Raw genomic sequence first — 42523 nt, forward strand, 5'->3', positions numbered from 1 at the left:
CGCTGGGGATCTTCAGTCTGGTCCTATTCGTTTTGGGAGTGGTCTTGATGTCTTTGCCGGCGGGTGACGAGAACCTCGGCGGCGTTTTTATCCGGTCCAGCATCGTCCTGGGTGCGGTCTGGCTGGTCCTCCCCAACGCCAGGCAAGTGCCTCGGGCCGTATGGGTAGGCATAGTTGTACTGGCTGTGGTGCTGATCGCAGCTCCGCGCCTCGTGCTGTGGGGAGCCGCCGTGGCAATCCTCAGCTCGGCCATGGGGTTCATCATCAAACCTCGCCGGGGCCGGCAGCCACCGGACTCCAAATAGCCAGGGGGAGAATCAGTCGGCAGCTCGGTCAGGCGTCTGAGGGTCCGCATGCCCATCTGACCCGGTCAGCCCACTCCCAGGCTCCGGCCATGATCACGTCAATGACCGGGTCCTTCACGTCGTAGTAGGACTCGATGTCCGTGGGGAATTTGTCGGACAAGACTGCTTTGATGTGCCCATAGGCAGCGGCCGCTTCGGGGTAGGTGCGGAGGTAGTCACGGAACAACAGGGCGTACCGTTGGTTGAAAGAACCCTGGCGTCGAATGTGCACGTTGGTTGGGCGTTGGGTGGCAGGCGGCTTCACCATTCGCTTTTCCAGTTCCTCGACAGGAATGGTCCGACCGGGCGGCTCATGATCGATGACCAGGTGGGGTTGGTTGGTATAGGCGAGGTTCTCGAATCGGGTGGCCAAACGGTCATCGTCGAAGTCGTCGACCGTGATCTGAATGTCGATGATATCTTTGGCCGACAAGCCAGGGACACTCGTCGATCCGATGTGGTCGATGCGTTTGGCCCAATCCCCGAGATGGTCGCGAAGTTCCCGCCCGATCCGGACGAATTCGTCAGGCCACTCGGTCCGATAAGGAACTATTTCGATGCGGGCCACTACTTACGGCGCTTGGGTCGGAAGGCACCAGGGAGGTCGGCATTGATAAAGGCGGCCGGGACGATCCCCGATGAGGCGTACATATAGAGGGCGGTTTGGAAGATTCCTGATAGTGTCGAAATCACGACCGTTACCGCCACGATTCCGAGTAAGGCGATCACGACGCCGGCAATCGCTAGGCCGGCAATCTGGCTGACGATGGCCAGGACGGCAATCAAGACGAACGGCAAGATGGCCAGGAATCCGATAATTCCGAACCCGACATTGGCTGCCATGTTCTCGCCCCAGGTTTGCTTGAACAGACTGGCTGACCGTTTGATCGATTCGACCACCCCGGTGCCCTCGATGACATAGACCGGAATGACCAGGAAGGTCACGAGCGTCCAGGCAAGTCCCGCGATCGATGACACGATTGATCCGATGATCCCGGCCCGCTCTTCGATGGCTTTGAGAATGGCCGAAACGGTTGCGCTGATGGCCGCCCAGCCGATGATGGCCGGAAGGTGCGATCTGGCCGCGGATAGCGCCGACCCGATGGTGGGATCTCCCCCCGAGAGGCGCTCGTGGGCTGCGCTGACGAGGGCGGTGTTGAAAAAAATGACGACGAAGCTCGTCGTGAAGTAGAACGCCGCGGCGGCGAACCATGCCAGGGGACCCTCACCCGACGTAAGTGCAACCGGCAGGATGAATGTTGCACCCATCACCATGGCCGCCAGGCCAGACAGGACGGGGAGCCACACGAGTTCGCGGTCGGCCAGCAATACCTGCCAGGACGCCTTGGCAAGTTCGATGGTGTTGCGAATTCTGCCCATGACTTCTCCTCGTCCGTCGGGTTGAGCGAATGGCTTCGACCGCCTTACCCTAAGTGAATAGGGGTGTTTTGTGGTGGATTGGAACCGGTTGGCGGTAGCGTACACCGGTGCGTCTCATTTCTGTTCTGTCGGTCGTGGTGGCCTGTTCCGGGCCGGCGATCGGTATCTCGTCGGGCTCGACACCCTCTTCGACTCCAACTCAGGGCAGTACCGTCCCGAACGTCACCGTGTCCTCGGTTCCGACGACGTTGGCGATGGCGACGACCACAACTCCGCTCCTGGACGCGTACGGTCGGCCGGTTTGGTTGGGGACCATCGCACTCCCTCTCCAGGAAGGAGGCTTTGGGGAAGTTCAACCCACGCCACCCGAGCTTGTCGGGCGGGCATTCGGAACGGTCGACATCCTTGCGCCCCCGGAGTCGGCAACGTTCGGCTCGACGATCGGGTCGATCCCTGACGACGTCCTGGCCCGATCGACCTGGACCGCCGACTGTCCGGTAGCTGTAGATGATCTGGCCTACGTTACGGTCTCACATCTAGGCTTTGATGGGCTTGCCCACACTGGTGAATTGATCGTGAACCGGGCGGTCGCCGAGGATATTGTGTCGGTATTCGCCGCCTTGTATGAAGCGCGTTATCCGATCGAAGAGATGCGGGTCGTAGCGGCACCCGAGTTGGATCTGGCGCCAACGGGTGACGGAAACAACACCACCTCGTTTGTATGCCGGGCGGCCACCGGGGGGACCAATTGGTCCCAGCACGCGTACGGTCTAGCCATCGACGTGAATCCTTTTCAAAATCCGTATGTGAAGGGTGACCTCGTTCTGCCTGAGTTGGCCTCGTATTACACCGATCGGGAACTCGCTGAACCTGGTGTCATCACTGGCGGAGGAGTCGTCGATACAGCTTTTGCGTTGATCGGGTGGGGCTGGGGAGGAAACTGGAATTCCCTCAAGGACTGGATGCATTTCAGTCAGAACGGAAACTAGGAGGTCCGGTTCAGAGACCGCGGATATTCGATGTCGAAAATCGAGAACGTCGACCCAACGAAATAAGCCCGACCCGGACGGCGTCTAAGCGACCCTGCCGGCGGTCAGATGGCGATGCAGCTTGTCCCACACGGTCGAGTGGGCCAACTCGGTGTTCATCGAGGTGAGTGTCTGAATGAAGCTGGGAACGGCCAATTCTGGTTTCATCGGATTTGGACGCATTTTGGCCAATACGTTGGGTTCCGGGCGCAGCACGACAATGTCGGTGTCGGGCCATTCCTCACGGATGGAGCTCAGCTCGTTCTCAAGGGCTGTCTGACCGACTCGATCGAGCAGGGTTTCCACTGGAGTAGCTCGAAGACGTTTCTCGGTGGCTGCCATCGGCGCCAGAATGAGGACAAGGTCAAGCGGTGTCGGACTTCCCAGGACCAGGTCTGCGTGGGTTCCCGAAAGCACGCCGCCATCGACGTACGTTGACCCGTTCAAGCGGAACGGGGAAAAAATCATGGGAACCGCCGACGAGGCGGCCACCGCCTCGGCCAACGTGACTTTTTCGGCCTCGTCCGAACCAAACACAACCCGTTTGCGGCCTTCGAGCTGGTAGGAAGGTATCAGGAGTGGCCGATCGGGCCATCCGTGCGCAGCCTCTTCGACGTGATACTCCATCCACTCGGCGATGGCATTTGAGTCGTACATGCCAGGCGATCCGAGTATCAGGCGTAGACCAGGACTTCGTAGCCCTGGAACGAGTCCGTGACGTACCCATCGGCTGACACCGAAGCCTGATTTGGTTGGGCGGAACAGTTGCTTGGAAATTCGGGCAGCCACGTCACCATGGTTGTCTCCTGGTTTGACCAGGCTCGAAAGCTCCAGGCGATTGGATCGCACGATTCCGCCGACAAAGGCGCCCGCCGAGGTTCCGACAATCACGTCCGAAGTGTTCGGATTCCAGCCGGTTGCCATCTCGATCGCCATGAGGGCGGCCATCTCGTATGACGCACCCGTAACACCCCCGCCACCGAGGACCAGTCCTACCCTGCTCATGTCCGTGAGGTTACTACTCGATGACCCCTGTCTGTCTTCTTCTTGGCTGCGGTCGTCGTTCGAACTTCGGACCGCTCGGTAAAGTGGCCGGATGCTGAGGTACTGTCGTTGCTAGTCCGTCCGGTCCTATTGCCCGATGACATGGCCGGTTTGGAAGGGTTATTCCAGCTGTGTTTCGAGTCAGACGAGCATTGGCCGATTGGGGAACACAAATACCTGGCGTTACTCCGGGGTGATGACACGCAATCGGTGGCGAAGCTCGTCGAACATGACGGTGAACTCGTGGGTTTCAGTCAACTGGTTCCCAGTGCCGAAGGCGTGTGGGCGTTGGAACTGGCGACCCATCCACTTCGCCGGTCGCTCGAGGTGCTGGACGTGTTGGTCGAGCAGGCAGTTCGTGACGCCTCGACACGGGGGGCCAACTCGATTCGAATCTGGGTGTATCAGGCCGGGGTGGCTTCGCACTTACATCAGTTCGGGTTCGTCCAGGAGCGGGAACTCCGCCAGCTGAGGATCAGCCTGCCGCTAGCCGCCTACCGGCCGGGTCCTTCCGACGCCGAGATCCGCCCATTTGGGATCGGTGTCGATGAGGGCGCATGGCTTACGCTCAACAATCAGGCTTTTCTTGATCATCCCGAGAATGGATCGTGGACACGGGAGGTGCTCGAAGATCGGATCAGCCAGCCGTGGTTTGACGCTGCCGGGTTTCTCGTCGCATGGAGCGGCCAACAGATGATCGGCTTCTGCTGGACGAAGATGCATGAAGATGGAACAGGGGAGATTTACGTGATTGCCGTTGATCCGGCCATGTCCGGTCGGGGCCATGGCAGATACCTGGTTGAATCCGGGCTCAGGTACCTGTACGAGAAGCGGGAGTGTCTGACGGGGTTGCTGTATGTGGATGCCGGCAACGAGCGGGCACTTGCCCTATACGCCGGCATGGGGTTCTGGGTAGACCACATCGATCGGTCGTTTGTTGTCGAAACCGGGATTCGATCGGCCGAGCGCCCCTAGACGCGCAGGTCCATCCCGCCGAAGTTACGGCCACAGGACGGGCAGGCCGAATCCTGGTCGCTTGTTTGAGCGTGGCACCACGGGCAGGGAAGATCTTCGAGGGCACCGTCGTTGCGTCCACCAACAAAGCCGGCCATCAGTAGGTCACCGGGCGCATCGAAGTCGCGATTGTCCTTGTTGCCAAAAATCCCAAACACGAATCAGTCCTTTCGCCGTCTGACGAAAGGTTAAGCGCATCGGTTTGTTTATTGGTGGATTTCGCTGATCAAAGCATGGCGAAGGCCGTCAATTGATCAACAGACGGTCGGAGGTGCTCGAGGCGACCACTGGATGTTTCCGCCACCCGGATGAGGTAGGAGGCGATGTGGTAGACAATCCACGGACGAAGATCCTCGTCGGAAAGAGCTGCTCCGTAGCCTTCCGCAAACGCCGTTGAGGCCCGCGTACCAACGCTAGCCCCCAACGACCAGTAGGCAAGCGAGAAGTCCCACTCGGGTGGAGTAAGGGTCGCCCATGTCCAATCGAACAGCGTGACTTCGCTCTCATCGTTGACAAAGAAGTTGGTCGCGGACGGATTTGTGTGCGAGAAGGTCGGGGCGCTGCACCTGGGTGGTGGAATGGCCACGGCGGCATCGATAACGTGCGCCCCCATGTTCAGCCGACCTCGAAAGCGGCTAAGGCGCTGGAAGGTCGACTGGTAGTCGGCAGCGACCTGGTCGGCTGTCATGCCGCCGTGGAGGTTTGTAACGTTGGCGGTGTCCAGTTGATGGATCGACCGGACGATGGCACCACACGACCTGGCAGCTTCGGCATTTTCGGGAAGCGTTGCCATTGTCCAAGCCCCGGGATCGGCGAACTTGACCCATTGGGTCCCTTCAGTATCGCCTCGCTCGAGGATCACCGGAGTACCGGGTGCGCCCGCCAGGACGGCGAATGATCGTTCTTCGCGCCTGGCGTAGCTTTCCTTGTCGTAGATCTTGAGGATGTAGGGACCGGTCGACGAGTGAACCCGGAACGTATGGGTGGCATCCCCCGGTGTTCCAAGCTGGTTAACCCGCCCCCCGTCCGCCAAGCCCCTGGCAAGCTGGACTGCGTCCATTATTGGACTCCTTGGGGTATTCAACTTCTCTGCTGCGTTATCGCTTGATAGCCTAGCTCCACCAACAACAAGAACGGTTACAACGTGTCGATACAACTTATCTATCCCGACGGCTCGTCTCATTCGTTTGAAGACGGCACGACGGGCATGGATGTGGCCCAATCCATCGGCGCGCGACTCGCTCAAGCAGCAGTTGCAGTTTCGGTCGATGGAATCGAGTACGTCCTGAGCCGTCCGATACCAAGCGGGAATCTGGCGGTCATCACGGAAGCGACCGAGGCGGGCCGGCATATCATTCGCCATTCGGCCGCTCACATCATGGCTCAGGCAGTTCTCAGTCTCTTTCCTGACTCGACGTTTGCCATCGGGCCAGCCATTGAGAACGGCTTCTACTACGACTTTGAAATCGGACGCGGCTTTACGCCAGAGGATGTCGAGTTGATCGAACGGAAGATGGCAGAGATCGTCGCCGCCGATCAACCATTCGAACGCTTCGAACTCACGGCGGCCGATGCGCTGGAAGTTTTCAAGGATCATAAGTTCAAGGTCGAGATCGTGAATACGGTTGACGCAAGCGAAGTTGACGGGTCATCCAACGTCATCTCTGCGTACCGCAACGATGCGTTCGTTGATCTTTGCCGGGGTCCTCATCTGCCGAGCACCGGTCGGTTGAAGGCGTTCAAGCTGACCCGGACGGCTGGCGCATACTGGCGTGGCGATGAAAACAACCCTCAGCTGGCCAGAATCTATGGCACTGCCTGGGAGTCGAAGAAGGCGTTGGAAGAGCATCTCCACCGCATGGAAGAAGCCGAGCTTCGAGACCACCGCAAACTCGGACCGGAACTCGACCTGTTCTCGTCGCCCCCCGAACTCGGGTCCGGTTTGGTGCTGTGGCACCCCAAGGGCGGGATGGTTCGCAAGATCATAGAAGACCACAGCCGGCTCCTTCACGAACGGTTCGGCTTTGATTTCGTGTACTCACCACATCTGGCCAAAGCGGACTTGTGGGAGACGTCCGGTCATCTTGGCTATTATGCAGAGAACATGTATCCGGGCATCGAGATGGACGGGGGTCAGGAGTACCGGGTGAAGCCGATGAGCTGTCCCATGCATGTCCTCATTTATCGGAGCCGCGGTCACAGCTATCGAGAGTTACCCATCCGCCTGTCTGAAATCGCCGCGGTTTATCGCAACGAGCGGTCCGGTGTCATCCATGGAATGATGCGGGCGCGGGGGTTCACACAGGATGACAGCCACACGTTCTGCCGCCGCGATCAGGTGGACGACGAACTGGCCATGCACCTTGAGTTCGTCCTCACGTGGCTGCGTGATTTTGGGTTCACCGAGTTCGAGGCCGACCTTTCTACCCAGCCTTCCAAGTCGGTAGGGGAACAGGAGTTGTGGGCGATTGCCGAGCGATCGCTGGAGGACGCCCTGAAATTAGCTGATATCCCGTATCGGGTGGCAGAGGGAGATGGGGCGTTCTACGGCCCCAAAATCGACGTGCACATCAAAGATGCCATCGGGCGGCGGTGGCAGATGTCGACGATTCAAGTTGACTTTGCGTTGCCAGAAAACTTCGACATCGAATACGTCGACGCCGACAACCAGCGACTCCGACCCGTGATGATCCACTCGGCCAAGGCGGGCTCCATCGAACGTTTCTTTGGTGTTCTCCTTGAACATTACGCCGGGGCGTTTCCGATGTGGCTCGCACCGGTTCAGGCCCAGCTCATTCCGGTTGCCGACCGCCACAATGAGTATGCCCAGTCGGTTGTTCGTCGATTGGGGTCAGAAGGGCTCCGGGCCGAAGCCGACCTGGCCGATGCGACCGTCGGTGAGAAGATCCGGCGTGCCATGAATGCCAAAGTGCCCGCCATCCTGGTCGTCGGAGACGACGACGTCGCCGGGAACACGGTCGGCTTCAGGCTTCGGGGATCGGACGAGGAGCGCGGGGTCGATATTGAAACGGCCGTCGGGCGCCTTTTGGAATTGGCGTCAATCCCATCAGGGGATGCGTAATGGACATTGAAATTCCGAAAGAATTGGCAGACGCCGAGGGTATTCCCGACGATCTCAACGCCAATATCAGCGGTCCCTACCAGTTCGCTTCGCCGGCGCGGCGCCGCAATGCCGCGTTCATTTTTGCGGGCGGCGCGTTGACGGCTTCGCTGGGAGCCATCTCTGGTCTACCGAAAGGGATGTGGATCCTGGCCGGAGGGTTGGCCATCCTTGCGGTTCATCACTTCAAGTCGTCCCACCCGTTGTTGGTGTCCGATTCCGAGGCGCTGGCGATTGCCGCCCGCCAGGTTGATGCAGCCGTGGGGCATGCTTCGGCAGCCCTCAGGTTCGAAGGTATCTTTGCCAAACCAGTTTGGAACGTGCTCGTCTACGACGCGGCGTCACCACCTACGCAGCGGGCGCTCGTTCAGATTGATGCTCAGACCGGTGACCTGGCCAGGGAAATCTACGTCGAGGCGCTATCCGAGCCTTCGATTCCGGGGTAGTCACGTTCCGTTGGACCGGTGTAGATCTGGCGAGGACGGCCGATGCGGGTCGTGTCATCGCCATGCATTTCCTTCCACTGAGCGATCCAGCCCGGCATCCGCCCGATGGCGAATAGAACCGTGAACATGTCGGTCGGAAAGCCCATGGCCCGGTAGATGACTCCCGAGTAGAAGTCGACGTTCGGATAGAGCTTCCGGCTTACGAAGTAGTCGTCTTCGCTCACGATCGATTCGAGCTCCATGGCCATGTCGAGCAGCGGGTCGTCCAAACCGAGCATGTCGAGCACATCCTGGGCGACCTGTTTGATGATCCGGGCTCGTGGGTCGAAATTGCGGTACACGCGGTGTCCAAAACCCATCAGACGGAACGGATCATCTTTGTCCTTGGCCCGGTCGACCCAATGACTGACATCACCAGGTTGCTCGACCATCTCGGAGAGCATTTCAACGACCGATTGGTTGGCGCCGCCGTGGAGCGGCCCCGATAGGGCGTGAATGCCGGCCGCCACGCTTGAGAATAGATTGGCTTGACCGGAACCGACGATCCGCACGGTCGAGGCCGAGCAGTTCTGCTCATGGTCGGCGTGGAGGATGAAGAGCGTGTTCAACGCATTCGATATCACGGGATCGGGTTCGTACTCCTCAGCAGGAACCGAGAACATCATGTGGAGGAACCGGCTTGAGTAGTCGAGATCGTTGCGCGGGTAGACGTATGGCTGATGAACCCGGTACTTGTATGACCATGCCGCCATCGTGATGACTTTCGAGATCAGTCTGGTGGTCGAAATCCGCACCGCCTCTTCATCACTCGGATCGAGTGCATCCGGATAATACGATGCCATCGCCGAGACTTCCGACGCCAGGATCTGCATCGGGTGGGCCGCATGCGGGAAGGCCTCAAAGAGGTGCTTCATATCTTCTCGCACCAGAGAGTGCGAGGTTACCTCCTCGGTGAACGTCTCCAATTCACTCCGAGTCGGAAGCTCACCGTTGGACAGGAGCCAGGCGACTTCGAGGAAATTGGCGTTGGTGGCCAGTTGCTCGATCGGGTATCCGCGATAGCGCAGGATCCCTTCTTCACCATTGATGAACGTGATTGCCGACTTGGTCTCGGCGGTGTTCCCGAAGCCCCGATCGAACGTCGTGACGCCGGTTTCCTTACGTAAACTGCTGATGTCGATGGCGATTTCGCCCTCGGAGCCGACTATCACCGGAAGGCTCAGTGTTTTGTCTCCGATGGTGAGTGATGCGTCGTTCATGTCATCCTTCCCGAATGGTGGTCGTCGGATGTGTAGCCTACTCGGACAGTAAGTCCTCAAAACGAGGGTCAACACACAGAATTTGTCCAGGAGTCGAACCACATGATTGAGCTGCGAGTCCGCAAGCGAGTTGATCGGCTGGTCAATCCGGTCGGGCGCGCCCTCGCTCAGATCGGCGTTACTCCGACATGGCTGACGCTGATCGGGCTGGCCGTCACGCTCAGCGGCGCGGTTCTGGTCGCTCGTGAGCACTTCATCGCCGGGGCTCTCGTGGCCGCCCTGGGCTCGGCGCTTGACGGACTCGATGGATCGGTGGCGAGAGCCAGAGGATCGGCGTCGCGGTCGGGAGCGCTGTTGGATTCGGTGGCAGACCGAATCGGCGAGACCGGTATGTGGGCAGGCTTGGCATTTGCCCTGTCCGACTCTGCTCGTCTCAGCCTGCTCTGCGTTCTCAGTCTCGGGGCTTCTCTGCTCGTGTCCTACGTTCGCGGGAAGGCAGAAAGCCTCGGTGCTGACGGGCGCGGCGGGATCATGGGGCGGGCGGAGCGAGTCATTCTCATGACCTTCGGGCTGCTCTTCATCGACTATGTCGAGGTCATGCTTTGGGCGATGGCCGTCCTGACATGGCTTACCGTGTTGCAGCGTTTCTACATAAGCTGGCGGCAGCTCGAACACGGATCTCCATGAACTATTTGGGGTTCCGGGTGGCCTCGGCTCTGCTGGGGGTTCTTCCCGAATGGGCCATGCGTCGACTCGGGGAGACCGTGGGTTATGTTGCCTGGCTCTGGGCAGGTAAGCGTAAGCACAACGCCACCCGGGCGATGGCCCGGGTACTCGGGGAGAACCCGGATGCGCCGAGCCTCCAGACAATCCGGACGGCCCGGGCCTTGTTTACGTCATATGGTCGGTATTGGGCCGAGACGTTCTGGATTCGACCTCGCCGCGTCAAGGCGATTCACCGCCATATCGAGGTGCAGGGGATCGAGCACTTTCGGGCAGCCCTGGCGGCCGGGAAAGGCGTCATCTTTGCGCTTCCCCATGTTGGTAACTGGGAAGTGGCCGGCACCGTTGCGGCCGCCGAGGGGGCCGAATTGTTGGCCGTGGCCGAAAAGCTCAAAGATGATCGAATTGTCAACTGGTTTGCCGGACTCCGCAAGGCGTTGGGAATCGACGTCGTCCTGGCGACCGGGCGTGAAAAGGTGTTTGAGGTCTGTGCCGAGGGTTTGAGGCGCAATGCGGCTGTGGCCTTGTTGGCCGACAGGAACCTCTCGGGGAGGGGAGTGATCGTTTCCTTTTTCGGTGAAGACACCCGACTACCGGTCGGACCTGCCCGGCTCGCCTTGGAGACCGGCGCGCCGATCGTGCCGGTGGGATCGTTCTTCCAGGACGGCCGCGGACACCGGGTGACGATGTTGGATCCCGTGGATGTCGGGCCTGATGACGACGTTGCCTCCATCACGGCCAAGGTGGCGTCTGCCCTTGAGGTGGTCGTTCGTCTGGACCCTGCACAATGGCACATGATGCAACCGAATTGGCCGTCCGATCGACTCGTTTCCCGGTAGTGGCGGTCGCCAGATGACCCGTTTGGCGATCGTGTCACCATATGCCCTTGACCTTCCCGGCGGTGTGCAGGATCAAGTGCTCGGATTGGCTGAGCATCTGCAAGATCGCGGGGTGGATGTTTCGGTAATTGGCCCTCGGGCTGACGGTACGGGAATCGGCGGGGTCAGTCGGCTGCGGGCGAACGGTTCGGTGGCGCCGATTTCGCTTGATCCAGGAACCTGGAAGGCCGTGCGATCAGCCTTGCGAGGATTCGATGTCATTCATGTGCACGAACCCCTGATGCCGCTCGTTTCGTGGGCGGCCATGTCCGTACCGGCGGCGCGCAAAATCGTCACGTTTCATGCCGATCCATCAGCCTGGATCCGGATGCTGTACCGGGTAACCCGTCCGAGGTGGATGGTTGGCCGGAACACCAGCATTGTGGCCGTGTCAGCGACTGCCGCCAGCGCCCTGGACTGGTTACCACAGGTTCGCGTCATCCCCAATGGCGTACGGGCGATACGCTCGTCGGAGCCGAGGGATTTCAAGCAGGTCACTTTCTTGGGGCGTGACGAACCCCGCAAGGGACTGGCGGTTCTGCTGGCCGCCTGGCCGGCGGTTCGAGCCAGACATCCTGATGCACGACTGGTGGTCATGGGCACTGAGGGCCGCGACGGTGACGGAGTCACCTTTCTTGGTCGGGTCGACCAGCCAACCAAGGACGTCCAACTGGCGGCCACCGGGGTCTTCTGCGCTCCGAACCTGGGAGGCGAGAGTTTTGGCATCACGGTCGTCGAGGCAATGAGCGCCGGATGTGCGGTCGTGGCCTCGGACCTCCCGGCCTTCCGAGACGTTCTTGGGGAGTGCGGCACCTGGTTTAGTCCGGGCGACTCGGTGGCGCTCGCCAGCCGAATAGTTCAACTGCTTGGTGATCCTGAAGAGGTGCGGACGAGGGGAGACCAGGCCCGGATTCGGTCGCTTGACTACTCCTGGGATCGGGTGACTGATTCCTATCTGGAGCTGTACGGGATCGACTCGGCAAAGTAACCAGAGGCGGCTAACTTGGCAGCATTCGTAGGCTCACTCACAAGGATGTTCGATGCGCCACACTATGATCGTCTTCTTCGCTGCCGGATTGGCGCTCGGTGCTTGCTCTTCGGGGAACTCGTCCGAAGAATCGACAACCAGCCAGGCAATCGTCGTCGAGTCGACGTTCGCAACCTCTACGACCGCAGCCGAGATTCCGGTGGATCAGGAAGTGTGGCCGCTCACGGGACTGCCGACTGGTGGCGAGGACGCCACGACGGCTCCGGTGTTGATCGTTAAGATCGACAACACGCCATCTTCACGTCCCCAGGCCGGCCTGGCCGCCGCCGACCTCGTCTTCGATGTGCTTGTCGAAGGTGGTATTTCCCGGTTCCTGGCCGTTTTTCAGTCGTCCATGCCGGAGGAAGTCGGCCCGGTGCGCAGCGCCCGCGAGGTCGATCCAAAGTTGATCGAACCGTTCGGAGCGTTGTACGCGTACTCGGGTGGCCAGGATTTTGTTGTCAGTCGCCTGAGGTCGGTCGCAACTGACGTAGGGTTTCCACGGTTGGGTGAGGCTGCCTACTACCGCTCGACGCAACGACCGGCCCCGTATGATGTGATTTTGCGCACGGCCGATGTCGTCGACACTGAGCACAGTGGGCTGTCGAGTGGCCTGCTCTTTGGTGACCTTCCCGGCAACGTCGGTCAACCTGCCACTGACATTTCGCTGAGCCTCTCCAGCATGAGCGAAGTCGGCTATCTGTTCACGAACGGCTCGTATGCCCGGTCCGTCGGCGGAGAGCCGCATCGCGATGAGGCGGAAGGTCCGATTTCGGTAACCAATGTGGTAGTCGTATTCGTGGATGTGGTGGCCACGGGCCGCACCGACTCGGCCGGAACGGCGGTACCCGACTACGACGTGGTGGGATCCGGATCGGCCATCGTGTTCAGGGACGGGAGGGTCATCGAGGGAACGTGGCAGCGCTCGACCTCAGCAGATTTGTTTGCTCTTCTTGACGGGGATGGCGAGCAGATCCCACTGGCACCGGGTACCACGTGGGTTGAGGTCGTACCGAATGGCCGTCCCACGACCTGGAAGTAGACTGACAAGAAACGAGGAGATCCCATGGAACAGGCGACGGATCGCGTGAAGCGCGGGTTAGCCGAAATGCTCAAAGGCGGCGTCATCATGGACGTGGTCAACGCCGAGCAAGCCAAAGTTGCAGAGGACGCCGGAGCGGTGGCCGTTATGGCGCTTGAGCGCGTCCCGGCCGATATTCGCAAGGACGGTGGCGTTGCCCGGATGTCCGACCCCGAGATGATCGACGCAATCATCGAAGCGGTCAGTATCCCGGTGATGGCCAAAGCCCGAATTGGCCATTTTGTCGAAGCGCAGGTACTCCAGGCGATCGGGGTCGACTACGTCGACGAGTCTGAGGTGCTGACGCCCGCCGATGAGGAAAATCATATCGACAAGTGGCAATTCACGACGCCCTTCGTGTGCGGGGCCCGCAATCTGGGTGAAGCCCTTCGTAGAATCGGCGAAGGTGCGGCGATGATCCGAACCAAGGGTGAGGCCGGGACGGGCAACGTCGTTGAGGCGGTCCGCCACATGCGTCAGATCACCGCCGACATTCGGGCTCTTTCCACGATGGGTTCGGAAGAACTCATGCGAGCAGCCCGCGATCTTCAGGCCCCCTTCGATCTCGTCCAGGAAGTGGCCAAGAGCGGCAAGCTGCCGGTCGTCAATTTCGCGGCAGGGGGTCTGGCGACCCCGGCCGATGCTGCGATGATGATGCAACTTGGTTGTGATGGTGTGTTCGTCGGTTCGGGTATCTTCAAGAGCGGAGACCCTTCGGCCCGTGCCAAAGCGATCGTCGAGGCCACCACGTACTATCAAGATCCTTTGATCATCGCCAAGGTTTCGCGGAACCTGGGCGAACCGATGGTTGGCATCGAAATCGATACCCTCCAGGACTCTGAACGGTTCGACAAACGAGGCTGGTAGATGATTGGCATTCTTGCCCTTCAGGGAGATGTGCGCGAGCACGAACTGATGCTCGAGGGCCTGGGCGTTTCGACCAGACAGGTTCGCAAGGTCGATGATTTGGACGCTCTCGATGGGCTGGTGATTCCTGGAGGGGAGTCAACGACGATCGGGCGACTCGCCACGCTGTACGGCCTGATGGAACCACTGCGCGAGGCGATCGCGGGCGGATTACCAACCTACGGAACCTGTGCCGGACTCATCCTGCTCGCCGACCGCTTGGCCGAAGGAACCCAACCGCTGTTGGGAGTGCTCGATGTTGTTGTGCGTCGAAACGCGTTCGGCAATCAGAATGATTCGTTCGAAGCCGATTTACCGATTCGCGGTATGATCGACCCATTCCACGCAGTCTTCATTCGCGCGCCTTGGATAGATTCGGTCGGAGAATCCGTTGAAGTGTTGGCTTCGTGGGAGGGCCACCCGATCATGGTCCGGCAGGGCCATATCCTGGCGAGCGCCTTTCATCCCGAGCTCACCAAAGATCAGCGGGTCCATCATTTGTTTGTCACCATGACCAAGGAGATTTGAGATGTCGGGCCATTCCAAATGGGCGAATATCAAACACCGTAAGGGCCGCCAGGATGCCGCCAGAGGCAAGCTGTTTGCCAAGTTGGTCAAAGCCATAGAAGCGGCCGCCCGTGATGGGGGCGGCGACATCTCCGCCAATGCCACCTTGGCGACGGCAGTTGAGAAGGCGAAGGCGCAGTCGTTGCCGAGTGACAATATCGATCGGGCCATCAAGCGCGGCATCGGCGATGTGGATGGTGCCAACTATGAAGAGTTCTTCTACGAGGGCTACGGACCCGGTGGGGTTGCACTCCTTGTCCAAATTCTGACGGACAATCGAAATCGAGCTTCGTCTGACGTTCGGGCGACATTCAGTCGCAATGGTGGGAATCTGGGTGAGCCCGGATCCGTCGCCTACCTGTTCGAGCAGAAGGGTTACTTCCTTGTCGCCGGGGACGAAGACGAGGTGATGATGGCCGCCCTGGATGCCGGCGCAGAGGACGTCCGACCTTCTGGTGACCATTTTGAGGTGATAACGGCGCCGAGTGACTACCGGGCGGTTCGAGCAGGGCTCGAAGCGGCCGGGGTGCCCATCGAATCTGGTGAGGTCACCCAACTCCCGATGACATCGGTGCCGGTCGATGAGGCCACCGCCCCGAAGGTATTACGGTTGCTCGATGCGCTCGACGATGTTGACGACGTGCAAACCGTCTACTGCAATTTTGATATTTCAGACGAGGTCATGGCTACGCTCGACGTCTGATTGATCCCCCGAAAACCGGGCAACCCACGCTACAGTACCCAAACATATGTTCGTACTAGGAGTTGATCCGGGACTGACCCGCACCGGGTACGCCGTGCTATCAGATCGAAACCTGCGACCGGCCTTGCGGACCGTCGGGGTGATTCGCACGGCGAGAGGTGACACGCTTGCCGAGCGGCTCGCCGAACTGTATACGGATCTGTCGGCGGTTGTTGCCGAGCATGAACCGGAAGTCATGGCGATCGAATCCGTATTCGTGAATCAGAACCTTCAGACGGCCATGTCGGTGGCAAGGGCCAGCGGGGTCATCATCCTCGTGGCTGCCGAACGCCGGTTACCGGTTTTTGAATACACACCGTCGGCGGTGAAATCGGCCGTGTGCGGTTATGGTTCGGCCACCAAGGACCAGGTCCAAGAGATGATTATGCGCCGACTCGACCTCCCGTCTGCACCCCAACCGGCCGATGCAGCCGACGCGGTTGCGGTCGCCCTCTGCCACATGCAATCAGCTCGCCTGCGAGTGGCGCAATGATCGAACGACTGCGCGGAACTCTCGTTGGCAGGCGTCTCGACCGGGTCATTATCGATGTTGCCGGGGTCGGCTATTCCGTCTATGTCCCGACCTCGACCACCCGGGACCTGCCCGGAGTCGGCGAGGAAGTCGTCCTCCATACTCACCTCTACGTTCGCGAAGATGCGATGGTGTTGTACGGGTTTGATGAGGAGTCGGCCCTTGAGATGTTCCGGCTTCTGCTTGGCGCTCCCGGGGTCGGTCCCAAAGTGGCTCTCGCGATGATCTCTTCGTTGGCGGTTGCCGATATCCAGCGGATCATTCTCTCCGAAGATGCCGACGGCCTCACCGTGGTGCCCGGGATTGGAAAACGGTCGGCTCAGAAGATCATCCTTGAGCTTAAACCCAAGCTGGCCGGCCTGGATGTCGCCATCGTCGGGGTGGTCGGCGCTTCTCAGCACGTTCGTGACGCTCTTGAGGGTCTCGGCTACACACCGGCAGAGATTCGAGAGGTAGTTGGTTCCTTGTCCCATGATCAGACCACCGAGGAACAAATTCGCCAGGCCCTCCGGATGTTGGGGAGAGGAGCATGAGAGAGGAGAGCGTGCTCACCGCCGCCCCGATCGAAGATGATCGAATAACCGAGGTAACCCTACGACCTCAGAACCTTGACGACTTCGTCGGACAAACGAAGCTGAAAGAACGGCTGATGATTTCGCTGGAGGCGGCCAGCACACTCGGGAAGCCGCTTGATCACGTATTGCTTTCCGGCCCACCTGGTCTTGGCAAAACCACCCTCGCCCAAATCGTCGCCAACGAGCTCGGTTCGCGATTGCGCGTTACCTCGGGCCCGGCGCTTGAGCGGCCGGGCGACCTGGCGTCCATTCTCACGCATCTCGACGAGCGAGACGTCTTCTTCATCGATGAAATTCATCGCCTTCCACGGGCGGTTGAGGAAGTTCTTTACCCTGCCATGGAGGACTTCCAGCTCGACCTCGTGGTTGGTAAAGGCCCAGCCGCCCAGTCACTCCGGTTGGATCTTCCCCGGTTTACGTTGGTGGCCGCGACGACCCGTAAGGGCAAAGTGGCAGCCCCATTGCGGGATCGATTCGGAATCGTCGACAAACTCGATTTTTATGATGCTGCCGAACTGGACCAGATCATCCAGCGGTCGGCCGGACTCCTTGAGGTGGAAATCACCGCGGCGGGAAGTGCGCTCGTGGCAAGTCGCAGTCGCGGCACTCCGCGGATTGCCAACCGTCTTCTCGCCCGGATGCATGACTACGCCGTGGCGCGCGCCGATGGCATCGTCGATGAAGCAACGGCCCTGGCTGCTTTGAAGGTTTTCGAAGTCGATGACCTCGGTCTCGACAAGGTCGACCGGGCCATTCTGGCGGCCATCGTGACAACGTTCAGCGGCGGGCCGGTCGGGCTATCGACGCTGGCAATTGCAGTTGGTGAAGAACCCGAAACGGTCGAAGATGCTTACGAGCCATTTTTGATGCAAAGCGGATTGCTGCGGAGAACCCCACGGGGACGGGTGGCGACACCTGCTGCTTATGCACATATGGACGTCCTCCCGCCCGGCGGCCAGTCCTCGCTTTTGCCCTAACCTTCGGGTCGACCGCCCATGCTTATCGAAGAACTCTCGTACGACCTGCCTGAATCATCCATTGCCCAGGTCCCGGTGGAGCCTCGCCACGATGCCCGGCTGCTCGATGCCCGGCGAGTGGGTGGCCAGGGTGCGATTGGCGACCGGGTGTTCTGGGAGTTATCCGATCTGCTGTTTCCAGGGGATCTCGTCGTGGTCAACACCACCAAAGTGAGACAGGCTCGCCTGTTTGGGCTTCGGGAAGATACCGGCGGACAAGTCGAACTGCTCATACTTGAACCGGTCGGAGACGGGCGCTGGGAAGCGCTCATCAAACCGGCGCGTCGGATGCGCAGGGGAGTCCGGCTTCTTGTAGCCGGAGTTTCGGTCGATATCGAGTCGGATCCGATCGACGGGAAGGTCCTCGTACGTTTCGGTGGCGATGCCGAGCAATTGTTGGCTGAGCAAGGTGTCGTCCCACTCCCGCCATACATCCACGAAACGCTGGAAGATCCCGGTCGATATCAAACGATGTTTGCCGATCGCATCGGGTCGGCGGCGGCACCGACCGCCGCGTTGCACTTCACCCCTCATGTGTCTGAGCGACTTATGGCGGCGGCCATCCCGATCGTCGAGGTCGACCTGCACGTCGGGTTGGATACGTTCCGTCCCATCGCTGTCAACCGGGTCGAGGATCATCAGATGCACTCGGAATGGTTCTCCGTGCCCGAATCGACCGTGCAGGCGATTGTCGAAACCCGTAGGACAGGCGGACGGGTCGTAGCCATCGGGACGACGGTCGTCAGGAGTTTGGAATCGGCGGCCGTTGGGGGAGTACTACGCCCGTCGGAGGGTCGGACCGACCTGTTCATCACGCCCGGTTATCCCTTCCGGGTGGTGGACGACCTGGTTACGAACTTCCACGTGCCGGGTTCTACGCTCCTTGCCATGATCAGCGCATTCATGGGGCCAGGATGGCGGGAGGTCTACACGCACGCCATCGCGAATGACTACCGGATGCTTTCGTTTGGTGACGCCATGCTGGCCTCGCGGATGGCGCCATGACCATCGGTACATTCACCGTATTGGCGACAGACGGCGAGGCACGAGCCGGCGAACTGATCACCGCGCATGGATCGGTCCGGACCCCGGCCTTCATGCCGGTCGGAACGCGGGCCGCCGTTAGGGCCCTAGACGTCCGCGACCTGCGAGAAGCCGGCGCCAGGATCGTACTTTCGAACACCTACCACCTGATGCTGAGACCTGGTGCGGACATCATTGAGGAAGCAGGCGGGTTGCACGGCTTCATGGGGTGGAACGGTCCGATACTCACCGATTCGGGCGGGTATCAGGTCTTTTCGCTTGAGCCAAAGGTGACTGAGTCCGGCGTGCGATTTCAGTCGACGTACGACGGCATGTACGTGGACCTGAGTCCGGAAGATGCCGTGCGAGTGCAAGAACAGCTCGGTCCCGACATCGCCATGATCCTCGATGTGCTCGTTGGTCTTCCTTCACCGAATGCCGTCGTGCGAGCTGCGATGGAGCGAACTTTGCGGTGGGCTGAGCGAGCCATCAACGCCCATACCCGCCCGGATCAGCTCCTCTTCGGAATCGTTCAGGGAGGGGTAGACCTCGACCTCCGGGCGGAAAGTGCCCGGCGGACCGCCGAACTCGGCTTTCCCGGATTCGGCATCGGTGGTTTGTCCGTTGGCGAGCCACCCCAGGACCGAAATCGGGCTCTGGCTGCGGCGGTCGATGAGCTTCCCGCGGGGAAGCCCCGCTATGTCATGGGTCTTGGCGATACGGAGGGGATTCTCGAAGCGATCGCCCGAGGGGCCGACATGTTCGACTGCGTGCTTCCGACCCGACTGGCCCGTCACGGAAAAGCGCTGACTCGCAACGGCGACTTCAACATCAAGCGGGCTGAGTTCGCCCGGTCGCAGGATCCCATCGACCGGGACTGTCCTTGCTTCACATGTCAGAACCATTCCCGTGGTTATCTACGCCATCTCGTCATGACGGGTGAGCTCACCGCTCACCGCCTTCTTTCGATCCACAACCTGACATTCACTCTCGGCGTGGTGGCCGGAGCCAGGGCGGCTATCGAAGCGGGAACCTTTGAGGTTTTTCGTATGGCCCATCTTGGCGCACGTGGTTTCGAAGACGTCGATGGTACGGCTACTATCGCCAACCGCGCATAAGACCCGGAGACCAAGAAATGTTGTTCGCACTCCAAACAGACAGTGCCCCACCGGCCGGAAATGGACTCAGCACCATCCTGCTGTTCGGTGGCATGTTCATCGTCTATTACTTTCTTTTTGTGCGGCCGCAGCGTCGCCGTCAGCAAGAGCGACTGTCTCTCGCCAGGGCCGTTGAGGTCGGCGATCGAGTACGGACCGCCTCCGGGTTGCACGGCGTTGTGGTTTCGACAACCGAAGAGACCGTCGTCCTGCGTCTAACCGACGGTCAAGCTGAGTTTGATCGCCGTGCCATCGCCCAACGCTTGAGCGATGACGATGCGTCGTAGCGTCGTTCGTTTATCCATCATTCTGGTGATCGCCTGGGGCGGTATCGCCTACAGTTTTTCGACGGGACACTTCCCGCTACTCGGCCTTGACCTACGGGGCGGGGTCGAGGCGCTTCTCACTTCGCCACCGGGGACTGACCCTGACGTCCTCGACGTGGCAGTCGATGTTCTCCGGGCCCGGATCGAGGGGATCGGTAACGTCCAGGAGCCGGAGATAACGGTCGTAGGTGACAGTGATAATCTCGATGTTCTCGTCCAGCTCCCAGGTGTCGAAAACCTCGATGAGGCCCTGAACGTGCTTGGCCAAACGGGCCAATTGTCATTTCGCCCCGTATATGACGAGCAATTGCCAGACGGATCTTCGGCGGTTGACGTCTTCGGCCCCTGCCCGGCGGTCTATCAGCTCGATGACCAACCGTTCCCTGCCCCACCGGTCGCAGCCGACGGATTCACCGCACCGGACGATCCCACCCAGGCCGCCTGGTTGCCGGTTCGCGACGATGCGGGCGTTGTCACCGCCAAGTACCTGGTCGGACCCGCCCAACTCATGGGGACCGGCATCGCGGATGCGCTCGCGCAGCTGCAAGGCACGTCTGCCATCGATGCGGGATGGAGTGTCTCCCTGACCCTCAATGCGGAAGGTGAAGGCGCCTTCACTCAACTCACGAAAGACGCTGCCAGTTGTCAGCCAAGCGCTCAGGTTGTGCATCCGAGTCGTCGTATCGCCATCGTTCTCGACGGCGAGATTCTCACCGCCCCGCCAGTTGCTTCCAGCGTGGATCCGGGAATTGGTATTTCCGGAGGCCGGGCATCCATCGGGATCGGTGGTACCGATGATGCTGCCGCCGCCGAGGCAGCCCAACTGACCATCGTCCTTCGATACGGCGCCTTGCCGATATCCCTCGCTGTCGGCAATGTCGAAAAGGTGTCAGCCACCCTCGGTGCCGACTCACTTCAGTCCGGCATAACGGCTGGTTTGATTGGTCTGGCGCTGGTGGCGATTGTCTTGTTGGCGTACTACCGGTCGCTCGGAATCATTGCCGTCATCGGGCTGACCGTGTTCGGCTCGTTGCTCATCCTTTCGTACACCCTGCTTGGCCAGTTGCGAGGATTGTCACTAACCCTGGCCGGCGTCACCGGTATTGTGGTTTCTGTCGGTATCACGGCGGACAGCTATATCGTGTACTTCGAACGAATAAAGGAAGAACTTCATGGCGGTTCCCCTATGTATGCCGCCGTTTCCGAAGGGTTCAAGAAGGCGTATCGGACCATCCTTACCGCCGATTTTGTCACGCTCATGGGTGCGTTCCTCCTCTATACGCTGGCAGTCGATCGGGTGAAAGGATTCGCCCTGGCACTCGGGGTCGCCACCCTGCTCGACCTGCTCGTGGCCAAGTGGTTCACCCGTCATGCGGTGATGATCATGTCGGAGACGAAGATGGGCGAAGGCGGAGCGTTTTCGATTCGGGGGTTTGCGGGAGAATGAGCAGATTTACCGAACTACGCAACGGAACAGCCGGGATCGATTTTGTCGGCCCGCGGCGCAGGTGGTTCACGATCTCGGCAGTCATCATTGCCATTTCGTTATTGAGCCTCGGGTTCCGGCAAGGTCCCGGGTCACTCGGGCTCAACCTCAGCATCGACTTTGTGGGCGGATCATCCATCCAGGTTGAGAACACGGCGGGACTCTCGATTGCCGAGCTTCGAACTGCCATGGACCCGCTCGGGTTGACCGCGGTACGGATCGAAGAGCTCGGAGGTGGGCACACGTTCCGGATCCGAACCGAGACGCTTGATGAGGACCGTCGGGCGATTGTCATTGCGACCATTTCCGAGGCAGTTGGCATTTCGTCAGACAGCATCGACTATCGGTCGGTCGGACCGACATTCGGGGCACAGATCGCCAATCGGGCTCTGCTGGCACTTGGGGTGTTCATCGGCGTCGTAACCCTCTTCATCGCCTGGCGTTTCGAATGGCGGATGGCGTTTGGTGCCATAGCGGCACTTTTCCATGACCTCATCATCACCGCCGGGGTTTATTCGCTGTCCGGTTTTGAAGTAACGCCGTCCACGGTTGTCGCCGTTCTGACCATCCTCGGGTACTCGTTGTACGACACCGTGGTCGTATACGACAAGATCAAGGAGATCGAGGTCGAAGAGTCGCGCCTTGATTACGAATCAGTGGTCAACCAGGCCATGAACCTTGTGCTCATGCGCTCGATCTTCACCTCTTTGACATCGCTCATCCCGGTCGGCACGGTGCTGATCGTCGGATCGTTCTTGCTCGGTGCCGGAACCCTGACCGACTTCGCCCTTGCCCTGTTCGTCGGTATCGCCGCCGGGACCTACTCATCGATATTCATTGCCTCGCCGCTGGTAGCCGCCTTGCATTTGCGGGTACCGAAGGTGCATGACAAGCCGGCCCGTCCGACCAAGGAAGAGCCCGAGGCTCCCAAGGCCGCACCGCGCAGCGTGGCAGGCGGCTCGTTCGACTCCCGGCGTCCGATATCCAGTGCCGGAACCCCGCGACCACCCAAGAAGAAACGCCGGTAACCGTAGGTAGACCCGGCCAGGCGAGGTGCGCAGTAGACTTGCTCTGTGCCCCATTCTTCGATCAACCTCATTCGTGATATCCCTGACTTTCCATCGCCGGGGATTGTCTTCAAAGACATCACGCCTGTTCTCGCCGACGCAGCCGCGTTTCAGTCGGTGGTCTCCGATATGGCCGCACCGTATGCGGGTATCGGACTGACGCACGTTGCCGGTATCGAGGCGCGCGGGTTCATCCTCGCCACGCCGATCGCCGATCGGCTCGGGTTGGGATTTGTGCCGATTCGCAAGCCAGGCAAATTGCCGGCGGCCACCCGGTCGGTCTCCTACGAACTCGAGTACGGGATCGACGAGCTACAAATCCACGAGGACGCGGTTGGTCCTGGGGATCGAGTTCTGATAGTCGACGACGTCATCGCTACCGGGGGCACGGCTGCCGCCGCGATTGAACTCATCGAGCAACTCGGAGCGACGGTCGTCGGCCTATCCGTGTACGTCGAGCTGGCGTTCTTAAACGGCGCGAATCGCCTGAACGGCACCCCCCTAACCGCCCTGGTTGTTTATGCCTAGCGGACCGGGGGAGGTCCCGGCCACCCTTGAACACGTTGTGGGCGAACGCCACTGGGAGCCTCACGACCTCGAGCTGTTGATCCAGGCATACGAATTGGCTGAACGCCAACACCGCGGCCAAATACGCAAGTCGGGTCTTCCCTACATCACCCATCCGGTGGCGGTCACCGAAGTTCTCGCTGGCTACGGGATGGATCGCGACACCCTGGTTGCTGCGCTCCTACACGACACGGTGGAGGACACCAGCTCAACCCTGGATGAGATTGCCGCCCAGTTCGGCCCGGTTGTGGCGGCGCTGATCGACGGTGTCACCAAGCTCGATCGGGTCCACTTCGATAGTCGAGAAGAAGCGCAAGCTGCGACCATCCGCAAGATGGTGGTGGCGATGGCCGAGGACGTGCGGGTGTTGCTCATCAAGTTGGCCGACCGCCTCCACAACGTTCGCACGATCGAGTTCCTTGAACCGCCAAAACAGCAGTGGGTGGCTCTTGAGACGTTGGAAATCTATGCCCCGCTGGCTCACCGGCTCGGCGTCCAGGAGATCAAGCATGAGATGGAGAATCGTTGTTTCGCGATCCTGTACCCGAAGAGGTACGACGAAATCTCCGAGCTGATCGCTTTCCGGTCGCCACAGCGTGAGGCCATCATCGACAAGGCGATCGGGGAAGTAGAAGGGACCCTCGGCGAGGCCGGGATTCCGGCGGTGGTTTCGGGACGCCCCAAGCACCACTATTCGATCTACAAGAAGATGGTCGACTCGGGTCAGCAATTCGAAGATATCCACGACCTTATCGGGATCCGGATCATCGTGGCCGACGTGCAAGCCTGTTACGGCGCCCTCGGACTCATCCACACGCTTTGGCCGCCGGTTCAGGGTCGGTTCAAGGACTACATCGCCATGCCGAAATTCAACTTGTACCAGTCGATTCATACGACCGTAATCGGGCCAGACGGTAAACCGCTCGAAGTTCAGATTCGGACCCATGAGATGCATGAGCGGGCCGAATTCGGGATCGCCGCCCACTGGCGGTACAAAGAACGGGTCGAAACCGATTCACTTCCGTGGATGGCAGATATCCGGAGACTCCAGGACGAATTCGCCGAACCGGAAGAGTTCCTTACGCATCTCAAACTCGACCTGTATCAGGACGAGGTGTTCGTCCTTTCGCCAAAGGGCAGGGTGTTTTCGCTTCCACGCGGCGCGACCCCGGTGGACTTCGCGTATGTGGTGCACACAGAAGTCGGGCACCGCTGCACGGGCGCCAAGGTCAACGGTCGGCTGGTGGCCCTGGAAACTCAGCTCAATTCGGGTGATCTTGTTGAGATACTCACGTCGAAAGCTCCCGATGCCGGGCCGAGCCAGGACTGGCTGAAGTTCGTGAGGAGTTCGCGAGCCAAGGCCAAGATTCGTCAATGGTTCTCCAAAGAGCGCCGCGAGTCGGCGGTCGCCGAAGGCAAGGAAGACGTGTTTGACGCGCTTCGCAAGGAAGGACTCGGGTTGACGGCCGCCCGACGCGATCAGGTCTTGGAGCTGGTTGCGACCGAACTCGGGCACTCGTCGATCGAGGCACTCTTTGCCGCAGTCGGGGAGGGGGGCGCCAGCGCAACCAACATTGCGCATCGCGTCACCAGAGAGGTTCGTCCCGAGATCGAAGCCGAAGAGGACGACCTCATCGCTCCACCACGGCAACGAACCGTTCGCTCAACAGGAACCGGCATCATCGTTGAGGGGTTGGACGATGTGCTCGTCCGGGTCGCCCAATGCTGTGTGCCGGTTCCGGGTGATGAGATCGTCGGTTTTGTCACGGTGGGCCGGGGGGTGTCTGTCCATCGGTCGGACTGCACAAACCTGGCCGTGCTGGCCGATCAGCGGGACCGGATGATCGATGTCTCCTGGTCCCCGGATCGCGTTGGACGATTTGCCGTTTGGATTCAGGTCGAGGCCTTCGACCGGGCTGGTCTCCTGCGGGACGTCACGGGAGTATTTACCGACGTCGGGGGGAACATTGTGGCCTCCTCGTCGGCGACCGGCCGTGACCGTGTGGCGGTGCTCCGCTATGAGGTGGAATTGTCCGATCCCAGTCATGTTGCCAGGATTCAGACCATGTTGCGGTCGGTTGACGGGGTGTACGACGCTTTCCGGATCGTTCCCCGCGGAGACGGTACGGAGTAAACTGACTAGTCATGACGGGAGTGGTTGGTTAGGTCCGTCCGCGGACCCGAAAAAGGTCAAGGTTGACGGGCCAACCGACCGATACCTGGTACGTATGCGTTTACTGCACCGCGTTCCGAATGACGAACGAGGCTTCACCCTCGTCGAAGCCATGGTTTCGCTTGTGATCATCTTTGGTCTCATGGTGGTGCTCCTACGAACCTTCGATTCCGGTACCAGGGTTATCGTTGAAACTCGCAGGCAGGCCGTCGCTTCGGCGTTTGCGTCTGAGCTCATCGAACGCGGCCAGGCACTCGAGTGGCAGCACATGGGTTTGGCGACGTCGACCCGCGGCAATAGTTGTGCGACCGAGCAGATCGGCTGCTACATCGGTAATCCGTTCACTGCCGGCGACCTCGTCTACGACGGCATCGCCGACGAGTACTTGTTTGGCGGGGAGAAGGTCGTGTTCTCCAACGCCGACACATTCCGCCCGTTCCTGAATTTTTATGAACAAGTCCAGCGAGATAAGTCCGTGTTCGACCGATATCTGTTCGTGACCTCTATCGAGAATCCGGTTACCGGTGATGAGGTCGCCCGTCGTCTGACTGCCATCGTTCAGTGGGTTCCACCGGGTGGGTTTCGCAAGGAAGTCCGCCTCGAAACCATCGTTGCCGAGTATCAGGAGCCATCTCAGCCGTTCGTTTCGGGTACGGTGAAGATGGCGGGTGGCGCGTTGCGGTTGGGACCGTCGGGTTCCGGAGCCTATCCAGGTGCGTACGCCCATGGCACCGATTGGGACCTGTGGACCACCACCGGCACCCGGCCTCCGATTGACTACGTTGGTGATGAATTTTTCTGGTCGACGATCAACGAGCGTCAGCAGTTTGATGCCTCGGTGAATTTCCCTATCGCCACGGTTAGCGCCACCTCTGACTTCGTGTCGGGTTCATCCATCCGTATTACCGGTACCGACTCTTCCCGGCTGCAATGGGAGGGCGCCGACGGGCTATTTGGAACCCCCGACGATACGATCTTTACGTTGCCGGCGGCCAAGACCGAGTTCATTTCCGACGATGACGCCAGCACGCTGCCTCCCCTCCAATTTGGTGCGACCGGCGTCCTCTTCAATCAGCCTCTCGCCCGATTGAACCATGTTGGGGCGGTGGGCCAGGACATCGAGATCACGGAGACCACCGATTATGCGGTGAATGGATACCTGTTCACGGAAGTCGACCCGGTCCCGGCCGCACCGCCACCGGACGACAAGTTCCCGTTCGCCCAACTGGCCACGACAACCAAGTTTCCGGCCAAAATTGCCGTCGGATTTACCGAGTACACCGAGCCGTGGGTGCGAACCAACTTATACGGAGGGTTCGCACCGCTCGGTGCCGCCTCGTACAAGTTTGACATGTTCCACCGCGAGAACCCGACCTCGGCGACCTCGGCGATGGTGTTCGGCGGCACGGTTGATCGCGACGATACGCCGATAGACGGGTATCAGCAGATCACGGCCTCGCTCGACAATTACGACGGGGGGAACCTGCACTTTCTCGACGATACGGCATACCCGGATACCGGTGGGACCGGCGATTTCTTTGGCTGGGTGCTTATCACGATGCCCGACATCCAGGTCAATGTTCTGGCCGGCCAAGGGGTCGTGGCATTGCCGAACCCGATCATGTCAACAATGATCATCAAACAGTGGGATCCGGTCGGCAGAAAATATGTCGTCGTGAACCCGAATGGTACGAATACCGCGATCGATTATCGAGCCAACTACGGCTCGGATTGTGACACCGGTACGAACGTCGAAAACACCCTGCAGTTGTGGGGTGGCGCCCCGGTGACCAGCACGATCAGCACATCGGGTCGGCCCTATCTCGAATACCGGGTGTCCGGCTCGGTAACCGTCCGTGGTTGGTGTACAGCATCGACGGTTGACGGCGCGGCGGCCCGGTCCCGGACATGGTTTGAGACGAAGCTCCCCATGGTCACGGTCGACCTTAACTACCAGGTCGTTGACTACGGGCTGCAGGCTGCCGGCGCCGGTGCTCCCAAGCCTCTGGCGGTCCCGGCAGGCGCCACCAGCGATTATGCCCAGGATGGCGGGCGGATCGTGCTCTATGACCTCGCTCTGCACTACGAGTCCGAGAAGCTCCAGGTAAATGCTGTCTACATCGATCCATCGGCGGACTGATCATGATTCTCGACCGGCTACGCAGCGACGAACGAGGGCTCACGCTTACTGAGCTTATGGTCGCCATCTTCCTGCTCACCATTGTAAGTGTCGTGTTCTCAAGTGTCCTGGCGTCATCACTGAATGCAACCAGAGACATCGAAAATGCCGCCCGCAGCAATGATGACATCCGCCTTGTTCTCCAGCAGATCGACAAAGAACTGCGAGGTGCCGAAACGATCTGTGAGCCCGCCCCCGGTGATACGTCGAACACCCTCTCATTCATCACGCGCTCGAATCCGATTCCCCCGGAGACCACCCGCCACGTGATCTATCGACTGGTCGACGTTGACGGTGATGGGGTCAGCACCGATCTGCAACGCTCCGGCGACGGAGGACTCACGTACATCACCGTCAACGACACGGTGGCGAATGAAGCGATGGCGCTTGAGCTGGGGGTACCCCAATTGCTATTTGAGAATCAGGGTCGAAACGAAATCAACAACACGGGCCTGCCGGCCGCCTCACCGAGCTACGGAAAAGTCGTACGTATCGCCATCTGGGTCGACCGTAGCCCCATGGACCGGATCAGCCCTCGATTGGAATCAACCGAAGTTGCCGGTCGCAATATCTGGACCCCCAATGCAGTCAACTGTTAGAAAGTGAAACCCATGTGCACATTGTTCCGACGCCTCAGATCCGATGAAGATGGGATTGGTATCGTGACTGCCCTGGCCGTTTCGTTCATCGTATTCGCGCTCGGCGCGACGTGGTATTCGCTGGCTGTCCATGAGTTGGACCAGGTCGCTTTCGACCGGAATCGCACGCAATCGTTGAACGTTGCCGAAGCGGGCGCCAAGGAAGCGATCGCCCAACTCACATATGACGTAGACAACTGGCGCACCGACGCCCAGAGCGTCGGGTTCGTATCCACGGGTATTTTGGCCGGTGGAGCTTGCGACATCAAAACACTGGACACCGTGGTCGAAGGCGCGGTCGATAACCAGGGCGAGTATTGGGTGGCGGTCACCAAAGTCGACAATCTGAAATATCACGTTGAGGCCTGGGGTTGGTCGCCCAATCGCACAGCCCGGGGAGCAGTAGCCAAGAAGGTTCTGCTCGATGTCGAGTTGGTGCCGCTCGGCGGCTTCACCAACGCCTTGTTTGCGTCCAAAGGTGGCGTTGTCGGCTCAAACTTCAAGACGATCTATGGCGATGCGTACTCCGGTGAAGACGTCACCATCTCAAGTCAGACGAACATTTTCAAGAATGACGATCCGTATCGGGGACAAGGCACGTTGACGATCTACGGAGACTTGACCATCAATAACGGCTCGAACGTGTTCGTGCAGTCGGAAGTTCACGTCCAGGGACGGATCGACGATTTGTCGGCATCGACCCAGTATGGCTCGACGGTTCAGATCCGCTCGGACAACGCGATCTCTGCCTATCTGAAATCATATTTCAAGAAGGCGACGGTTCTCGGTGGGGAAGTCAAGACCGCAGATGCGGCGCTCAAGGCGGGGTCCAACATCCAGGGTGCCACGCTCATCGCCAGCGCCAATGATTTGCAGCCGGTTCCGGATGTCGCCCTCCCCAGCTTCACGTTCAAGGCGGGTGACTATACCGGCTATACGATCACGTATTACGCAGACTTGAATGCATTTCGAACGTACCTCGCCGCCAACGGCGACGATCTCGAAGGCGTCCATGTGGTGGCCGCCGGCGACGGCAGTGTCGTGAACTTCCACCAGGACACATTCACCGACAACTTCGTGCTGATCGTTGATGGTTCGTTTGAGATTCAAGGAACTCCCAAAGGCGGTTCCACCCCGACCGGTGATCCTGCGACTGCCCTCATCGTTATGAAGAATCCAGCAGGAACTTTGACGCTTGGTCAGAATTTCCAGTCCGTGCCTGGCGAGGTGCATCATTTGGTGTTCTCAAACGGGATCGTCACCTCGACGAATCAATCCGTGATCTACGGCGCCTTGTAGGGGTACAAGGACCAGACCGGGAACCGACTTGAGATCCACTTCCGACCACCAGCCGAAGGTGTGATTCAGGGGTTCGAGTTCGATCCGCAGCTGGCTGACGCGTTCATACCTGAGCCAGGGGATTGGCGAGACGTGTCACCAACGGCGGATCCGATCACCGCCTACTGCACCCCCTAGACCTCCGGCTAATCTGCTGGCCTTCACATCGAAGGCCGAGGAATGACCAATCACAACGTAGATCGCACGCAAGCGGCCTTCCCGATCAAGAAGGCCGCTTTGCTCATTGAGTCGCGCTCCCTATGGGTTGCCCAAACCAACACGTACGTGGTCGCTCCCGAACGCGGTGGGCCGGGTTTCATCGTCGATGCTCCTCCGGATATTGACTCGATCGTTGAGCTCGTCACTTCGCTCGATGTTGCCCCGGTGGCGCTGCTGGTTACCCATGGCCATGTTGATCATGGGGGAGCCGCCGGCCAGGTCTCCAGCCATTTTGGGATCAAGGCGTACGTGCATCCCGATGACGACTACCTGAGCTTGGACCCCAACCGACAGGTTCAAACCCTCATGGGAATCCGATTGGCGGAACCGCTCCCGGTGCCCGATTTCGAGCCCCTCATCCATGGACAGGTAATCCGGCTAGCCGGTATAGATGTTGAGGTGATCCACACACCCGGACACACGCCGGGACATGTTTGTTTCCGGGTGCCCGATGAGGAAGTTCTCCTCTCGGGAGACCAACTGTTTGCTGGTTCGATCGGTCGGACCGATCTACCGGGCGGCAGCTTTGAGCAGTTGATGGAGAGTATGAAGCAAAGGGTATTGACGCTCGACGACGAAGTCGTTGTTTTTCCTGGCCACGGACCAGCTACTACCGTTGGGCGGGAACGTCGCACGAACCCGTTCCTGCAAGGACTGATCCCATGAGCTTGCGCGCCCCCAAAGGCACCGATGACATCCTGCCTCCCCACTCGCGGGTGTGGCGCCGCTTGCTTTCGACCTGGGAATCCATGGCCGAGACCTACGGGTATGACCTCATCATGGTTCCGTTGTTCGAGTCGACGGAAGTCTTCAGCAGGGGGGTCGGTGAGTCGACTGAAGTCGTCCAAAAGCAGATGTACACGTTTGAAGACAAGAAAGGTCGCTCGCTCACGCTACGTCCTGAAGGAACTGCCGGCGTGGTGCGCGCTTTTATCCAGGCCGGCGCTCAGGGGGTCATGAAAGTCGCCTATTCGGGATCGATGTTCCGGTACGAACAGCCCCAGGCAGGTCGGCGGCGTCAGTTCTACCAGGTCGGGCTCGAGTACCTCGGCACCGATGCCGCCGATGCCGATGCCGAGGTGATCGAACTCGGGTATCGGTACCTAGCGGCGACCGGGGTACCGGACGTCATCGTTCAGCTCAACTCGCTCGGCGATGATGAGTGCCGCCCCGCCTACATAGATGCGTTGCGGACATGGCTGGAAGAACGGCGTGGTCTCTTATGTCAGGACTCGCTGAGAACGCTGGAACTGAACCCGATGCGGGTGCTCGACTGCAAGGTTTGCGCCCGAGTGGTCGCCGACGCTCCGTCTCCGATCGACTATTTATGCGAGGCTTGCCAAACGCATCTTCTCGAGGTTCGGAGCCGACTTGATTCCGCCGGTGTGCCGTACCGAATGGAGCCCCGGTTGGTACGAGGACTCGACTACTACACACGAACCGCGTTTGAGTATGTGGGTTCTGCGCTTGACGCCGCGCAGACGGCGGTTGGGGGCGGTGGTCGTTACGACGGACTGGCCGAATTATTGGGCGGTCCACCGGTCCCCGGAGTCGGACTGGCCCTGGGTGTCGATCGGATCGCACTATCGGTGCCTGACCCCATGGAGCCGGCTCTCGATGCGTTCGTTGTAACACCGACGCCTACCGGGCGGAGGCGCGTGCCCTGCTGAGTACCCTTCGGGCGACGGGGATTCGCTCCGATGGCCTGCCTGACCAACGGTCGCTCAAGGCGCAGTTCAAAGCGGCTGATCGACGAGGTGCCCTGGCCGTCATCGTGGTTGGCGATGAGTGGGAATCTGGCCAGGTCGTCGCCAAGCGACTCGACGACGGGTCACAAGTTGTTATTGGATCCGAGGAGATTGTGACATGGCTGCAGAGCCTTTGAGAACCGATTATGCGGGCGAGCTTTCAGCTGCTCGAATTGGCGATACCGTTCGCCTGGCTGGCTGGGTGGCCAAACGGCGCGACCACGGCGGGGTCGTGTTCGTGGATCTGAGAGACGTCAAAGGGATCGTGCAGGTTGTGATTGACCCGGACGCGATACCGGCAGCCCATGAACTCCGCATGGAGTACTGCGTTTCAGTGGTTGGAGAGGTGCGGGCCCGCATGGCAGGGACTGAAAACCCTGATATGCCTACCGGGGCCGTTGAGGTTGGTGTATCCGCGGTGACGGTTCTGAGCGCTTCTGACCCCCTGCCATTCATGATTGACGATCGGGCAGACACCGAAGAACTGATTCGACTCGAGTACCGCTACCTTGATTTTCGTCGAGCGCCGATGGCGGCGGCCCTCCGGGCTCGCGGAGCAGCCGTTCATGCCATGCGCACCACCATGGCTGAGGCCGGGTTTCTCGAAGTCGAGACGCCGACGCTGATAGCGTCAACTCCCGAAGGGGCGCGTGACATGCTTGTACCATCCCGCCTCCGCCAGGGAGAGTTCTACGCACTTCCTCAATCTCCCCAGCTGTTCAAGCAGCTTCTGATGGTCGGAGGGGTCGACCGTTATTATCAGATTGCCCGCTGTTATCGGGATGAAGACTTCCGTTCCGATCGACAGCTCGAGTTCACCCAGCTCGACATTGAAGGGTCATTCTGGACGGCCGCAGATGTCCAGGCCATGATCGAGAAAGCCGTCGCCGCGGCGGTCAAAGCGGTGCGGGGGGTCGAGCTTCGGCTACCCCTACCGAAGCTGACGTATGCCGAGGCGATGGATCGGTTCGGATCTGACAAACCAGATCTGCGTTTCGGTATGGAAATCGTCGATGTGTCCTCGGTGTTCGCCGGTACGGAGTTTAAAGGCTTCGGTGGAGCACTCGAAGCTGGGGGCGTGGTGCGCGGGATCAACGCCGGGGGACTCGGCTTTTCACGGAGTGGTCTCGACGGCCTCGTCTCGGATGCTCAGGCACTTGGTGCCAAAGGCCTCGCATGGCTCGTGCTTGAAGATGACGGCACCTGGCGCTCGCCGATTGCCAAATTCCTCTTAGATGCCGAACTGGCGGGCCTCGTGGAACGGTTCGATGCCCAGTCGGGCGACACCGTGTTGTTGGTGGCCGATATGGCCAAAGTGGCCGGGGCGGTTCTTGGACCCATCCGGATTCAGCTTGGTAAACCCGAGGGCCACCAGGACCTGGCGTTCACCTGGGTTACCGATTTTCCGGTATTTGACGTGCATGATGATGGCAGCCTGGCACCGGCCCATCATCCCTTTACCCAGCCAGTCAGTATCGAGGACATGGTGGAACGCCCGGAGACGGCGATCGCCCAGGCATACGATCTCGTTCTCAACGGTTCCGAGCTCGGGTCCGGGAGCGTTCGTATCCACGACCCCGACGTACAGGCCAAAGTGTTTGAAGTACTTGGTATTTCAGACGAAGAAGCCCAATCGCGCTTTGGTTGGTTCATCAAGGCGTTGCGTTACGGCACCCCTCCTCATGCCGGCTTCGCAGTCGGGGTTGACCGACTGCTCGCCATCCTGTTGGAGCGCGAATCGATTCGCGACGTCATTCCGTTCCCGAAGACCCAGCGCGGAATTGATCCGCTCACCGCCTCGCCGACCAGAGTCACCGACGTGCAACTGCGCGAGCTCGGGATTGATCTGCGACCCGAGGTGAAAGCCAGGTTGACAGAACAAGCCCCCGGGGACTGATGGAAGACCTGTTTTCAGCCGAAAAGGCCGAGCGCCGGATGCGGGCGGCTCCGTTGCCGGCCAGGATGAGACCGCAACGTTTGTCGGAGGTGGTCGGCCACGCCCAACTTCTTGGCGAAGGGGCCGCGTTCCGGACCATGGTCGAGCAGGGTCGCCCGGTATCGATGATCCTATTCGGTCCGCCGGGCACCGGAAAGACGACCCTGGCCCGACTCGTTGCCTCTGAATCCTCGGCGACCTTTGAGCCGCTATCGGCCACATCGGCCACCGTCAAGGATGTCAGAGCCATACTGGCATCCGCCCGATATCGGCTGGAGACCGAGGAACGCCGAACGGTGTTGTTCCTCGACGAGATCCACCGCTTCTCGAAGTCACAGCAAGACGCCCTGCTTCCCGGAGTTGAAGATGGAACGGTGATTCTCGTCGGCGCAACGACCGAGAACCCGTTCTTCGAGGTGAACTCACCGTTGCTTTCTCGCTGCACCCTGTTCCGGATCCATCGTCTGGAGGCTGCCGATATCGCCCGACTCATCCAACGGGCATTGACGGATCCGAACGGGTTAGGCGATCTCGATATTGCAATAGACGAAGATGCACTTGATGCATTGGCCGATCGGGTCGGCGGAGATGGTCGACTCGCCCTCAATGCGCTGGAGACCGCGGCCATAGTTGCCGCCGGCCGTGGTCAAGCTGTCATCACCCTGGATGACATTGCCGAGGCGCTCGGGCGGCGAATCGTTCAGTACGACAAGGACGGTGACAACCACTACGACGTGGTTTCAGCGTTCATCAAGAGCTTGCGTGGATCCGACATCGATGCCTCGTTGTATTGGCTCCACACGATGCTCGACGCCGGGGAAGATCCTGAGTTCGTGGCCCGCCGGATGATCATCATGGCGTCCGAGGATATTGGCCTGGCCGACTCGCACGCGTTGCAAGTCGCCGTCGCAGCTTTTCAAGCGCTCCAGGTCGTCGGCCTGCCAGAAGCTGCCTTTGCCCTATCCCACGCCGCCATTTACCTGGCGGCCGCCCCAAAATCGAATTCGGTCACGGTCGCCATGGGCAAGGCGAGGCAGGCCGTGGCGAGCAATGCTTCAGCCGAAGTACCGCCTCACCTTCGTGATGCCCACTACGCCGGGGCGGCCCGGTTGGGTCACGGCACCACCTACGCGTATCCCCACGATCACCCCGACCACCATGTTCGGCAGCAGTATTTGCCAGAAGGTATTGGCATGGACTCACTGTATGTGCCGACCGCTCAGGGGACTGAGGGCGATATTGCTGCCCGAATGGCGGCCCGCGGCCAACTCCCCAAGCCGCCAACCCGATAACCGATTCGGTCAATGCGCCTCGAAAGCTAAGCTGCCGCCTTCATGGAAACCAGCAACCAGATTCGCCAAGCTTTTCTAGATTTCTTTGCCGAGCGGGGCCATGTTGTCCGTCCTTCAGCATCGTTGATCCCGATCGACCCGACATTGCTGCTGACGAACGCCGGCATGGTGCCCTTCAAGCCGTACTTTCTCGGCGAGGAGGCTCCTCCGTTCGACCGGGCCGTCTCACCCCAGAAGTGCGTGCGGACCATCGATATCGACATCATTGGCTCCACCGATCGTCACATCTCGTTTTTCGAGATGCTCGGAAATTTCAGTTTTGGGGACTACTTCAAACCGGAAGCCATTGCCTGGGCCCACGAATTCGTGACGACGATTCTCGGATTGCCAGAGGATCGACTCTGGTACACCGTGTATGAGACCGACGACGAAGCCGCCGAAATTTGGCTCACCCAGGAAGGCATCGACCCGGAGCGCCTGCAGCGGGGCGGTAAGGACAACTTCTGGCAAATGGGCGTGGCGGGTCCGTGCGGGCCATCATCTGAGATCTTCTATGATCGAGGCCCCGAATATGGTGCCGACGGTGGGCCGATCGGTGGGGGCGAAGACCGGTTCGTCGAAATCTGGAACCTGGTCTTCATGCAGAATATTCAGGATGTGCCCTATCACGTGGTGGGCGACCTCCCGGCCAAGAGCATTGATACCGGTATGGGTCTGGAGCGGGTTGCGATGGTGCTTCAACAGGCCGGTTCGATTTTTGAAATCGACACCGTGCGTCCCATTCTGGAAGAGGCGGCCGCCTACGGCTCGGTAACCTTCGGCGACGATCCGACAATCGATGTCTCGTTGAAGATCATTGCTGATCACGCCAGAACGGTGGCGATGCTGGTCGGCGACGGCGTAACACCGTCGAACGCAGGTCGGGGCTACGTATTGCGCCGGGTACTTCGCCGGGCAGTTCGGCACGGTTGGCAACTAGGAGGCGACGGCCTCATCATGCCTCGTCTTATCGAGGTTGTGGTGGAAGTGCTGGGCGGAGGGCATCGCAACCTGGTCGACAAACGCGAACTGCTGCTGACGGTGGTCGAGCGGGAGGAAACGCAATTTCGTCGCACCTTGGAAGCGGGTCAGAGCCTCATGTCCGAGGCGCTCTCCAATTTGGAGCCGGGTGGAGTGTTCCCCGGACCGGTGGCGTTCAAACTGCATGACACGTTCGGTTTCCCCATCGAGATGACGAAAGAGATCGCCGCCGAAGCAGGCCATACCGTCGACGAGGACGGATTCGCCGCCGAAATGTCCGCCCAGCGGGCCAGGGCCAAAGCGGCCTTTACCGGCGGTGCCGAGGCCGCCCTGGGTCAGATGTATCTGTCGGTACTCGATGCGATCGGCCCGACGACCTTTGTTGGTTACGAAGTCGAGGCAAGTACCGGGACCGTGTTGGCCATGCTTTCAGATGGCGATCAGGTGGAGCGAGTCGAGCAAGGCCAGTCGGTCGAGGTGTTCCTCGATGTGACGCCGTTCTACGCCGAGAGCGGCGGCCAGGTCGGAGACACCGGCACGATACGCACGGAGACCGGGGTCGTGGTGGTGGCCGATACCAAGCATGCCGTGCAAGGTTTTCATGGGCATCGGGGCAAAGTGACCAGCGGCTTTGTGCAGACCGGCCAGCTCGCCGAGCTGGCGATCGATTCCCCGCGCCGGGAACGGATTCGCAAGTCGCACACCGGGACTCACCTTGTGCACGCTGCGTTGCGCACGGTTATCGGTGCTCAGGCACATCAAGCTGGTTCGCTGGTTGAGCCTGGGCGATTGCGATTCGACTTCAACCATCATGCGGCGCTAACCGACGAAGAGATCCTCGAAGTCGAGCGACTCACCAACGAACAGATAATCGATAATCCGCAGATTCAGACATTGGTTACCTCGATGGACGAGGCGAAAGCCCAGGGTGCGCTCGCCTTCTTTGGCGATAAGTATGGCGATACGGTCCGGATGGTCCGTATCGGAGAGTTCTCCAAGGAGCTGTGCGGCGGAACCCATACTCCCAGTGCCGGCCAAGTTGGCCCGATTGTGCTGACGACCGAGTCTTCGGTCGGCTCGAACGTTCGTCGGATCGAAGCTCTGTCGGGAAATGATGGATACACCTATTTGAGCCGATTGCGCCGAGCCCTCGACAGTGCGGGTTCTCTGCTCAGGGCCGCGCCAGGCGATGTGCCGGCCCGGGTCGAGGCGTTACTTGCCAAGAATCAGTCGCTCGAGTCGCAACTGGCTGCTCTGGCCGATCAGGCCCGCTCGGCTGATGCAGCCGAACTGGCTGCCAGAGCGGTTGCCATTGGCGAGGCAGTCATCGTCGTCACCGAGCGCTCGGACTTGCGACCAGACGAGCTGCGCCTCCTTGCGATGTCCGTTCGTGATCGGATTGCCTCCGGCATTGTCCTGATCGGATCCGCTTTCGGAGGGAAAGGCGCCCTCGTTGGACTGGTGACAAAAGATCTTGTCGATCGGGGAGTGTCTGCCGCCGAGCTGGTTGCGGCCGGAGCAGGTTTCCTGGGTGGGGGAGGTAGCCGGGACCCCGAGTTATCGCAAGCAGGTGGGCCGAATGGTAGTAACTTGGGGGCGGCGCTCGAAGCAGCCAGGGAAAGTGCCGAACGAACCCTCACGGAGGTATAGAACCCTGGGACGCGTCATGGGCGTCGATTACGGAACAACCCGAATCGGCGTTGCCCTCTCTGATCAACTACATATCACCGCCCAACCGTTTCGGGTGGTTGAGGCGAGCGTGTTTGACAAAGAAGTGGTGTCGATCGTGGCCGAAAGCGATGTTGAGCGTATCGTCGTTGGCCTGCCGACCCACTTGCAGGGCCGAAACGACGCGGCGGCCCGGGCGGCCGTTGGGTTCGCCGATCATCTGGCCGGGATCACCGGACTTCCTGTCGAAACGGTCGATGAGCGCTTCACGACCGCCGCCGCCCAATCGTTCCTGATCGACTCCGGGGTACGGCGGGAAAAGAGAAAAGAGGTCGTAGACAAGGTGGCGGCGGCGGTTCTGCTGCAGCGTTGGCTCGACATTCAACCCGCAGGAGAGAGCCATGACATCGTTTGAAGAACCGCGTAATCGCAGTGTGCTGGCCGTGGTAATCGTTCTTGTGGCGATACTCGGGCTTGGCCTGGTGGGCAAAGCCATGTTCTCAGGACTCTTCGGTGGCTCCTCCGGGACGACGGTTGCCTCTACTGCCACGGTGGGTGTTCCGGTGGTCGTCGAGGTTCCGGCCGGTGCGTCAGCCAGGACCATCGGGTCGCTGCTTCAGGGTGCCGACGTCATTGCGTCATCCAGAGAGTTTGAGCGGGCGGTCAAAGATGGCGGCTACGAGCAACGACTCGGGGCCGGACGGTACGAACTCACCACCGGGATGTCCATGGATGACGTGATTGCCGTGTTGCTGGCCGGACCAGCCTTTGAGTCCTACCGTATCACCGTGCGAGAGGGGCTCCGAATCGGTGAGGTCCTCACTGAAATCTCCACTCAAACCCCCTTTACCGAGGGCGAACTGGAAGAGGCGCTGTTGAGTGGGGCCGTACAAAGCTCTCTGCTGGATGGTGATTTCGCCACAATTCAGGCCTGGGAGGGCCTGTTGTTTCCTGACACATACGACTTTGAGACTGACGCGAGTGCTGCCGCCATCCTCGGTAAGCTGGCGCGCACGATGGAGACCAGGGTCGGGTCGATCAATTGGTCACCGTGGACCGAACGAGGGTTCACGATCTACGAAGGGATCGTGGCCGCTTCGATCATCGAAGCTGAGACCAAAGTTGACATTGATCGGCCCAGCGTTGCCTCGGTTATTGTCAATCGGATCGAGGTTGGTATGCCGCTCCAGATTGACGCGACCGTGCTGTATGCTCTCGATGCCAGGGGGATTGGACTGACGCTCAATGACCTGGAGATCGACTCCCCGTACAACACCTACCTGAACCTCGGTCTCCCACCCACTCCAATCGGAGGGCCCGGGTTGGCGTCTCTGGAGGCGATTGCCGATCCGCCCGTCACCGACTACATCTACTACGTCCTGACCGCCGCGGATGGCTCACACAGCTTCACAGCCGATTACAACGAGTTTTTGGGTTGGAAGGATAAGGCGAAGGCCGAAGGCCTCTTTCCGTGATGCTTCTGGTCGTGCTTGGCGATCCGGTCAGCCATTCAAGGTCTCCTGCCATGCATACGGCCGCCCTCTCGGCGGCAGGTATTCCCGGTGAGTATCTGGCCCGGCGAGTCGATGCGGACGGCATGCAAGTTGCCGCCAGGGAAATGCGCGACGGCGTGCTGACCGGCGCCAACATTACGACCCCACACAAACATCTCGCAGCGGAACTCGCCGATCGTCGCTCGGGTCTTGTCGGGAGGATCGGGGCAGCCAATACCTGGTGGATCGATCAAAACGGTTCCCTGGTGGCCGAAAACACCGACGTGGCCGGAGTCAAATACGCGTTCGAGCAGGTGAACATATCCGCGCCGACGTTGATCCTCGGGGCGGGCGGTGCGGCCGCGGCTGCCCTCGTGGCTGTCGAAGAAGGCCCACATGCCGATCACCGCGTGTATCTGAGTACCCGGAACGAGGATCGGGCCCGGGTGCTGCTCGACCGACTCGGGTCGGCGGCCCGGTTTGTCGCATGGGAGACCCCGATACCGGGCGCGGTAGTCGTCAATGCCACCCGGGTCGGGATGGCAGGCGAAAGCCTTCCGCCTGGACTGCTCGAAGTTGCCGCCGGTTTGGTAGACATGCCCTACGGTGATCGTCCCACCCCGGCAGTCTCCCGAGCGCTTCAGCTCGGGATCCCGTGTTCGCCAGGTGTCGACATGCTTCTTGGTCAAGCCGTGGCCGCTTTCACCATTTGGACCGGGGTAGTGCCCGATCCAACGGTCATGTCCGAGGCGGCCCGCAAGGTCCTGTAAAGCTCTCAAGGCGCCGCCCAGATCGGCCGAAGATTGTTGAACAGGACTACGAAGGAGTCATGAAATGGCGCTGACGGGACGCCTCGAGTCGATTCCGCTTGGTGAAGTGCTACGGATGTTGGCACGATCACAGAAGACCGGCTGTTTGCGAGTCGAAGCAGGCGGAGTGGAAGGCAAGATCTATCTCACCGACGGGAGACTCGTGTATGCCACGACGCGTCGCGACGATGATCTCCGGTCCGATCTGTTGAACGCAGGATTTGTCGACACCGATGACTGGATGCGGGTCGAGCGCCGCGAACAAACAGTCACGCAGGTCCTGAGCGAGGGCCATACCGCCGCCGACTTGAGAGACTTCCTGGTCGAGCAGGGTACCGAAGTGATATTCCGCCTTTCCCGGCCCGGTCGTGGCACGTTCGATTTCGGAGACGATGTTGCACCACGTTATGACGCCGGTGAAATGGTCGACGTGGAGATCTGTCTTGCCGAGGCCGATCATCGGGCTGAACAATGGGCTGACATCGAAGAAGTAATTCCTGGTACCAAATTCGGGTTGCGGATGGCGCAGTCGTTGCCGGAAGGTGCCAGCGATGTCACGTTGAAAGTTGATACCTGGAAGCTGCTGGCCGCGCTTGGTGGGCACGGAACGATTGCCGAAGTTGCTCATCGAACGGGTACCTCTGAGTTCGTCGTGGCCAAGGCCATGGCCAATCTGGTTCGTCAGGAACTCATCACCGTAACCGAGGAACGTTTCACGGCCGTACCCACCTACCAAGAAACCGATGTGCTCGCCGAGCCGAACCTTGGTGGTTCCGGGACATTCTCGATGAATCGCAGTGACCTCTTGTATGAAGATGAGGTTCCTTCGGTCGATTCGGACTCATACGACGACGATGTCGATGACGATGATCTGCTCCAGTCGGTTCTGTCGGGAGTGATCGGCGAAGTGGCCGCCGGAGACGACGACTCCGTCGAAATTGTCACCGTCGACTACGATGCTGACGATGACATGGAGGGAACGCTCAGTGAGCGGGCCGCCAACCTACGCCGTCGCCGCGGCGGACTGAGCGCTTTGGCTCGGGAACTCGGCGAGACGCAGGACTCCAACTAGGGCATCATGACACGTGATAGTGGACACCTCGCCAGCCTTCTTCTCGAAGAGGGGCTGCTAACTCAGGAGCTCCTTGAAAAGGGTTTGGCCATGGCCGCCGAGACTGGGCGACCGTTGGGTCGAGTTCTTGTCGAAGAGAACATCGTCTCAGAACGGGACCTGGTGCGTACCCTCGCCAAGGCCATTGGGGTCGAGTTCGTTGATCTCAAGGAGATCACGATCGATCCGGCCGCCACCGCTCTCATTCCGGATGCGCTGGCCCGTCGATATGCGGCGATTCCCATTGGATTCGAAGACAACAAACTGGTGGTGGCCCTGTCGGACCCCGCCAATGTGTTGGCCATCGACGATATCAGAGCGATTTCGGGTCGTGACGTCCTCGCCAAGGTCGCCACCCGCAGCGATGTCGAGAACGCAATTGCCAATAACGCAGGTCTTGACGATTCTGTCACCGACTTCGCCGGGTTCGGCGACGACGACATGGAGACCCAGGATCTCAACGCCGTCGAGGCCTCCACTGAAGAAGCTCCGATCGTCAAACTCGTGAACATGCTCATTGCCAAGGCATCGGCCGAGCGGGCTTCAGACCTTCACATTGAACCAACCGACAAGGACTTACGGGTTCGCTTTCGGGTAGACGGTGTGTTGCACGAAATCATGCGCACCCCCCGATCGGTCAGCAATGCGGTCGTGAGCCGCCTCAAGATTATGGCAGACATGGACATCGCAGAACGCCGGCGCCCTCAGGATGGTCGTATCAGCCTGCGGGTCGGAGGAACCAAAACGATTGACCTTCGAGTGTCCTCCCTACCGACGATCTATGGCGAAAAGATCGTCATGCGTATCCTCGACAACACGACCGCAACTCTCGAGCTCGAAGGGCTCGGGTTTGAGCCGGACACCCTGGAACGCTATGCCACCTCGTACAACAAGGCCTACGGCACCATCCTCTGTTGTGGCCCAACTGGTTCGGGAAAGTCGACCACCCTGTATTCGACGCTCAACGTTCTCAATCAGCCCGATGTCAACATTGTCACCATTGAAGATCCGGTGGAATATCGTCTGGCCGGCATCAACCAGGTGCAGGTGAACAAAAAGGCTGGACTCACCTTTGCCTCCGCTCTGCGATCTTTCCTGCGCCAGGACCCCGACATCATGCTCGTTGGTGAGATTCGTGACCAGGAGACCGGTGAGATCGCCATCGAGTCGGCGCTTACCGGTCACCTTGTCCTGTCGACCATGCATACGAATGACGCCCCGGCCGCCATCAGCCGTTTGATCGAGATGGGCGTCGAACCGTTCCTGGTTGGGTCCGCCGTCGATTCAGTTCTAGGACAACGCCTCGCTCGCCGCCTCTGTGTGGAGTGCAAGACGCCGTATCAGCCCACCAAGGAGGCCCTGGCCCGGGTCGGGTGGCAGTTTGATGAACTTGGAGACGAGGTACCCGAGTTGTACAAGCCGGGGGGGTGCGCCCGATGTGGCAACACCGGCTATCGAGGCCGTCTGGCTCTCCATGAACTTATGCTGGTTTCAGAAGAGATCGAGCGAATGGCCGTAGACCAGGCCACTACCGACTCCATTAAGAAAATGGCGGTTGAACAGGGCATGCGCCCGCTTCGTCAGGACGGC

The 42523-nt window shown here is 60.1% G+C and carries 42 protein-coding genes; 36 read left to right on the forward strand and 6 right to left on the reverse strand.

Annotation, left to right across the window (positions count from 1 at the left end):
* The first annotated feature begins 47 nt into the window (after positions 1-47).
* On the forward strand, positions 48-305 hold the full coding sequence (locus JJE47_07870) for a hypothetical protein (protein MBK5267338.1): 258 nt from the start codon (positions 48-50) through the stop codon (positions 303-305).
* A 28-nt stretch (positions 306-333) separates the two neighbouring features.
* Here the strand turns inward: JJE47_07870 and JJE47_07875 are convergent, their stop codons facing one another.
* A complete protein-coding gene (locus JJE47_07875) occupies positions 334-903 on the reverse strand; it encodes a GrpB family protein (protein ID MBK5267339.1) in 570 nt (189 codons plus the stop codon).
* A gap of 8 nt (positions 904-911) precedes the next feature.
* Positions 912-1724 carry a hypothetical protein gene (locus JJE47_07880; protein ID MBK5267340.1) on the reverse strand — a complete coding sequence of 271 codons (813 nt, stop codon included), beginning with the start codon at positions 1722-1724 and terminating at the stop codon, positions 912-914.
* A gap of 305 nt (positions 1725-2029) precedes the next feature.
* On the opposite strand from JJE47_07880, the gene JJE47_07885 reads away from it, so the two are divergent.
* The gene (locus tag JJE47_07885; GenBank protein MBK5267341.1) at positions 2030-2713 is read left to right on the forward strand and encodes a M15 family metallopeptidase; all 684 of its coding nucleotides are present in this window, start codon (positions 2030-2032) and stop codon (positions 2711-2713) included.
* 84 nt (positions 2714-2797) lie between these two features.
* Here the strand turns inward: JJE47_07885 and JJE47_07890 are convergent, their stop codons facing one another.
* Entirely contained in the window at positions 2798-3757 is a 960-nt protein-coding gene (locus JJE47_07890; GenBank protein MBK5267342.1) for a patatin-like phospholipase family protein, read from the reverse strand.
* Between the two features lie 108 nt (positions 3758-3865).
* Here JJE47_07890 and mshD point away from each other — a divergent pair, with 108 nt between their 5' ends.
* Positions 3866-4771, forward strand: coding sequence for a mycothiol synthase (mshD, locus tag JJE47_07895; GenBank protein ID MBK5267343.1), 906 nt, complete (start codon positions 3866-3868; stop codon positions 4769-4771).
* On the opposite strand, the gene JJE47_07900 is transcribed toward mshD, so the two are convergent.
* Both JJE47_07900 and JJE47_07905 read right to left on the reverse strand, forming a co-directional pair.
* Positions 4768-4968: a hypothetical protein gene (locus JJE47_07900; GenBank protein MBK5267344.1), complete on the reverse strand. Its 201-nt coding sequence runs from the start codon at positions 4966-4968 to the stop codon at positions 4768-4770. The genes mshD and JJE47_07900 overlap by 4 nt on opposite strands.
* A 68-nt stretch (positions 4969-5036) precedes the next feature.
* Positions 5037-5870 carry an aminoglycoside phosphotransferase family protein gene (locus tag JJE47_07905; protein ID MBK5267345.1) on the reverse strand — a complete coding sequence of 278 codons (834 nt, stop codon included), beginning with the start codon at positions 5868-5870 and terminating at the stop codon, positions 5037-5039.
* A gap of 84 nt (positions 5871-5954) precedes the next feature.
* On the opposite strand from JJE47_07905, the gene thrS reads away from it, so the two are divergent.
* Complete coding sequence (thrS, locus tag JJE47_07910) at positions 5955-7892, forward strand: threonine--tRNA ligase (GenBank protein MBK5267346.1); 1938 nt, start codon at positions 5955-5957, stop codon at positions 7890-7892.
* The gene (locus JJE47_07915; GenBank protein ID MBK5267347.1) at positions 7892-8377 is read left to right on the forward strand and encodes a hypothetical protein; all 486 of its coding nucleotides are present in this window, start codon (positions 7892-7894) and stop codon (positions 8375-8377) included. Before thrS ends, JJE47_07915 begins: the two co-directional genes overlap by 1 nt.
* On the opposite strand, the gene JJE47_07920 is transcribed toward JJE47_07915, so the two are convergent.
* On the reverse strand, positions 8338-9636 hold the full coding sequence (locus tag JJE47_07920; GenBank protein MBK5267348.1) for a citrate synthase: 1299 nt from the start codon (positions 9634-9636) through the stop codon (positions 8338-8340). The genes JJE47_07915 and JJE47_07920 overlap by 40 nt on opposite strands.
* A gap of 102 nt (positions 9637-9738) precedes the next feature.
* Here JJE47_07920 and JJE47_07925 point away from each other — a divergent pair, with 102 nt between their 5' ends.
* From JJE47_07925 to tadA, 31 genes are all read left to right on the forward strand, one after another.
* Positions 9739-10323, forward strand: a complete 585-nt coding sequence (locus tag JJE47_07925; GenBank protein MBK5267349.1) for a CDP-alcohol phosphatidyltransferase family protein — start codon at positions 9739-9741, stop codon at positions 10321-10323.
* Positions 10320-11198, forward strand: a complete 879-nt coding sequence (locus tag JJE47_07930) for a phosphatidylinositol mannoside acyltransferase (GenBank protein ID MBK5267350.1) — start codon at positions 10320-10322, stop codon at positions 11196-11198. Before JJE47_07925 ends, JJE47_07930 begins: the two co-directional genes overlap by 4 nt.
* Before the next feature lie 13 nt (positions 11199-11211).
* Positions 11212-12225, forward strand: coding sequence for a glycosyltransferase family 4 protein (locus JJE47_07935; GenBank protein ID MBK5267351.1), 1014 nt, complete (start codon positions 11212-11214; stop codon positions 12223-12225).
* A gap of 52 nt (positions 12226-12277) precedes the next feature.
* On the forward strand, positions 12278-13306 hold the full coding sequence (locus tag JJE47_07940; protein MBK5267352.1) for a DUF3048 domain-containing protein: 1029 nt from the start codon (positions 12278-12280) through the stop codon (positions 13304-13306).
* 24 nt (positions 13307-13330) lie between these two features.
* Positions 13331-14212: a pyridoxal 5'-phosphate synthase lyase subunit PdxS gene (pdxS, locus tag JJE47_07945; GenBank protein MBK5267353.1), complete on the forward strand. Its 882-nt coding sequence runs from the start codon at positions 13331-13333 to the stop codon at positions 14210-14212.
* On the forward strand, positions 14213-14779 hold the full coding sequence (gene pdxT, locus JJE47_07950) for a pyridoxal 5'-phosphate synthase glutaminase subunit PdxT (protein ID MBK5267354.1): 567 nt from the start codon (positions 14213-14215) through the stop codon (positions 14777-14779).
* Position 14780: 1 nt separating this feature from the next.
* A complete protein-coding gene (locus tag JJE47_07955; GenBank protein ID MBK5267355.1) occupies positions 14781-15521 on the forward strand; it encodes a YebC/PmpR family DNA-binding transcriptional regulator in 741 nt (246 codons plus the stop codon).
* 46 nt (positions 15522-15567) lie between these two features.
* Positions 15568-16053 carry a crossover junction endodeoxyribonuclease RuvC gene (ruvC, locus tag JJE47_07960; GenBank protein ID MBK5267356.1) on the forward strand — a complete coding sequence of 162 codons (486 nt, stop codon included), beginning with the start codon at positions 15568-15570 and terminating at the stop codon, positions 16051-16053.
* Positions 16050-16625 carry a Holliday junction branch migration protein RuvA gene (gene ruvA, locus JJE47_07965; GenBank protein MBK5267357.1) on the forward strand — a complete coding sequence of 192 codons (576 nt, stop codon included), beginning with the start codon at positions 16050-16052 and terminating at the stop codon, positions 16623-16625. The genes ruvC and ruvA overlap by 4 nt, the downstream gene beginning before the upstream one ends.
* A complete protein-coding gene (gene ruvB / locus JJE47_07970; protein MBK5267358.1) occupies positions 16622-17644 on the forward strand; it encodes a Holliday junction branch migration DNA helicase RuvB in 1023 nt (340 codons plus the stop codon). The genes ruvA and ruvB overlap by 4 nt, the downstream gene beginning before the upstream one ends.
* Positions 17645-17662: 18 nt before the next feature.
* Positions 17663-18688 (forward strand): tRNA preQ1(34) S-adenosylmethionine ribosyltransferase-isomerase QueA, encoded by a 1026-nt coding sequence (gene queA, locus JJE47_07975; protein ID MBK5267359.1) that lies wholly within the window; start codon positions 17663-17665, stop codon positions 18686-18688.
* Entirely contained in the window at positions 18685-19824 is a 1140-nt protein-coding gene (tgt, locus tag JJE47_07980; protein MBK5267360.1) for a tRNA guanosine(34) transglycosylase Tgt, read from the forward strand. The genes queA and tgt overlap by 4 nt, the downstream gene beginning before the upstream one ends.
* 17 nt (positions 19825-19841) lie before the next feature.
* Positions 19842-20150: a preprotein translocase subunit YajC gene (gene yajC / locus JJE47_07985; GenBank protein MBK5267361.1), complete on the forward strand. Its 309-nt coding sequence runs from the start codon at positions 19842-19844 to the stop codon at positions 20148-20150.
* Positions 20140-21636 (forward strand): protein translocase subunit SecD, encoded by a 1497-nt coding sequence (secD, locus tag JJE47_07990; GenBank protein ID MBK5267362.1) that lies wholly within the window; start codon positions 20140-20142, stop codon positions 21634-21636. The genes yajC and secD overlap by 11 nt, the downstream gene beginning before the upstream one ends.
* On the forward strand, positions 21633-22703 hold the full coding sequence (secF, locus tag JJE47_07995) for a protein translocase subunit SecF (GenBank protein ID MBK5267363.1): 1071 nt from the start codon (positions 21633-21635) through the stop codon (positions 22701-22703). Before secD ends, secF begins: the two co-directional genes overlap by 4 nt.
* A gap of 45 nt (positions 22704-22748) precedes the next feature.
* The gene (locus tag JJE47_08000; GenBank protein ID MBK5267364.1) at positions 22749-23270 is read left to right on the forward strand and encodes an adenine phosphoribosyltransferase; all 522 of its coding nucleotides are present in this window, start codon (positions 22749-22751) and stop codon (positions 23268-23270) included.
* Positions 23263-25443, forward strand: coding sequence for a bifunctional (p)ppGpp synthetase/guanosine-3',5'-bis(diphosphate) 3'-pyrophosphohydrolase (locus JJE47_08005; protein ID MBK5267365.1), 2181 nt, complete (start codon positions 23263-23265; stop codon positions 25441-25443). Before JJE47_08000 ends, JJE47_08005 begins: the two co-directional genes overlap by 8 nt.
* 94 nt (positions 25444-25537) lie before the next feature.
* Positions 25538-27622: a prepilin-type N-terminal cleavage/methylation domain-containing protein gene (locus JJE47_08010; protein MBK5267366.1), complete on the forward strand. Its 2085-nt coding sequence runs from the start codon at positions 25538-25540 to the stop codon at positions 27620-27622.
* Between the two features lie 2 nt (positions 27623-27624).
* Positions 27625-28260, forward strand: a complete 636-nt coding sequence (locus tag JJE47_08015; GenBank protein MBK5267367.1) for a prepilin-type N-terminal cleavage/methylation domain-containing protein — start codon at positions 27625-27627, stop codon at positions 28258-28260.
* A 12-nt stretch (positions 28261-28272) separates the two neighbouring features.
* Positions 28273-29598: a hypothetical protein gene (locus JJE47_08020; protein MBK5267368.1), complete on the forward strand. Its 1326-nt coding sequence runs from the start codon at positions 28273-28275 to the stop codon at positions 29596-29598.
* A gap of 219 nt (positions 29599-29817) precedes the next feature.
* Positions 29818-30522 carry an MBL fold metallo-hydrolase gene (locus tag JJE47_08025; GenBank protein ID MBK5267369.1) on the forward strand — a complete coding sequence of 235 codons (705 nt, stop codon included), beginning with the start codon at positions 29818-29820 and terminating at the stop codon, positions 30520-30522.
* Positions 30519-31526 carry a histidine--tRNA ligase gene (locus tag JJE47_08030; protein ID MBK5267370.1) on the forward strand — a complete coding sequence of 336 codons (1008 nt, stop codon included), beginning with the start codon at positions 30519-30521 and terminating at the stop codon, positions 31524-31526. The genes JJE47_08025 and JJE47_08030 overlap by 4 nt, the downstream gene beginning before the upstream one ends.
* Positions 31520-31741: a hypothetical protein gene (locus JJE47_08035; GenBank protein MBK5267371.1), complete on the forward strand. Its 222-nt coding sequence runs from the start codon at positions 31520-31522 to the stop codon at positions 31739-31741. Before JJE47_08030 ends, JJE47_08035 begins: the two co-directional genes overlap by 7 nt.
* The gene (aspS, locus tag JJE47_08040; GenBank protein ID MBK5267372.1) at positions 31723-33501 is read left to right on the forward strand and encodes an aspartate--tRNA ligase; all 1779 of its coding nucleotides are present in this window, start codon (positions 31723-31725) and stop codon (positions 33499-33501) included. Before JJE47_08035 ends, aspS begins: the two co-directional genes overlap by 19 nt.
* Positions 33498-34832 (forward strand): replication-associated recombination protein A, encoded by a 1335-nt coding sequence (locus JJE47_08045; protein MBK5267373.1) that lies wholly within the window; start codon positions 33498-33500, stop codon positions 34830-34832. The genes aspS and JJE47_08045 overlap by 4 nt, the downstream gene beginning before the upstream one ends.
* Before the next feature lie 42 nt (positions 34833-34874).
* Complete coding sequence (gene alaS / locus JJE47_08050; protein ID MBK5267374.1) at positions 34875-37502, forward strand: alanine--tRNA ligase; 2628 nt, start codon at positions 34875-34877, stop codon at positions 37500-37502.
* A 16-nt stretch (positions 37503-37518) separates the two neighbouring features.
* Positions 37519-37935 (forward strand): Holliday junction resolvase RuvX, encoded by a 417-nt coding sequence (gene ruvX / locus JJE47_08055; protein ID MBK5267375.1) that lies wholly within the window; start codon positions 37519-37521, stop codon positions 37933-37935.
* The gene (gene mltG, locus JJE47_08060; GenBank protein MBK5267376.1) at positions 37922-38995 is read left to right on the forward strand and encodes an endolytic transglycosylase MltG; all 1074 of its coding nucleotides are present in this window, start codon (positions 37922-37924) and stop codon (positions 38993-38995) included. Before ruvX ends, mltG begins: the two co-directional genes overlap by 14 nt.
* The gene (locus JJE47_08065; protein MBK5267377.1) at positions 38992-39783 is read left to right on the forward strand and encodes a hypothetical protein; all 792 of its coding nucleotides are present in this window, start codon (positions 38992-38994) and stop codon (positions 39781-39783) included. The genes mltG and JJE47_08065 overlap by 4 nt, the downstream gene beginning before the upstream one ends.
* Positions 39784-39847: 64 nt before the next feature.
* Entirely contained in the window at positions 39848-40894 is a 1047-nt protein-coding gene (locus JJE47_08070; GenBank protein MBK5267378.1) for a DUF4388 domain-containing protein, read from the forward strand.
* Between the two features lie 6 nt (positions 40895-40900).
* Positions 40901-42523, forward strand: a 1623-nt coding sequence (tadA, locus tag JJE47_08075; GenBank protein MBK5267379.1) for a Flp pilus assembly complex ATPase component TadA, incomplete at its 3' end; no start/stop codon positions are given.

The sequence above is a fragment of the Acidimicrobiia bacterium genome (assembly GCA_016650365.1).
Lineage (GTDB): Bacteria > Actinomycetota > Acidimicrobiia > Spongiisociales > JAENVV01 > JAENVV01.

What these genes read in the sequence shown, in the direction of transcription:
- JJE47_07870 (MBK5267338.1), top strand. Translation starts at nt 48, where the DNA reads ATGTCTTTGCCGGCGGGTGACGAGAACCTCGGCGGCGTTTTTATCCGG.
- JJE47_07880 (MBK5267340.1), bottom strand. Translation starts at nt 1,724, where the DNA reads ATGGGCAGAATTCGCAACACCATCGAACTTGCCAAGGCGTCCTGGCAG.
- JJE47_07890 (MBK5267342.1), bottom strand. Translation starts at nt 3,757, where the DNA reads ATGAGCAGGGTAGGACTGGTCCTCGGTGGCGGGGGTGTTACGGGTGCG.
- JJE47_07905 (MBK5267345.1), bottom strand. Translation starts at nt 5,870, where the DNA reads ATGGACGCAGTCCAGCTTGCCAGGGGCTTGGCGGACGGGGGGCGGGTT.
- JJE47_07915 (MBK5267347.1), top strand. Translation starts at nt 7,892, where the DNA reads ATGGACATTGAAATTCCGAAAGAATTGGCAGACGCCGAGGGTATTCCC.
- JJE47_07920 (MBK5267348.1), bottom strand. Translation starts at nt 9,636, where the DNA reads ATGAACGACGCATCACTCACCATCGGAGACAAAACACTGAGCCTTCCG.
- JJE47_07925 (MBK5267349.1), top strand. Translation starts at nt 9,739, where the DNA reads ATGATTGAGCTGCGAGTCCGCAAGCGAGTTGATCGGCTGGTCAATCCG.
- JJE47_07930 (MBK5267350.1), top strand. Translation starts at nt 10,320, where the DNA reads ATGAACTATTTGGGGTTCCGGGTGGCCTCGGCTCTGCTGGGGGTTCTT.
- JJE47_07935 (MBK5267351.1), top strand. Translation starts at nt 11,212, where the DNA reads ATGACCCGTTTGGCGATCGTGTCACCATATGCCCTTGACCTTCCCGGC.
- JJE47_07940 (MBK5267352.1), top strand. Translation starts at nt 12,278, where the DNA reads ATGCGCCACACTATGATCGTCTTCTTCGCTGCCGGATTGGCGCTCGGT.
- pdxS (MBK5267353.1), top strand. Translation starts at nt 13,331, where the DNA reads ATGGAACAGGCGACGGATCGCGTGAAGCGCGGGTTAGCCGAAATGCTC.
- pdxT (MBK5267354.1), top strand. Translation starts at nt 14,213, where the DNA reads ATGATTGGCATTCTTGCCCTTCAGGGAGATGTGCGCGAGCACGAACTG.
- JJE47_07955 (MBK5267355.1), top strand. Translation starts at nt 14,781, where the DNA reads ATGTCGGGCCATTCCAAATGGGCGAATATCAAACACCGTAAGGGCCGC.
- ruvC (MBK5267356.1), top strand. Translation starts at nt 15,568, where the DNA reads ATGTTCGTACTAGGAGTTGATCCGGGACTGACCCGCACCGGGTACGCC.
- ruvA (MBK5267357.1), top strand. Translation starts at nt 16,050, where the DNA reads ATGATCGAACGACTGCGCGGAACTCTCGTTGGCAGGCGTCTCGACCGG.
- ruvB (MBK5267358.1), top strand. Translation starts at nt 16,622, where the DNA reads ATGAGAGAGGAGAGCGTGCTCACCGCCGCCCCGATCGAAGATGATCGA.
- queA (MBK5267359.1), top strand. Translation starts at nt 17,663, where the DNA reads ATGCTTATCGAAGAACTCTCGTACGACCTGCCTGAATCATCCATTGCC.
- tgt (MBK5267360.1), top strand. Translation starts at nt 18,685, where the DNA reads ATGACCATCGGTACATTCACCGTATTGGCGACAGACGGCGAGGCACGA.
- yajC (MBK5267361.1), top strand. Translation starts at nt 19,842, where the DNA reads ATGTTGTTCGCACTCCAAACAGACAGTGCCCCACCGGCCGGAAATGGA.
- secD (MBK5267362.1), top strand. Translation starts at nt 20,140, where the DNA reads ATGCGTCGTAGCGTCGTTCGTTTATCCATCATTCTGGTGATCGCCTGG.
- secF (MBK5267363.1), top strand. Translation starts at nt 21,633, where the DNA reads ATGAGCAGATTTACCGAACTACGCAACGGAACAGCCGGGATCGATTTT.
- JJE47_08005 (MBK5267365.1), top strand. Translation starts at nt 23,263, where the DNA reads ATGCCTAGCGGACCGGGGGAGGTCCCGGCCACCCTTGAACACGTTGTG.
- JJE47_08010 (MBK5267366.1), top strand. Translation starts at nt 25,538, where the DNA reads ATGCGTTTACTGCACCGCGTTCCGAATGACGAACGAGGCTTCACCCTC.
- JJE47_08015 (MBK5267367.1), top strand. Translation starts at nt 27,625, where the DNA reads ATGATTCTCGACCGGCTACGCAGCGACGAACGAGGGCTCACGCTTACT.
- JJE47_08020 (MBK5267368.1), top strand. Translation starts at nt 28,273, where the DNA reads ATGTGCACATTGTTCCGACGCCTCAGATCCGATGAAGATGGGATTGGT.
- JJE47_08025 (MBK5267369.1), top strand. Translation starts at nt 29,818, where the DNA reads ATGACCAATCACAACGTAGATCGCACGCAAGCGGCCTTCCCGATCAAG.
- JJE47_08030 (MBK5267370.1), top strand. Translation starts at nt 30,519, where the DNA reads ATGAGCTTGCGCGCCCCCAAAGGCACCGATGACATCCTGCCTCCCCAC.
- aspS (MBK5267372.1), top strand. Translation starts at nt 31,723, where the DNA reads ATGGCTGCAGAGCCTTTGAGAACCGATTATGCGGGCGAGCTTTCAGCT.
- alaS (MBK5267374.1), top strand. Translation starts at nt 34,875, where the DNA reads ATGGAAACCAGCAACCAGATTCGCCAAGCTTTTCTAGATTTCTTTGCC.
- ruvX (MBK5267375.1), top strand. Translation starts at nt 37,519, where the DNA reads ATGGGCGTCGATTACGGAACAACCCGAATCGGCGTTGCCCTCTCTGAT.
- mltG (MBK5267376.1), top strand. Translation starts at nt 37,922, where the DNA reads ATGACATCGTTTGAAGAACCGCGTAATCGCAGTGTGCTGGCCGTGGTA.
- JJE47_08070 (MBK5267378.1), top strand. Translation starts at nt 39,848, where the DNA reads ATGGCGCTGACGGGACGCCTCGAGTCGATTCCGCTTGGTGAAGTGCTA.